Origin of the sequence: Micromonospora sp. CPCC 205546 (genome assembly GCF_036902715.1) — a bacterium.
Lineage (GTDB): Bacteria > Actinomycetota > Actinomycetes > Mycobacteriales > Micromonosporaceae > Micromonospora.
This window is the reverse complement of record NZ_JBAKHL010000005.1, coordinates 56,348-112,174: the sequence shown is the minus strand read 5'-3', so window position 1 is coordinate 112,174 and position 55,827 is coordinate 56,348. Positions and strand designations below refer to the sequence as shown.

The 55,827-nt window shown below is 74.2% G+C and carries 55 protein-coding genes and 2 riboswitches (1 of these 57 running past the window's edge); of the genes, 41 read left to right on the top strand and 14 right to left on the bottom strand.

The genetic code is table 11. The features are described 5' to 3' along the window. The 3 genes in view from V6U77_RS04320 to V6U77_RS04310 are tightly spaced (at most 33 nt apart) and all read left to right on the top strand, a layout consistent with a single transcriptional unit that may run on beyond the window. Positions 1–329: the final stretch of a S8 family serine peptidase gene (locus V6U77_RS04320; protein ID WP_334604867.1), read on the top strand. Its footprint begins 1,150 nt before the window's first position; 329 of the gene's 1,479 nt are visible here — the last part of the coding sequence; the start codon falls outside the window, past its left edge; the stop codon is at positions 327–329. A gap of 33 nt (positions 330–362) precedes the next feature. Further along, positions 363–944, top strand: a complete 582-nt coding sequence (locus V6U77_RS04315; protein ID WP_334604866.1) for a hypothetical protein — start codon at positions 363–365, stop codon at positions 942–944. A 16-nt stretch (positions 945–960) separates the two neighbouring features. Beyond that, complete coding sequence (locus V6U77_RS04310; RefSeq protein WP_334604865.1) at positions 961–2,295, top strand: WXG100 family type VII secretion target; 1,335 nt, start codon at positions 961–963, stop codon at positions 2,293–2,295. A 105-nt stretch (positions 2,296–2,400) separates the two neighbouring features. On the opposite strand, the gene mycP is transcribed toward V6U77_RS04310, so the two are convergent. Continuing rightward, positions 2,401–3,651, bottom strand: a complete 1,251-nt coding sequence (gene mycP / locus V6U77_RS04305) for a type VII secretion-associated serine protease mycosin (protein WP_334604864.1) — start codon at positions 3,649–3,651, stop codon at positions 2,401–2,403. A gap of 10 nt (positions 3,652–3,661) precedes the next feature. Then, positions 3,662–4,039 carry a helix-turn-helix transcriptional regulator gene (locus tag V6U77_RS04300; protein WP_334604863.1) on the bottom strand — a complete coding sequence of 126 codons (378 nt, stop codon included), beginning with the start codon at positions 4,037–4,039 and terminating at the stop codon, positions 3,662–3,664. A gap of 210 nt (positions 4,040–4,249) precedes the next feature. Here V6U77_RS04300 and V6U77_RS04295 point away from each other — a divergent pair, with 210 nt between their 5' ends. Beyond that, positions 4,250–5,002 (top strand): carbonic anhydrase, encoded by a 753-nt coding sequence (locus tag V6U77_RS04295; RefSeq protein ID WP_334604862.1) that lies wholly within the window; start codon positions 4,250–4,252, stop codon positions 5,000–5,002. Positions 5,003–5,070: 68 nt separating this feature from the next. On the opposite strand, the gene V6U77_RS04290 is transcribed toward V6U77_RS04295, so the two are convergent. The 3 genes from V6U77_RS04290 to V6U77_RS04280 all read right to left on the bottom strand — a co-directional run bounded on the left by V6U77_RS04290 (position 5,071) and on the right by V6U77_RS04280 (position 8,345). Then, positions 5,071–6,087 (bottom strand): coiled-coil domain-containing protein, encoded by a 1,017-nt coding sequence (locus V6U77_RS04290; protein ID WP_334604861.1) that lies wholly within the window; start codon positions 6,085–6,087, stop codon positions 5,071–5,073. 4 nt (positions 6,088–6,091) lie between these two features. Then, positions 6,092–6,222, bottom strand: a riboswitch (cyclic di-AMP (ydaO/yuaA leader). A gap of 166 nt (positions 6,223–6,388) precedes the next feature. Further along, a complete protein-coding gene (locus V6U77_RS04285; protein ID WP_334604860.1) occupies positions 6,389–7,735 on the bottom strand; it encodes a YibE/F family protein in 1,347 nt (448 codons plus the stop codon). 307 nt (positions 7,736–8,042) lie between these two features. Continuing rightward, positions 8,043–8,345 (bottom strand): metal-sensitive transcriptional regulator, encoded by a 303-nt coding sequence (locus V6U77_RS04280; RefSeq protein ID WP_334604859.1) that lies wholly within the window; start codon positions 8,343–8,345, stop codon positions 8,043–8,045. Positions 8,346–8,496: 151 nt separating this feature from the next. Between V6U77_RS04280 and V6U77_RS04275 the strand changes: the two genes are divergently transcribed. The 5 genes from V6U77_RS04275 (at position 8,497) to V6U77_RS04255 (ending at position 13,015) form a co-directional block, all read left to right on the top strand. Further along, positions 8,497–8,706 (top strand): heavy-metal-associated domain-containing protein, encoded by a 210-nt coding sequence (locus V6U77_RS04275; protein ID WP_334604858.1) that lies wholly within the window; start codon positions 8,497–8,499, stop codon positions 8,704–8,706. A 29-nt stretch (positions 8,707–8,735) separates the two neighbouring features. Continuing rightward, a complete protein-coding gene (locus V6U77_RS04270) occupies positions 8,736–9,734 on the top strand; it encodes a hypothetical protein (protein WP_334604857.1) in 999 nt (332 codons plus the stop codon). Positions 9,735–9,745: 11 nt separating this feature from the next. After that, positions 9,746–11,995, top strand: a complete 2,250-nt coding sequence (locus V6U77_RS04265) for a heavy metal translocating P-type ATPase (RefSeq protein ID WP_334604856.1) — start codon at positions 9,746–9,748, stop codon at positions 11,993–11,995. Between the two features lie 164 nt (positions 11,996–12,159). Then, on the top strand, positions 12,160–12,333 hold the full coding sequence (locus tag V6U77_RS04260) for a CsbD family protein (protein ID WP_101413916.1): 174 nt from the start codon (positions 12,160–12,162) through the stop codon (positions 12,331–12,333). Positions 12,334–12,517: 184 nt separating this feature from the next. Continuing rightward, the gene (locus V6U77_RS04255) at positions 12,518–13,015 is read left to right on the top strand and encodes a hypothetical protein (protein WP_334604855.1); all 498 of its coding nucleotides are present in this window, start codon (positions 12,518–12,520) and stop codon (positions 13,013–13,015) included. A 61-nt stretch (positions 13,016–13,076) separates the two neighbouring features. Here V6U77_RS04255 and V6U77_RS04250 read toward each other — a convergent pair whose 3' ends face one another. Next, complete coding sequence (locus V6U77_RS04250; protein WP_334604854.1) at positions 13,077–14,315, bottom strand: DUF2786 domain-containing protein; 1,239 nt, start codon at positions 14,313–14,315, stop codon at positions 13,077–13,079. Positions 14,316–14,523: 208 nt separating this feature from the next. Between V6U77_RS04250 and V6U77_RS04245 the strand changes: the two genes are divergently transcribed. Next, entirely contained in the window at positions 14,524–15,003 is a 480-nt protein-coding gene (locus V6U77_RS04245) for a DUF2243 domain-containing protein (protein ID WP_334604853.1), read from the top strand. Continuing rightward, positions 15,000–15,899, top strand: a complete 900-nt coding sequence (locus V6U77_RS04240; RefSeq protein WP_334604852.1) for a cytochrome c oxidase assembly protein — start codon at positions 15,000–15,002, stop codon at positions 15,897–15,899. The genes V6U77_RS04245 and V6U77_RS04240 overlap by 4 nt, the downstream gene beginning before the upstream one ends. Here V6U77_RS04240 and V6U77_RS04235 read toward each other — a convergent pair. The 4 genes from V6U77_RS04235 to yidD form a co-directional block, all read right to left on the bottom strand. Continuing rightward, positions 15,859–16,818 carry a sensor histidine kinase gene (locus V6U77_RS04235; protein ID WP_334604851.1) on the bottom strand — a complete coding sequence of 320 codons (960 nt, stop codon included), beginning with the start codon at positions 16,816–16,818 and terminating at the stop codon, positions 15,859–15,861. The genes V6U77_RS04240 and V6U77_RS04235 overlap by 41 nt on opposite strands. After that, a complete protein-coding gene (locus V6U77_RS04230; RefSeq protein WP_334604850.1) occupies positions 16,815–17,648 on the bottom strand; it encodes an MEDS domain-containing protein in 834 nt (277 codons plus the stop codon). Before V6U77_RS04230 ends, V6U77_RS04235 begins: the two co-directional genes overlap by 4 nt. 130 nt (positions 17,649–17,778) lie before the next feature. Further along, positions 17,779–18,234, bottom strand: coding sequence for an ATP-binding protein (locus V6U77_RS04225; protein WP_334604849.1), 456 nt, complete (start codon positions 18,232–18,234; stop codon positions 17,779–17,781). 48 nt (positions 18,235–18,282) lie between these two features. Continuing rightward, positions 18,283–18,660, bottom strand: coding sequence for a membrane protein insertion efficiency factor YidD (yidD, locus tag V6U77_RS04220; protein WP_334604847.1), 378 nt, complete (start codon positions 18,658–18,660; stop codon positions 18,283–18,285). A gap of 171 nt (positions 18,661–18,831) precedes the next feature. On the opposite strand from yidD, the gene V6U77_RS04215 reads away from it, so the two are divergent. The 10 genes from V6U77_RS04215 (at position 18,832) to V6U77_RS04170 (ending at position 29,942) form a co-directional block, all read left to right on the top strand. Further along, positions 18,832–19,239 carry a four-helix bundle copper-binding protein gene (locus tag V6U77_RS04215; protein ID WP_334604846.1) on the top strand — a complete coding sequence of 136 codons (408 nt, stop codon included), beginning with the start codon at positions 18,832–18,834 and terminating at the stop codon, positions 19,237–19,239. Between the two features lie 138 nt (positions 19,240–19,377). Continuing rightward, positions 19,378–21,519 (top strand): heavy metal translocating P-type ATPase, encoded by a 2,142-nt coding sequence (locus V6U77_RS04210; protein WP_334604845.1) that lies wholly within the window; start codon positions 19,378–19,380, stop codon positions 21,517–21,519. A gap of 230 nt (positions 21,520–21,749) precedes the next feature. Further along, a complete protein-coding gene (locus tag V6U77_RS04205) occupies positions 21,750–22,523 on the top strand; it encodes a Crp/Fnr family transcriptional regulator (RefSeq protein WP_334604843.1) in 774 nt (257 codons plus the stop codon). A 119-nt stretch (positions 22,524–22,642) separates the two neighbouring features. Continuing rightward, positions 22,643–23,446: a hypothetical protein gene (locus tag V6U77_RS04200; RefSeq protein ID WP_334604842.1), complete on the top strand. Its 804-nt coding sequence runs from the start codon at positions 22,643–22,645 to the stop codon at positions 23,444–23,446. Further along, entirely contained in the window at positions 23,439–25,550 is a 2,112-nt protein-coding gene (locus V6U77_RS04195; RefSeq protein WP_334604841.1) for a hypothetical protein, read from the top strand. Before V6U77_RS04200 ends, V6U77_RS04195 begins: the two co-directional genes overlap by 8 nt. Before the next feature lie 10 nt (positions 25,551–25,560). After that, positions 25,561–26,562 carry a hypothetical protein gene (locus V6U77_RS04190; RefSeq protein WP_334604840.1) on the top strand — a complete coding sequence of 334 codons (1,002 nt, stop codon included), beginning with the start codon at positions 25,561–25,563 and terminating at the stop codon, positions 26,560–26,562. Beyond that, entirely contained in the window at positions 26,549–28,033 is a 1,485-nt protein-coding gene (locus V6U77_RS04185; RefSeq protein WP_334604839.1) for a DUF4407 domain-containing protein, read from the top strand. The genes V6U77_RS04190 and V6U77_RS04185 overlap by 14 nt, the downstream gene beginning before the upstream one ends. A gap of 17 nt (positions 28,034–28,050) precedes the next feature. Then, positions 28,051–28,458: a hypothetical protein gene (locus V6U77_RS04180; protein ID WP_334604838.1), complete on the top strand. Its 408-nt coding sequence runs from the start codon at positions 28,051–28,053 to the stop codon at positions 28,456–28,458. A 112-nt stretch (positions 28,459–28,570) separates the two neighbouring features. Then, positions 28,571–29,179, top strand: a complete 609-nt coding sequence (locus tag V6U77_RS04175) for an ArsR/SmtB family transcription factor (RefSeq protein ID WP_334604837.1) — start codon at positions 28,571–28,573, stop codon at positions 29,177–29,179. Between the two features lie 4 nt (positions 29,180–29,183). Then, entirely contained in the window at positions 29,184–29,942 is a 759-nt protein-coding gene (locus V6U77_RS04170; protein ID WP_334604836.1) for an SRPBCC family protein, read from the top strand. A gap of 129 nt (positions 29,943–30,071) precedes the next feature. On the opposite strand, the gene V6U77_RS04165 is transcribed toward V6U77_RS04170, so the two are convergent. Then, complete coding sequence (locus tag V6U77_RS04165) at positions 30,072–31,004, bottom strand: alcohol dehydrogenase catalytic domain-containing protein (protein ID WP_334604834.1); 933 nt, start codon at positions 31,002–31,004, stop codon at positions 30,072–30,074. A 76-nt stretch (positions 31,005–31,080) separates the two neighbouring features. Between V6U77_RS04165 and V6U77_RS04160 the strand changes: the two genes are divergently transcribed. The 10 genes from V6U77_RS04160 (at position 31,081) to V6U77_RS04115 (ending at position 40,601) form a co-directional block, all read left to right on the top strand. Further along, positions 31,081–31,485 carry a winged helix-turn-helix transcriptional regulator gene (locus V6U77_RS04160; RefSeq protein ID WP_334604832.1) on the top strand — a complete coding sequence of 135 codons (405 nt, stop codon included), beginning with the start codon at positions 31,081–31,083 and terminating at the stop codon, positions 31,483–31,485. A gap of 250 nt (positions 31,486–31,735) precedes the next feature. Further along, positions 31,736–33,328, top strand: a complete 1,593-nt coding sequence (locus tag V6U77_RS04155) for an ABC transporter substrate-binding protein (protein WP_334604831.1) — start codon at positions 31,736–31,738, stop codon at positions 33,326–33,328. Then, positions 33,325–34,371 (top strand): ABC transporter permease, encoded by a 1,047-nt coding sequence (locus tag V6U77_RS04150; protein ID WP_334604830.1) that lies wholly within the window; start codon positions 33,325–33,327, stop codon positions 34,369–34,371. Before V6U77_RS04155 ends, V6U77_RS04150 begins: the two co-directional genes overlap by 4 nt. After that, positions 34,364–35,233, top strand: a complete 870-nt coding sequence (locus V6U77_RS04145; RefSeq protein ID WP_334604829.1) for an ABC transporter permease — start codon at positions 34,364–34,366, stop codon at positions 35,231–35,233. The genes V6U77_RS04150 and V6U77_RS04145 overlap by 8 nt, the downstream gene beginning before the upstream one ends. Beyond that, complete coding sequence (locus tag V6U77_RS04140) at positions 35,230–36,354, top strand: ABC transporter ATP-binding protein (protein ID WP_334604828.1); 1,125 nt, start codon at positions 35,230–35,232, stop codon at positions 36,352–36,354. Before V6U77_RS04145 ends, V6U77_RS04140 begins: the two co-directional genes overlap by 4 nt. Further along, positions 36,354–37,025 carry an ABC transporter ATP-binding protein gene (locus V6U77_RS04135; protein ID WP_334604827.1) on the top strand — a complete coding sequence of 224 codons (672 nt, stop codon included), beginning with the start codon at positions 36,354–36,356 and terminating at the stop codon, positions 37,023–37,025. Before V6U77_RS04140 ends, V6U77_RS04135 begins: the two co-directional genes overlap by 1 nt. Positions 37,026–37,100: 75 nt before the next feature. Then, positions 37,101–37,281: riboswitch (cobalamin riboswitch) on the top strand. 29 nt (positions 37,282–37,310) lie between these two features. Next, the gene (locus tag V6U77_RS04130; RefSeq protein WP_334604826.1) at positions 37,311–38,324 is read left to right on the top strand and encodes an ABC transporter substrate-binding protein; all 1,014 of its coding nucleotides are present in this window, start codon (positions 37,311–37,313) and stop codon (positions 38,322–38,324) included. A 5-nt stretch (positions 38,325–38,329) separates the two neighbouring features. After that, positions 38,330–39,472 carry a FecCD family ABC transporter permease gene (locus V6U77_RS04125; protein WP_334604825.1) on the top strand — a complete coding sequence of 381 codons (1,143 nt, stop codon included), beginning with the start codon at positions 38,330–38,332 and terminating at the stop codon, positions 39,470–39,472. Continuing rightward, positions 39,472–40,239, top strand: coding sequence for an ABC transporter ATP-binding protein (locus V6U77_RS04120; protein WP_334604824.1), 768 nt, complete (start codon positions 39,472–39,474; stop codon positions 40,237–40,239). Before V6U77_RS04125 ends, V6U77_RS04120 begins: the two co-directional genes overlap by 1 nt. Continuing rightward, positions 40,236–40,601, top strand: coding sequence for a hypothetical protein (locus V6U77_RS04115; protein ID WP_334604822.1), 366 nt, complete (start codon positions 40,236–40,238; stop codon positions 40,599–40,601). The genes V6U77_RS04120 and V6U77_RS04115 overlap by 4 nt, the downstream gene beginning before the upstream one ends. 186 nt (positions 40,602–40,787) lie before the next feature. Here the strand turns inward: V6U77_RS04115 and V6U77_RS04110 are convergent, their stop codons facing one another. Beyond that, positions 40,788–41,543, bottom strand: a complete 756-nt coding sequence (locus V6U77_RS04110; RefSeq protein ID WP_334604821.1) for a zf-HC2 domain-containing protein — start codon at positions 41,541–41,543, stop codon at positions 40,788–40,790. A 271-nt stretch (positions 41,544–41,814) separates the two neighbouring features. Between V6U77_RS04110 and V6U77_RS04105 the strand changes: the two genes are divergently transcribed. Next, on the top strand, positions 41,815–43,422 hold the full coding sequence (locus V6U77_RS04105) for an amidohydrolase (protein WP_334604820.1): 1,608 nt from the start codon (positions 41,815–41,817) through the stop codon (positions 43,420–43,422). Positions 43,423–43,455: 33 nt separating this feature from the next. Here V6U77_RS04105 and V6U77_RS04100 read toward each other — a convergent pair whose 3' ends face one another. Continuing rightward, positions 43,456–44,427 carry a hypothetical protein gene (locus V6U77_RS04100; RefSeq protein WP_334604819.1) on the bottom strand — a complete coding sequence of 324 codons (972 nt, stop codon included), beginning with the start codon at positions 44,425–44,427 and terminating at the stop codon, positions 43,456–43,458. A 293-nt stretch (positions 44,428–44,720) separates the two neighbouring features. On the opposite strand from V6U77_RS04100, the gene V6U77_RS04095 reads away from it, so the two are divergent. The 9 genes from V6U77_RS04095 (at position 44,721) to V6U77_RS04055 (ending at position 54,278) form a co-directional block, all read left to right on the top strand. Beyond that, positions 44,721–47,558: a Na+/H+ antiporter subunit A gene (locus V6U77_RS04095; RefSeq protein ID WP_334604818.1), complete on the top strand. Its 2,838-nt coding sequence runs from the start codon at positions 44,721–44,723 to the stop codon at positions 47,556–47,558. Beyond that, on the top strand, positions 47,555–48,049 hold the full coding sequence (locus V6U77_RS04090; protein WP_334604817.1) for a Na(+)/H(+) antiporter subunit C: 495 nt from the start codon (positions 47,555–47,557) through the stop codon (positions 48,047–48,049). Before V6U77_RS04095 ends, V6U77_RS04090 begins: the two co-directional genes overlap by 4 nt. Continuing rightward, on the top strand, positions 48,046–49,623 hold the full coding sequence (locus V6U77_RS04085; protein WP_334604816.1) for a Na+/H+ antiporter subunit D: 1,578 nt from the start codon (positions 48,046–48,048) through the stop codon (positions 49,621–49,623). The genes V6U77_RS04090 and V6U77_RS04085 overlap by 4 nt, the downstream gene beginning before the upstream one ends. Positions 49,624–49,634: 11 nt before the next feature. Further along, the gene (locus V6U77_RS04080; RefSeq protein ID WP_442934372.1) at positions 49,635–50,255 is read left to right on the top strand and encodes a Na+/H+ antiporter subunit E; all 621 of its coding nucleotides are present in this window, start codon (positions 49,635–49,637) and stop codon (positions 50,253–50,255) included. After that, positions 50,252–50,515: a monovalent cation/H+ antiporter complex subunit F gene (locus V6U77_RS04075; RefSeq protein ID WP_334604813.1), complete on the top strand. Its 264-nt coding sequence runs from the start codon at positions 50,252–50,254 to the stop codon at positions 50,513–50,515. Before V6U77_RS04080 ends, V6U77_RS04075 begins: the two co-directional genes overlap by 4 nt. Then, entirely contained in the window at positions 50,512–51,114 is a 603-nt protein-coding gene (gene mnhG / locus V6U77_RS04070) for a monovalent cation/H(+) antiporter subunit G (RefSeq protein WP_334604812.1), read from the top strand. The genes V6U77_RS04075 and mnhG overlap by 4 nt, the downstream gene beginning before the upstream one ends. Next, positions 51,099–52,049 (top strand): 1-phosphofructokinase family hexose kinase, encoded by a 951-nt coding sequence (locus V6U77_RS04065; RefSeq protein WP_334604811.1) that lies wholly within the window; start codon positions 51,099–51,101, stop codon positions 52,047–52,049. Before mnhG ends, V6U77_RS04065 begins: the two co-directional genes overlap by 16 nt. Then, entirely contained in the window at positions 52,039–52,899 is an 861-nt protein-coding gene (gene surE, locus V6U77_RS04060; protein WP_334604810.1) for a 5'/3'-nucleotidase SurE, read from the top strand. The genes V6U77_RS04065 and surE overlap by 11 nt, the downstream gene beginning before the upstream one ends. A 146-nt stretch (positions 52,900–53,045) precedes the next feature. Next, positions 53,046–54,278, top strand: a complete 1,233-nt coding sequence (locus tag V6U77_RS04055; protein ID WP_334604808.1) for a trypsin-like serine peptidase — start codon at positions 53,046–53,048, stop codon at positions 54,276–54,278. Positions 54,279–54,423: 145 nt separating this feature from the next. On the opposite strand, the gene V6U77_RS04050 is transcribed toward V6U77_RS04055, so the two are convergent. Beyond that, positions 54,424–55,791, bottom strand: a complete 1,368-nt coding sequence (locus V6U77_RS04050) for an aldehyde dehydrogenase family protein (protein ID WP_334604806.1) — start codon at positions 55,789–55,791, stop codon at positions 54,424–54,426. Positions 55,792–55,827: the final 36 nt, after the last annotated feature.

The following is a 55,827-nucleotide window of genomic DNA, read 5'->3' as shown; positions in this document are numbered from 1 at the left end:
TGATCCTCGTGATCGTGCTGGTGCGCCGGTCCCGACGGAAGGCGGCCGTCGTCCGACCCGGCCCGCCCGGCTATCCACCGCCCGGCTATCCACCGCCCGGCTATCCACCGCCCGGCCACCCACCGCCCGGTTATCCACCGCCCGGCGGAGCACCGGGCACGCCCGCACCGCACCAGGCGGGGCCCCCGCCCGGGTACGGCCCGACGCCGACCGGCGGGCCCCACCCGTACGGTGCGCCGCCGGGACCCCAGGCCGGGGCCTGGCCGCCGCCCGGCGCCACGCCCACGGCACCCCCACCTCCGCCGGCTCCCGGCGGGCACCAGCAGTAAGCCAGATTGTCAGTCGGCGACGGGGAGGAACCGATGACGGACGACCGGACGAGCCCACGGGTGGACAGGACGGAGCAGCCGGACGAGATCCGGGTGGACACCCCCTACATGCCCATCACCCCGCTGGCACCCACCGTGCACATCAGCGGCATCACGATGGACAACGTCAACCGGGCGCAGACCCCCTCCGGCCTGGTGCCGGGGGCGGGCGAGAGCGGCGACAACACGGAGTGGGACGCGTCCAGCCTGGACAGCGCCATCGAGTGGCTGGAGTCGCACGCCTCGTTTCTCAACAAGCAGTCGTACACGATGGTCGAGATCCAGGACAAGATGGGCGGCGCGGCGGCGTCGAGCGGCATGAACGGCGTGGGCGGCGGGGCGACGAGCCCGCTCGGCGCCTTCGACCGGGCGGGCGACCTGGCCCGCAAGCACGGCAGCCTCTTCACCGCCACGCAGCAGAGCGTCCGGAAGCTCGCCGAGGACCTCTACCAGGCCGCCAACGCGCTGCGCGAGGTCAAGGAGAACTACGAGACGGCGGAGAAGGCGAACGCCATGTCCGCCGCCGAGATGGAGCGCGCCTTCAGCCAAGCCGCCACCAACGGATCCAACGGCTGATCGGGAGGGTGACAGGATGCCGAGCTGGGAAGAGATGTGCCAGCAGATCGTCGTCGCGGGCAGGCCGGGCGACGTCACCAGCGCCGCGCTGGGCTGGGAGCAGCTGCTGAAGAACCTGAACTCCGTCAAGGAGAGCCTGGAGACGAACGTCGCCGATCTCGGTGAGGTGTGGAAGGGCCCGGCGTACGAGTCCTTCAAGACGCACATCAAGCAGATCGCCACGGACACCGGACGGGTCGTCGACGACGCCGAGAAGCAGAACGGCATCGTCCAGTCGCTCAAGACCGCCGCCGACAAGCTCAGTGCCGCGCAGGCCGACTTCCCCATCCCCGCGAGCTGCGTCAACGACGTGCTGGAGGCACGCAACGGCCGGATCGTGATCGACACGGGCCTCTTCGAGATGAAGGTCAAGCCCGACTTCCTGGGCCTGCTCGACCCGCTCACCTCGCTCGCCGACTGGATCAACGACAAGTCCGAGGAAGCGACCAAGGTCTACAACCAGGTCAGCGGCGACTACGTGACCGTCGACTCGGGCACGCCCGGCCAGACCACCCCGATCCTCGACAGGGCTCCGACCGTGGAGACGCCGGACCTCGGCGCCGGTCCCGGCGCCGGCAGCCCCGGCGGGGCACCCAGCATGGGCGGGATGCCCTCGACCGGCGGCATGCCGGGCGGCGGCATGCCGTCGCTCAGCGGCGCCGGCGTGCCCGAGACCGGGACCGTCGGTGTCGGCTCCACCGCGCACCCCGGCCTGAACGGCGGCGGCTACACGCCGGGTACCGGTTACACGCCGGGCACCGGCTACACGCCGAACACCGGCAGCCTCGGCGAGAACTACGGCAGCGGCCTGGCCGGTGCCGGTGCCCCGAGCGTGCCCACCGTCGGCGGTGGCGGTGGTGGCCTGCCCGGCACCTCCGGGCTCGGCGCCGGCGGCGGTCCGGGCTCCGGTGGCGGTGGCCTGGGCGGTGGCGCGATCCCGGGCGGCGGCTCGCTCGGCCGGCCGGTGAGTCCCAACATGGGACCGATGATGGGCGGGGGCGCGGCCGGCGCCAACCGCGGTGGCGGCCGAGGCGCCGGTGGCAAGCTCGGTGCCGGCGGCAAGCTCGGCGCGAACGGCATGGCGCCGATGATGGGCGGTGCGGCCGGTGGGGCCGGCCGTGGCGGCGGGCGCGCGGGCGCTGCCGGTGCGGGCGCCAAGGGCGTCGGTGCGGGCGCACGAGGCGTCGGTGGCGTGGCCGGCATGGGTGGCGCCGGTTACGGCGAGGAGGAGACCGCCCGCAACAACTGGCTGGAGGAGGACGAGGACGTCTGGGGTGCCGACGGCGGCGGTACGCCGGGCATCCTGCGCTGACGCGGTCGCGCCGGGCGCCGTCCACCGTGTGGTGGGCGGCGCCCGGCGCTGTTTCCTGGCGTACGGCCCCCCGTGGGGCTGCTGTCGCGGGGTGCGGCAGGGGCGTCAGCCGGCCGGCGGCGCGTCCACTGCGGACGGGCGGCGGCCCGGGCGCCAGCCGCGGCGCCGTCCCCGGATCAGGATCGGCTTGACCGACAGCAGCAGTCCGGCGACGAGCGCGCCGACGGCGGCGACCCAGAGGGCGACGGTGCCCTGCCAGGCGTGCGGATCGGCGGTGGAGGGGGGCGGGGGCATCGCGCCGGCCGGTGGGTCGGTACGGGTGCCGAGCAAGCTCGCCACCGCCCGGTACGGATTCACCACCCCGTGGCCGACCTCGGCGTTCTTGCCCTCGGGCGGGCTGTCGGCCGTCCGGATGAGCCGGTCGGCGACCTGCTCCGGGCCGAGTTCCGGGTGGGCGGCCCGCACCAGCGCGGCCACCCCGGAGACGTACGCGGCGGCGAAGCTGGTGCCGCCCTGCGGCTCGGCGAGATATCCCTGGCCTCCGGGGGCCGGGCCGAGGATGTTCAGCCCGGGCGCGGCGAGGTCGACGTAGTCCCCGCTCACCGAGCTGCCGACGTGTCCGCCCTCCTCGTCCACCCCGGCGACCGCGATCACCCCCGGGTAGGCGGCCGGGTAGGCGGGCCTGTCCTGCTGGTTCTCCTGGCGGTTGCCGGCGGCGGCCACCACGACCACCCCCTCGTCGAGGGCGTAGCGGACGGCGTCGGCGAGATCCTGCCGGTCCAGGGTCACCAGCGACAGGTTGATCACGTCGGCGCCGTTCTGCACCGACCACCGGATCGCCGCGGCGATCTGGCCGGGCAGGCCCTCGTCGGCGGTGGTCCTGGTGTCGGGCAGGACGCGTACCGGAAGGATCCTGGCCTGCGGCGCGATGCCGCTGAACGACGTGCCGGCGCCCTCCTTGCCGGCGATGATGCCGGCGACGATGGTGCCGTGGCCCGCCAGGTCGCAGCGGCCCTCCTGCTGCGGCAGGCCGTTGAAGTCCCGACCCGCCCTGACCTGGCCCTTCAGCACCGGATGGCTGGCGGAGACGCCGGAGTCGATGACCGCCACCGTGACGCCGGCACCCCGGGAGATCCGCCAGGCCGACGACGGTTCGAGCCGCTTCAGCGGCCACGGCGTCCCGGCGGGGGCGGCGACGCCGGGGGGGCCGCAGCGGGGGACCGCCGCCGAGGCGGGCGCCGGGGCGACGACGGCGGTGCCGAGCAGGACCGCGGCTGCCGCGCCGAGGGCCGCGCGGGCACCACGCCCGGGTCGGCGGGCCGGCTGGGGCCCGCCCGGTCGGAAACTGTCGCGCACGCCGGTGAGATTACCGCCGCGGGCCGGAGCCGCGCGGGGCCGCCTCCGCGGGGCGCTCGGTGGCTTCGGCCGGCTCCGGCTCGTCGGTGAAGAGCGCGAGCAGGTCGCCGACCTGCCGGTCCGCCTCGGCGGGGTGCCGGAACCGCCCGGCGTGGTTGAGGGTGTACTCGTTGCGTCGGCCGACCCGGGTGCGGTGCAGGTAGCCGCCGGCCTCAAGATCGGCGACGATCGCCTGGGCGGCCCGCTCGGTGACGCCCACCTCGTCGGCGAGGTCACGGAGCCGGGCGGTGGGGTTGCGGGCGATGGCGAGCAGCACGTGTCCGTGGTTGGTGAGGAACGTCCAGTTGCGGGTGCTCCCCGTCTCCCCAGTCGTCGCCATGCCCGTCATCGTATGGCCCCGGTCTCGTGTTTTGCGCCGCGCCCTCGTGGCCCGGGGCGCGCCGGGGCCGGACTTCCGCCGTACCGGGGCTGCCGAACACATGAAATGCATATCACGCATATCTTGACGTACCTTGCGGTGCGTGTGACGGTGGTGGCAGCCCGCGTCCAGCGTCGGCCCGGGTGACCAGGCCGTTCATGTGCGGGAGCGTGGTGTCAGATGAGTCGTCCCGGATCGCCAGGCACTCAACCGGGCCCGGAGCGGGCGCTTCGGGCGTCGATCACGGGCGTCGCCCCGGCCGACGTCGGGGCCGTGTCCGTCGTTCCCGCGAGTCCCGGGCAGGCGCTCGCCGAGCTGCAAGCCGGCAACCGGCGGTTCGTGACCGGCGCCCCGCGCCACCCCAACCAGGACGCCGGGCACCGCGCCGCGGTCGCCGACGGGCAGCACCCCTTCGCGGTCATCGTCGGCTGCTCCGACTCCCGGCTCGCCGCCGAGATCATCTTCGACCGGGGCCTCGGTGACCTCTTCGTCGTCCGCACCGCCGGGCACACCATCGGCCCCGAGGTGCTGGGCAGCGTCGAGTACGCCGTCACGGTCCTGGGCACGCCGCTGGTGGTGGTGCTCGGGCACGACTCCTGCGGGGCCGTGCAGGCCGCACGCGCGGCGGACGCCACCGGCACCGCGCCGGTCGGGCACCTGTGCGCCGTGGTGGACGCCGTGGTGCCCAGCCTGCGCCGGGCCTCCGCCGAGGGCGTCGAGGACATCGACGGGATCGTCGACATCCACATCGCGTACACCGTCGAGGCGATGCTGGACCGCTCCGCCGTGCTCGCCGCGGCGGTGGCGGCCGGTCGGTGCGGGGTGGTCGGCATGTCGTACCGGCTGACCGCCGGCGAGGTGCGGACGGTGGCCGCGGAGCCCGCCCGTGCGGTCGACGAGCCGGAGCCGGCGGCCAGCGCCGCGCTCGCCTGATCCCGTACGACGACAGAGGGCCGCTCCCGCGTTCGGCGGGGCGGCCCTCTGTGTGCGTGTGGTCCCGGCTAGAGCAGTGACACGTGGACGTGGTCGGTGTGGTTCGACGGGCCGCTGTAGGAACTCCAGCCGGTCGCCGGGAACCAGATCTGCCGGTTCCAGATGACGTAGTAGATGCCGAGCCGGTCGGCGTTGCGGACCAGGAAGGCGGTCAGGTTGTTGCCGTACATGTAGGTGTCGTCGTTGTGCCAGGGGGAGAAGCCGCTGCGTTGCAGCGACCAGTCGCAGGCCCGGCCCTTCGGGTGCTCGTACGGCCCGCCGGGGCGGTAGCAGCCGACGAACCGGTTGAACCCGGCCCGCTTGACCTCCTTGTACATGTGCAGGGTGCGCGCGGTGATCCGGCCGGAGGTGGTGGGATCGGCCTCCGTGGCCGACAGCGGCTTCCAGTCGCCGTCAGCCGTGCGACCCGGTGCCATCCGGGCCACCGGCGAGGTGGCGACCACCTTGCCGCTGGTCAGCCCCCTGCCGCCCACCAGCGCGAGCGCCTTCTCCGCCTCGCGCTTGCCGCGGGCCATCTCGTTCGTCAGCTTCTGCTGCTCGCGGACCTCGGCGTCGAGCGCCAGCTTGGCCTGCTCGGCGCGGTCCTTGACCGCGTTCACCTCGGCGAGCTTCTTGGAGTTGACCAGGTTGAGCTCGTCGAGGGCGGCGGCGCGGCGGACGAACGAGTCGGGGCTGGCGGTGTCCAGCAGCATCGACACCGCGCCGATCCGCCCGGTCCGGTAGGACTGGGCGGCGATCTGGCTGACCTGCGGGGCCAGGGCGTTCAGCTCGGCCTGCGCCCGGTCGACCTCCAGGGCCAGTTCGAGCTGGCGCTTCTTGGACTTCGCCAGCTTCGCCTTGGCCTGCACGTAGGAGCGGTTCCGGGCCTCGATCAGGTCGTCGAGCAGCTTGGGCTCGTCGTCACCGTGCCCGGAGGGCTGGGGTGGGGTGGGCGCGGCCGCCGCCGGGAGGGGCCCGGCGAAGACCGCCAGGGCGGCGAACACGGCCACCACGGGCGTCAACCAGCGGCGTAGGGGTGCCGTCACAGTTTTCCCTTCCGTCGACCGCCGACCGGGTTAGCTGACGGGTTCGGGGCGGAAGTGGCCCCTACCGCTGTCGCGGATTCACCCCACGTACCTGGGTTCCCGGCTCGCCTGGTGGCGATTGGGCGGCGGCACCGCAGGCGCCGCTGCGCGCCTTCGGCGGTGACCGGCAGCGAGGTTACCCGAGAGCACTCCCGGGGATCTACGTCCCTAAGCCGACTAAATGCGTTATTTCGTAATGGCGGACGGTGATCAGTGACGCGTTTATCAGGCCGGACGTCCTGTCCGGTCACGTTGAGGAGTGTCACCATGCGGTGTCCGTGTCTCCGTTCCGGCCGGACCACCCGGGAGCGGCGGACGGCGTGTCGGCGGCGCGGGGCCCGCTGAGCGCCTCCAGCGCCTCGGTGCGGTCGGCCGCGGGTCGGGGCGCCGGCGCGGTCGGTGGCGCCCCGCGGTCGGTGGCGTCCCCGCCGCGTCGGCCGGCCGTGGTCACGAGGGCCGCCAGCCCGGTGGTCAGCGGCACGGCGGCGATCAGGCCCAGGGTGGCGACCGCGCTGCGGACGATCTCCTGGGCCAGGAACTCGGTGGTGAGCAGTTGGGTCACCGCCCGCGAGTCGGCGGTCAGCAGGAGCAGCACCGGCAGTGAGGCGCCGGCGTACGCCAGCACGATGGTGTTCACCGTCGAGGCGATGTGGGCCCGACCGACCCGGGTCGCCGCCCGGTAGAGCTGGACGCGGGACAGCCCCGGGTTGGCGTGCGCCAGCTCGGTGACGGTGGCCGCCTGGGTCACCGTGACGTCGTCGAGCACGCCGAGGGAGCCGATGATGATCCCGGCCAGCAGCAGCCCGTGCAGGTCGACGTCGGCCTGGTACATCGACAGCGTGGTGGCGTCCTCGCTGCCGAACCCGGTCAGGTGGGTCGCGGCGGTGGCGATCGTGCCGAGGACGCCGGTCAGCACCAGGCTGCCCAGCGTGCCGAGCACGGCGACCGAGGTCTGCGCGGTCACGCCGTGGGTCAGGTAGAGCACCACGAACATGATCAGGGCGGCGCCGACGACCGCGACCAGCAGCGGCGGGCTCCCGGCGCTGATGCCGGGCAGCACGAAGGTCAGCAGGATGGCGAAGCTCGCCGCCAGGCCGGCCAGCGCGGCCAGCCCGCGCCACCGTCCGAAGGCGACGATGGCGGCCGCGAAGAGCGCGACCAGCCAGATCAGCGGCTTGCCGCGCTGGTGCTCCGAGATGTTGTAGCTGCTGGTTGTGGGATCGGCGGGGTCGGTGAGTTCGACCAGGATGATCTCGTCGTCCACGGCGACGGTCGGCGCGCCGGGGCCCGCGGGCACCGGCGTCTGGACCTGCCGGCCGGCGTCGGGACCGTCCTGCACCCGCACGGTCACCGTGCCGCAGGGGCCCTCCGCCCCCGGGCTCCCCTCCGGGGTCTCCGGGGCCGGTGGGCACGGCTGCGTCACCACCCGCGTGACGGTGCCGTGGTAGCGGGGTGCGTCGGCGCCGTCCACGGGATCGGGCCTGTCCCACGGCCACAGCACCAGGGCCGCGATCAGCGTGGCGACGAAGAGGGGCACCACCGTCGCGACGAGGACCCGCCGCACCCCCGGTGGGGCGGACGGAGCGGGACGGGTGTGATCGGCGCCCATCGAGTGTCTCCCAACGAATCCGGGGCGTGGTACGCACCGGGCGTGCCGGTCGGTTCAAGGTCCCCGTGTGGCGGGACGGGATCTGCTCGGCGTGGTGCCGAGGTCACGTACCGCGGTCGCAGGCACCTGCCCGGCTGTGGGCGCCCGCAGCCGCCCGGCGGGGGAGGCGGCGCGGGCGTGGAATCCGGAGCGTCACCGGCCGAATGGTAGCCACCCCGGCATCCGGGCGCAGGTCGTGCGGGGCGGTGTCGTGGTGTGGCGTCGCCGTGGGGCCCGCGTTCGTCGCGGGGCCGGGTGCCGGGGCGGGTCAGCCGCGCTTCATCAGGCGGCCGACGGCGGCCATCATCTCGGTGGCCACCTCGTCGGCGCGGCCCTCGGCCGCGCCCTCGCGCATGCAGTGTCGCGCGTGCCCGTCGAGCAGGCCGAGCGCGACCTTGTCGAGGGCGGCCTGGATGGCGGAGATCTGGGTGAGCACGTCGATGCAGTAGCGGTCGTCGTCGACCATCTTCTCGATGCCACGGACCTGCCCCTCGACGCGGCGCAGCCGCGCGAGCAGCTGGTCCTTGGTGGCGGTGTAACCCCTGGTCGGGGTGGGCGTCGGTGTGGTCATGGGGTCGAGGATACCGTACCCCTCGGGGGTATGCTACGGTCGTTCCCGGCCGGGATACCCCCACCGGGTACCGGTAAGAGGAAATGGCAGCGGCTTGCCTCCGCTTTACCCCTGGGGGGTATAGGCTGGAGGCGTTCGAGAGGAGAGTGCGATGACCACCACGACGTACCAGGTGCAGGGCATGACCTGCGGGCACTGCGCCACCGCGGTCAGCAACGAGGTCGGCGCGATCCCGGGCGTCAGCGACGTCCAGGTCGACGTCGCCGCCGGTCGGGTCACCGTCACCAGCGAGGGCCCGTTGGACACCGACACCGTGCGCTCCGCCGTCGACGAGGCCGGCTACGACCTCGTCGGCGCCTGAGAGCGGGCACGGGGAAGACGAGGTACACCATGAACACGGCGACGAAGCTGAGCGCTTTCGCCCTCGGCCTCGCGGTGGTGTTCGGCACGACGTACGGGGTCGGTCGGGTGGCCGACCCCGTGGCGCCGCCCGCCGAGGCCCCGCACGACGCCGCCGGGGGGCACGGGAGCGACGGCGGAGCCGGACACGGGGGCGACAACGGCGCGGCGGCGCACCTGCCCGGCGGCCTGCTGGTCTCCGACCGGGGGTACACGCTGCGTCCCCTCGACGCCCCGGCCGGGCAGTTCGCCTTCCAGGTCACCGGCCCGGACGGCCGGGCGGTGACCGCGTACGACGTGGCGCACGACAAGCGCATGCACCTGATCGTGGCCCGCCGGGACCTCTCGGGCTTCCGGCACGTGCACCCGGAGATGGCCCCGGACGGCACCTGGCGGGTCGACTCGCCGCTCGCCGGTCCCGGCGTCTGGCGGGCGTTCGCCGACTTCACCCCGACCGGCGGCGAGGCGCTCACCCTCGGCGTCGACGTGACCGTCCCCGGCGCGCTGACCGGGCGGCCCCTGCCCGCGCCGGCGACCAGCACCACGGTCGACGGCTACACCGTCACCCTCGCCGGCGCCCCGCAGCCCGGCCGCACCGCCGAGCTGACCCTGACCGTGAGCCGCGCCGGCGCGCCGGTCACCGACCTGGAGCCCTACCTGGGCGCGTACGGCCACCTGGTGGCGCTGCGCCAGGGCGACCTGGCCTACCTGCACGTGCACCCGCACGGCGAGCCGGGCGACGGACGGACGCGGCCCGGCCCCGAGGTGAGCTTCTCGGCGGAGATGCCGTCGGCCGGCGCCTACCGGCTCTACCTGGACTTCAAGCACGGCGGCGTCGTGCGTACCGCCGAGTTCACCGTCGTCGCCGGCAGCCCGGCCGCGCCGGGTGTCCCGGCCGCGACAGCCGCCCCGACGGCGGGCACCCCCGCCGCCCCGAGTTCCCCCACCGCCGACGCCGGCCACGGTGTCCCCGGTCACGGGCACGACTGACGGGAAGCGTGATGACCACCAAGCCCTTGCTGATGGCGCCGAACCGGATCGAACTGGCGATCGGCGGGATGACCTGCGCCTCCTGCGCCGCCCGGATCGAGAAGAAGCTGAACCGGATGGACGGGGTGAGCGCCACCGTCAACTACGCCACGGAGAAGGCCACCGTCCAGTACCCCGACGAGGTCACCCCGGACGACCTGATCGCCACGGTGGAGAAGACCGGCTACACCGCGGTCCTGCCGCCGCCGCCCACGCCCGCCGGCGGTGAACCGGCCGCCGAGCCGGTGGACGAGCTGCGCGGCCTGCGTACCCGCCTCTGGGTCTCGGCCGTGCTCACCGTGCCGGTGATCGCGCTGGCGATGGTGCCGGCCTGGCAGTTCGACTTCTGGCAGTGGCTGTCACTGACGTTGGCCGCCCCGGTCGTGGTCTACGGCGGCCTGCCCTTCCATCGGGCGGCCTGGATCAACCTGCGGCACGGCGCGGCGACCATGGACACCCTGGTCTCGCTCGGCACCCTGGCCGCGTTCGGCTGGTCCGTCTGGGCGCTCTTCCTCGGCACCGCCGGTACGCCCGGGATGACCCACCCCTTCAGCCTCGCCATCAACCGCACCGACGGCGCCGGCAACATCTACCTGGAGGCGGCGGCCGGGGTCACGGTGTTCATCCTCGCCGGCCGCTACTTCGAGGCGCGGGCGAAGCGGACCGCCGGGGCGGCCCTGCGCGCGCTGCTCGAACTGGGCGCCCGGGACGTCGCGGTGCTGCGCGACGGCACGGAGACCCGGATCCCGGTGGACCAGCTCGCCGTGGGGGACCGGTTCGTGGTCCGGCCCGGCGAGAAGATCGCCACGGACGGCGTGGTCGACGAGGGCACCTCGGCGGTCGACGCCAGCATGCTCACCGGCGAGTCCGTCCCGGTCGAGGTCGCTGCGGGCGACCCCGTGGTCGGCGCGACCGTCAACGCGGGCGGCCGGCTGGTGGTCACCGCCACCCGGATCGGCGGCGACACGCAACTGGCCCAGATGGCCCGGCTGGTCGAGCAGGCGCAGACCGGCAAGGCGGCGGTCCAGCGGCTGGCCGACCGGATCTCCGGCGTCTTCGTGCCGATCGTGATCGCCCTCGCGGTGGGCACCCTCGGCTGGTGGCTCGGCAGCGGATCGGGCGCCACCGCCGCGTTCACCGCCGCCGTGGCGGTGCTGATCATCGCCTGCCCGTGTGCCCTCGGGCTCGCCACGCCCACCGCCCTGCTGGTCGGCACCGGCCGGGGCGCGCAGCTCGGCGTTCTGATCAAGGGGCCGGAGGTGCTGGAGTCCACGAAGCAGGTGGACACCGTCGTGCTGGACAAGACCGGCACCGTCACCACCGGCCGGATGACCCTGGTGGACGTGCTCCCGGCGGCCGGCGAGGACCGCGCCGAGCTGCTGCGGCTCGCGGGGGCGCTGGAGTCCGCGTCCGAGCACCCGATCGCCCGGGCGGTCGCCGCCGGGGCGGCCGAGGCGGGCACGCTGCCGCCGGTGGACGGCTTCGCCAACTCCGAGGGGCTCGGGGTGAGCGGGACGGTCGAGGGCCGGGAGGTGCTGATCGGTCGTCCCCGGCTGCTGCGCGAGCACGGCCTCGACGTACCGGAGGAGGTCGCCCGCGCGGCTGCCACGGCGGAGGCCGAGGGACGCACGGCGGTGCTGGCCGGTTGGGACGGCCGGGCCCGGGGGGTCCTTGCGGTGGCCGACGTGGTCCGCCCGACGAGCCGGGCGGCGATCGCGCGGCTGCGCGCGCTCGGCCTGACACCGGTGCTGCTGACCGGCGACAACACCACCGTCGCCCGCGCCGTGGCCACCGAGCTGGGCATCGACGAGGTGATCGCCGAGGTGCTGCCCGCCGACAAGGTCGACGTCGTGCGGCGACTCCAGGACGAGGGACGGACGGTGGCGATGGTCGGTGACGGGGTCAACGACGCCGCCGCGCTGGCCCAGGCCGACCTCGGCCTGGCCATGGGCAGCGGCACGGACGTGGCGATCGAGGCGTCCGACCTGACCCTGGTGCGAGGCGACCTGATGGCCGCCGTGGACGCGATCCGGCTCGCCCGGCGCACCCTCGGCATCATCAAGGGCAATCTCTTCTGGGCCTTCGCCTACAACGTGGCGGCCCTGCCGTTGGCCGCCGCCGGCCTGCTGAACCCGATGATCGCCGGCGCCGCGATGGCGTTCTCCTCGGTCTTCGTGGTCGCCAACAGCCTGCGGCTGCGCGGCTTCCGCCCGGTGGCCTGACCGCTGCGCCCGTGCCGTCGGCCCACCCACCGGGCCGGCGGCACGGGCGCCCGTCGGGGCACCGACCCGGGGCCCGGGCTGACGGTGCGTGACCGGAATGGTTGGACGGCGGCGGGACGGGGTACATCAGGGGGCGTACCGGCACAGCCAATCGGGAGGTTGACATGGGTTTCGATGACAAGATCAACAACACGACCGAGGATGCGGCCGGCAAGCTGAAGGAAGGCGCCGGCCGGGCCACCGACAACGAGCGGCTCGAGGCCGAGGGGCGCAACGAGCAGGCCGGCGCGAAGCTGAAGCAGGCCGGCGAGAAGATCAAGGACGCCTTCAAGAGCTGACATCCGTACACGCCCTCCGCCGGATCGGTCCAAGCCGACCCGGCGGAGGGCGTTACCGGCGTCTCCGGGCGACGTGACCGGCGGACGGTGCCGATCCTTGCCAGGTCGACGTCCCACCACCGCGGCGTCGGCCGAATCCGTGCCGTCACCCGAGGACGGCCGAGACCCCGAACGGGAGGTCCCCGTGTCCCGATCCGTCGTCTACGCGCGGCGTGCCGCCGCGACCGTGGCACTCGGGGTGCTGGCGATGGGATGTCAGGAGACCGCACGGGAGGAGGCCGCCCGCACCGGCGCGTCCCCGGCGGGTACGACGGCTCCGGCGAGCCCCACCCCGAGCCCCTCCCCGGTGGCCACGACCGCCGCCAACACCGCCGAGGTCTGCCGCGAGGTCGACCGGGTCATCGTCGCCGGCAGCCGGCGGATCGCCGCCGACTCGGCGGCCTCCCTCACCCGTGACCTCACCGGGGAGCAGGTCGCCGACCAACTCCGGCGCAACCTGGCCGGACTGGCCGACGACGTACGCGCCCAGGCCCGCCGGGCCGCCGACCCGCAGATCCGCACCCTGATCGAACAGACCGCGGACCGGATCGACGCAGGCTCCCGGGAGTCCCGGCCGGCCGCCTGGATGGACGCCACCTTCACCGGCATCCCGCCGAAGCTGACCCGGGAGTGCCGCGCCTGAGCCCGCCCGGGCAACCCGGCCCGCCGGCGCGACCGGAGTCGGACCCCGGCGGTGCGGAACCTCAGCGGCGACCGCGTACCTGGCGCTTCGGGGCACCTCCGGCCCCGAGCGAGGCCCGGTCGGCGGCGGAGGTGCCCGACGACCAGCCCTCGGCGTCGCGGACGGTCAGCCGGCCCCGGGTGACGCCGGGGAAGAGCGCGCCGAGGTGCTCGCGTACCGCCTCCGCGCGGGTGGCGAGCACCGGCAGCAGCCGCTCGGACCCGGCCTTCGCCGTCGCCTCCCGGTCGGCCGCGTCGGTGGCGGCCCGCAGCCGCTCGCCGATCCGCAGCGCGAAGGCGTTCAGGAAGGACTCGTCGTAGTCCCGGGTCCGCCGTCCGGCGCCCCTGGCCCGCCGTTCGCCCCGGCCGCGCAGCATCGCGGCGGTGGCCTGCACCAGCAGCGAGGTGTAGAGCAGCTCGACGGCCTCCAGGTCGGCCGGCCAGCCCAGCACCGTCGTGAACCCGAGATCCTCGGACCAGACCGCCTCGCAGCGGTTCGCCGCCGCCACCTCCTGCACCAGCAGCGCCTTCGCGCCCGCGTACGGGGGCTCGGCGCCGAGTCGCACCCCGCCGGGCCGGTCGGCGCGCTCGGCGCCGCCGGCCAGCAGCGCCTGGTCGATGCTGTGCCGGGCGATCAGCTCCTGGGCCTTGCCGGTGAGCGCCTCCGCCTCGGCCGGGTAGGTGGTCGACTCCGCCTTGGCCAGCAGCGCGCGCACCCGGTCGAGCATCCGGGACCCCCCACCCGATCCGCCACGTGCGCCATCCGGCGACGGCGCGCCGGGCGGCGGGCGCAGCACGGCGATCGGCGGGAGCCCCTCGGCCAGGGCCAGCGCGTCGACCGCCGCCCGCAGAGCCGTGAAGCGGTCGCATCCGACGCGGGCCGACCAGGCGGCCAGGTGGCCCTCGTCGGCGTCCCACCACACCGCCGCCCCGAGGTCGCGGAGCTGGTCGTCCCACCAGGGCGGCACCGGATCGGCCAGGTCCCGGCGGTGCGCGGCGAGCGCGTCCGTGACCAGCCCCGCCGCCCGGGGGCCGAGCCGGCGGGTCGCGAGCCGGCCGAGGTCCGCAGGCTGCCAGCCGTGCCGTGCCAGCCGCCCGACGGCCCGGGCCAGTCGACGCAGGAGGGCGGCGTCCACGGCCGCCGCGCCGTCCGTCGCGCCCGTTCCGATCATCAGCCGGTCGAGCTGCCGCTCCGCGAGGCGTACGTCGGTGCCGCGTACCGCCGCGAGCGTGTCGCTGATGAGTTCCTCGGCGTCCGGCACGGCCGTGTCCTCTCAGGGTCTGCTTCTCCCGCGCCGGAGACGATCGTCGCCCGCCCGCCGAAGGTACCCCCGGGCCCGCCCGCCGTCCGCCGGTCGTGACCGGTGCCACCGGAACCTCTCGGCACGACCGTCCCGTGACGCGAACTCCCGCATGCTTCGACCGGTCCCGGGGTAGTTCGGGGGGACACGAGCGATGCGGGGTGGTGAGATGGCGCGATCGCGGTTTCCGGGCTCCGACGCCCCAGACCTCCGCCGGTCGGTCCTCGCCGCCGCGGTCATCGGCGTGGCCGTGATGGCGGCCGTCGACGAGATCGTCTTCCACCAGATCCTCGGCTGGCACCACTTCTACGACCGGTCCACGCCCTCCGTCGGGCTGCTCTCCGACGGACTGCTGCACTCGGCCGAGCTGCTCGCCCTGGTCGGCGGCTTCTTCTGGTACGCCGACCTGCGCCGTCGGGGCGCCCTGGTGCCCCGGGCCGCCTGGGGCGGGTTCCTGCTCGGTGCGGGGGCTTTCCAGCTCTTCGACGGCATCGTCGACCACAAGGTGCTGCGGCTGCACCAGATCCGCTACGGGGTGCACCTGCTGCCGTACGACGTGGTGTGGAACGTGGCGGCGGTGGCGCTGCTGCTGCTCGGCGCGTGGGTGATCTGGCGGGTGCGGTCCCGCCAGGGCCGCGACGCGCCGTGACGGTGCTCGCGCACTCCGGTGCCGCGGCCGGGCCGGACCCGCTGCCGCTCGCGGCGGTCGCGGTCCTCGCCGTCGCCTACCTGGCCGCCGTGTCCTCGGACCGGCGCGGCTGGCCTCGTCGCCGTACGCTCGCCTGGCTGACGGGCTGCGCGGTGCTCGCGGTCGCCCTCGGCCCGCTGGCGGCCGGGCCCGGCGACCCGCGGGTGCACATGGCGCAGCACCTGCTGCTCGGCATGTTCGCGCCGCTCGCGCTGGCCCTCGGCGCGCCGGTGACCCTGCTGCTGCGGGTCGTGCCGCCGCCGTCCGCCCGCCGGGTGAGCCGGTTCCTGCGGGCCAGGCCCGTGCACCTGCTCGCCCATCCGGTGACGGCGGCCCTGCTCACCACCGGCGGGCTGGCGCTGGTGCTGCTCACGCCGCTCTACGCGGCGGCCGAGCGGAATCCGGTGCTGCACCACGCCCTGCACGTGCACTACGTCGCCGCCGGTTACCTCCTCGCCTGGTCGGTGGCCGGCCCGGACCCGGCGCCGCGCCGGCCGCGCCCGGCGGTGCGGGTCGGCGCGCTGCTGGCCGCGGGGGCCGGGCACGCCGTGCTGGCCAAGTTCCTCTACGCGCACGCCACCACCCTGCCGCCCGGACTGCCCGAACGGGACGTCGAGGCGCTGCGCGCGGCGGCCCGGTTGATGTACTACGGGGGAGACGTCGCCGAGCTGCTGCTCGCCACCGCCCTCTTCGCCGCGTGGTACCGCCGCCGGCGGCCGCGCCGGTCGGCGCCCGCCACCGAACGCGGGACCGACCGCCGGCGGGGTGGACCACCCACGCGACGCCCCCGCCGCGAGGCCGACCGGGTCGGTCCGGTCAGCCGGTGTACGGGTTGCCGGCCGTCATCCGCAGGGTGAAGCCGTCGCCGTCACGCTGCCAGGTGACGTGGTTGCAGGACTGGTAGGTGATCCAGAGGCCGAGCCCGCCGGGGGCGCCGTCGGACGCGGGGAGCAGCCCGCAGAAGGGGTCGCCCGGCCCGTCGCCGCCGTCGCTGACCGTCGTGACGATGCGGTCGTCACCGGCCCAGACGCGTAGCCGCACCGGCGGCCTGCCGTGGCGCACCGCGTTGGTGACGATCTCGCTGACCGCGACGACCAGGTCCTCCACGTCGTCGACCGGCACCTGACCGTGGTCGGCCTTGTGCACGGCGGCGCGCGCCTCGGCCGCCGTCGGGTCGGTCAGTTCGACGGCCGGCGGCCGGGCCTGGAGCGGGTCGGGCACGACCGGGAGCGGTTGCCGCAGGTAGTCCGCCGGCGGCGTCCAGGTGGGACTGGGCACGTGCCGACCGTCGGGGGTGGCGAACCGGGGGTGCGTCCGGGCCACGTCCGCCAGCACCTGCGGCGGCGTGATCCGGGTGTCGTACGCGCACATGCTCCACAGCGGGAAGTCGTCGTACGCGTGGTTTATCGCCGACTCGTAGCGGGCCCACCAGTCCCAGGTCGCGCCGAACGAGGTCGGGGACACCTCACCGATGATCCGGATCTGCCCGGCGCCGGCGGCCACCTGCTCGGCGAGGAGCTGGCGGTAGAAGCGGATCGTGGCGGCGGGCCGGGAGTAGAGGTCGCCGCCGGGCAGGAACTCGACCCCGGCACCGGCCGGCAGCGCCGCGCGCACCAGCCCGCCCGTGCGCTCACCCAGGGCGACGAAGGTGGGCTCGCCCGCGTCGACGCCGCCCAGCAGGAACGGCACCGCCACCGCGAGCAACTCGTCGTCGCAGTCGTAGCGGACGGCCTCGTGGTAGTAGCCATGGTGCGTGGCGGCCGCGCCGGTCCTCATTGCGTGACCTCGACCCGGATCCCGGGCAGGTGCAGCAGGTCGGCCAGGCGGGCCACGGCCGGGCGGGGGGTGCGCAGCACGGCGGTCGCGCCGCGTCGCTGCGCGTACTCGGCCAGGTGGGCCAGGGTGCGGTGGTCCAGGAAACGCAGGTTGTCGGCCGACAGCACCAGCTCACCGTCGACGGGCCGCAGGTCGGCGCGGTCCAGGGCGGTGCGGAACAGTTCGTGGTTCGACATGTCCAGCTCGCCGGCGAGTGCGGCGTGCCCGTCGGTGGGCGCCACGGCGTAGAGGTGGAACAACAGGTCCTCGACGTTGGTCTGCGGATGCATGCAGGCCAGCTCGGCGATCGCGCGGTCGCCCAGCTTCGGCCGGTGGTAGGCGCACATGGCCTTGAACGGCCGGGTGCGCATGTAGCGGTCGATAAGGTGCTCGTAGCGGGTGAAGACGTCCAGTTGGGTCGGGGTGCGGACCAGTTCGGTGGCCTCCGCGACCACGCGCAGCCCGGTGTGCCCGGCGGCCAGCGCCTCGTCCGTGGCCGACGAGTAGGCGGCGACCTGCGCCGCCGGGTCGACGGCGTGGTCGAGCGAATAGGTGGAGAGCAGGGGGACCACCGCGGCGGCGCCCCGGCGCTCCGCGGTGGCGAAGTCCGGCCGGGTGCGCAGCCGCTCGGCCACCACGTCGGACGGGCGCGGGGTGACGTACCAGAAGCGTTCGCCGGCGGCGAGGCTCGCGGCAAGGTGGCGATCCGCCTGGTCGGCGAGGGACTCCGGATCGTCGTACGACCAGCAGATGTGACCGCCCGGCGCGTCCCGCCGTTGACTGCTGATCATGTCGAATACCTCACGACAACCAGTGTAGGCCGCCGTGGAACCCGCACCAGGCTCGCGACCTGCCGGGACGCGTCGGGCGGCGGAAGGCCCTCGCCAGTCCGTCACCCGACCCGGCCGGCGGGTCGTCCGGTCAGGCGCTCCGTGCGCCGCTGAGGCGGGTGGAGCGCGGGAAGGACGCCCAGATGTTCTTGGTGGCGCCCGTGGCGTACCAGCCGACGTCGAGGGAGAGGGCGCGGGCCAGCTCCAGGCCGCGCCCGCCGTCGCCGACCGGCCGGGCCTCGGCGAGCTGCGGCAGCGAACCCAGGTCGTGGTCGGCGACGTCGAGGATCAGGTAGTCGTCGGTGGCGAGCAGCCGGACGATGGTCGGCGGGATGCCGTGGCGCAGGGCGTTCGTGGCCAGTTCCGTCGCGATCAGTGCCACGAGCTCGGGCACCTCCTCCAGGGCCTCGCCCTCACCGAGCACGTCGCCGGTCAGCTCCTCGTGCAGGGAGGCCCGCAGGGCACGCAGGTCCGCCGCCTTCGACAGGGCCCACCGGCGCAGCTCAACGGCCTGCGGCGGGGGTGGGGAACTGCTCAGCTTGCCCATGGCCCCCTCCTACCCGGTCTCCGGCCGGCTCACGCGCGGGCGCACCGGTCAACGCACCGGATCGTGGGTGCCGCGGGGCACCCCGGGGCGGCAGCGGCGTACCCGTTCGGCGGCCATCCGCCCGCCCACCGCCAGCCCGTGCCGCTCCACCGCCGTCAACCCGTACGCGCCGCAGGTCGGGGTGAACCGGCAGCGTCCCGGCCAGTGCGGCGACAGCCACCGGCGGTAGCCCCGGATCGCCGCCACCCCCGCCCGGTCCAGCACCGGCGCGCGGGTCGCCGCCGCCGTCACCGAGCCGAACGTCAGCAGGGTGGAGAACAGCCCGAGGTCGCAGCAGTCGCAGCAGCCGTCGGGATTCTTCGACTTCGACATGAGCCGTTGCTGCCGGCGGTTCTCGCGAGCTGTCTCACGCAGACGTCTGAACATGCACCGCATCATCGACCAGCGCGCCGAGGGGCGTGCCGTCGCCCCGGAACCGGTCGCGTTCGGGACACCGACGCGCTGGTCGAGCCGGCCGCGCGGGACCCGCCGCGCGGGACCCGCATGTCGGGCGGTGGTCGCGGGTAGTGCACAAGGAGCTACCGAGAGGAGACTGTCGTGCCCAGCACCACGATGCCGATGCTCGAGACGTACCCCAAGCCGATCAACCTCGACCGGGCCAGGCTGGCCGCCGTGATCGACGCGTTGAACACCTGCGCCCAGGCCTGCACCGCCTGCGCCGACGCCTGTCTGAGCGAGGACATGGTCGCCGAGCTGACGAAGTGCGTACGGACGAACCTGGACTGCGCGGACATCTGCACGACGACCGCCCGGGTGCTGTCCCGACACACCGGCTACGACGCGAACATCAGCCGGAGCCTGCTGGAGGCGTGCGCCACCGCCTGCAGGTCCTGCGGCGACGAGTGTGCCGGCCACGCGGGCATGCACGAGCACTGCCGGGTCTGCGCCGAGGCCTGCCGCGCGTGCGAGCGGGCCTGCCGGGACCTGCTCGCCACCATGAGCTGACCGGGCCACCGGCGGTCGGCGTGCCCAGCCGCGCGACGCGCCGGCCTCCCACGCGGGAGGCCGGCGCGTCCTGTGCCCGTCCCGACGATCGGGCTCCATATACCCACGGGGGGTATATGGTGGTCGGGAGGAGGCGACATGTCCCACGACCCGCACCACGAGCACGGCGCCCGCAGGCCGCCCGAGTCGACGCCGGGTGGGTCGCCGGGCTCCGGCGGACCCGTCGACGGTGCGGGCGGGCACGACGGCCGGCCCACGCACGCCGGGCACGGCGGCCACGACAAGCACGCCGGGCACGACCCGGAGCAGTTCCGCCGCAAGTTCTGGCTGAGCCTGGCGCTGACCGTGCCGATCGTGCTGATCAGCGACATGGTGATGGACTGGTTCGGCTACCGGCTGGAGTTCCCGGGCGTGGGATGGGTCGGCCCGGTCCTGGGCACGGTCGTCTTCCTCTACGGCGGCTGGCCCTTCCTGGCCGGTGCGGTGCGGGAGGTGCGCGACCGGGCCCCCGGGATGATGCTGCTGATCGCGATGGCCATCACGGTGGCCTACGTCGCCTCGGCGGCGACCGCGCTCGGCGTCTTCGACCTGGACTTCTGGTGGGAGCTCGCGGCCCTGGTCACGATCATGCTGCTCGGGCACTGGCAGGAGATGAAGGCCATCGGGCAGGCGCAGGGCGCGCTGTCCGCCCTGGCGGCGCTGCTGCCCGACGACGCCGAACGGGTGACGGCGGGCGGCGACGTCGAGCGGGTGTCGGTGGCGGACCTGCGGGTCGACGATCTGGTGCTCGTCCGCCCCGGCGCCCGGGTGCCGGCCGACGGCCGGATCACCGAGGGCGGCGCCGAGCTGGACGAGTCCATGGTCACGGGCGAGTCGCGGCCGGTCTCCCGCGGCCCCGGGGACCGGGTGGTGGCCGGCACGGTGGCCACCGACGCGGCGATCCGGGTACGCGTCGAGGCGGTCGGCGAGGACACCGCGCTGGCCGGCATCCAGCGGCTGGTGGCCCAGGCGCAGCAGTCCAGCGGTCGCGCGCAGGTGCTGGCCGACCGCTTCGCCGCCTGGCTGTTCTACGTCGCGACCGTGGTGGCCCTGGCGACCCTGGTGACCTGGACCGTGCTCGGCGACCTCGGTGCGGCCGTGGTGCGTACGGTCACCGTGCTGGTGATCGCCTGCCCGCACGCGCTCGGCCTGGCCATCCCGCTGGTGATCGCGCTGTCGACGGCCGTGGCGGCCAGGGGCGGGATCCTGGTCAAGGACCGGCTGGCGCTGGAACGGATGCGCACGGTCGACGCGGTGCTGTTCGACAAGACCGGCACCCTGACGCGCGGCGAGCACGTGGTGTCGGCGGTGGCGGCCGCGGGCGGCGGCAGCGAGGACGAGGTGCTGGCCCTGGCGGCGGCCGTGGAGGCCGACAGCGAGCATCCGTTGGCCCGGGCCATCGTGGCGGCGGGGACCGGGCGCGGCGTGTCCCGGCGGGCGACCGGGTTCCGCTCGCTGACCGGGCGCGGCGTCCGCGCCGAGGTCGACGGCACGGCGTACGCCGTCGGCGGGCCCGCCCTGCTCCGCGAGCTGCGCGCGGAGGCGCCGCCCGACCTGGCCGACCGGCAGGCCGACTGGTCGCACCGGGGCGCGGCGGTGCTGCACCTGCTGCGCCTCGACGGCGACACGGCCACCGTCCTCGGTGCCCTCGCGCTCGAGGACCAGGTCCGCCCCGAGGCGCGGGAGGCGATCGCCGAGCTGCGGGAGCAGGGCGTCGGCAAGATCGTGATGATCACCGGAGACGCGCGCCCGGTCGCCGAGGCGGTCGCCGCCGACCTCGGGTTCCGGCCCGGCGTCGACGAGGTCTTCGCCGAGGTGCTGCCCGCCGACAAGGACGACGCCGTGGCCGACCTGCAACGGCGCGGGCTGCGGGTGGCGATGGTCGGCGACGGGGTGAACGACGCCCCAGCCCTGGCCAGGGCCGACGTGGGCATCGCCATCGGCGCCGGCACCGACGTGGCGATCGAGTCCGCCGGGGTGGTGCTCGCCTCGTCCGACCCGCGCGGCGTCACCGGCGTGATCCGGCTGTCGCGGGCCTCCTACCGGAAGATGATCCAGAACCTGGGCTGGGCGGCCGGCTACAACGTCGTCGCCCTTCCGCTGGCCGCGGGGGTGCTGGCCTGGGCCGGGGTGACGCTAAGTCCGGCGGTCGGCGCGATCCTGATGTCCGCCTCGACGATCGTGGTGGCGCTCAACGCCCAACTGCTGCGCCGCGTGCGCCTGCGTCCCGTCGAGGGGTGACGAGCGGACAGCAGCGGGAACCGTCATTTATCCGTCACCGGCCATTCGATCGGCTGCCGATGATCTCCGGCAACGTCGCTCGTTATGAGACGGCCGTGGGGAACCGCCGACGTAACGCCTGATCTGCCGGCCCGTCCGCCACCATTTCGCTCCGACCGACCGAGGCTGATCTGGCGTGAAGGTCCAGGTGGCGTACGTCGATCGTGCTCTTGACTGTTCCTGCTGCTCTCATGTCTTCTGGACTGCGCTTCGCATGGGTCGTGCGGGAACAATTCGGAGGCGCGTTGAACGGGCCGGGCAATGGGCAGGCACAATTTCGGGCCTGGCCGAGGGCGACGCTCCTCGGCCGGATGAATCCGACGACGAGCCGAGCACTGTTGGGAATCGGGACCGGCGTATTGTTCCCGCCCGACCGTGTGATCATCCGGCAGGGCGACCGTGACAGTCACGTTTATCTTCTGCTCTCCGGCATCGTCAAGGTCACCACAATGGAGGCGGACCAGGAATCGATGCTCGCGGTGCGGGTCTCCGGTGACATGGTCGGAGAGATGGCGGCGCTGGAGCGGCGACCCCGCTCCGCCAGCGTGGTCACGTCCGTGGAAACCCGCGCCCGGATCATCAGCCGTGCCGAATTGACGGCGTTCATCGGCTCGTACCCGGACGCGGCGCTGGAGCTCATGCGCATGATGAGCGAGCGGCTGCGCTGGTCCAACAGTCGACGGGTGGACATCACCACCCGCCCCGCCGGGGTGCGGCTCAGCCGGATCATCCTGGAGATCGGGCGGATCTACGGCCACCGGGCAGCGGACGGCTGGGACCTGGGCGTGGCCCTGACCCAGGCCGAGTTGGCGTCTCTTGCCGGTGTCGCGCTGCGCACCGCCGAGAAGGTGCTGCACGGCCTGAACAAGGACGGTCTCGTCGCCCGCGGATACCGACGAATGGTGATCACTGATCTGGCGGGCCTGCGGCGGGCGGCGGAGATGTGTGACGAGATCCCGCACTGAGACGGATTGATCTTGGGGGATCGGCGTCAGAGTGGGGCCACCGAACCGATGCGGCAGGAGAGCGGATCATGGTGGCCCGATCTACGAGTACCGACCGTCGTTTGTGCGTAGCCGTCGACATGCAGGGTTACGGCCGCCGGGCCGGCCGTCAACACACCGACATCCAGCAGAATCTGGTTTCACTGATCGCCGACGCGGCGTCGCGTGCGGGTCTCGACCACGACACCTGGGATACGCAGCGCAGCGGAGACGGCGAGCTTTCGGTGCTTCCGACCGGTCAGCGCGAAGATCTGCTGGTCGACGACTTCGTCCGCGAGCTGGACACCGGGCTGCGCCGGGTCAACGAAGGGCGTAAGGCTGACTGGTGCATCCGCCTGCGCCTGGCGATCCACCACGGGCCGGTGTGGCGTGCCGCGAACGGATTCGCCGGAAGTGCGCCGGTCACCGTGGGGCGCCTGCTGGACAGCGACCAGTTGCGGCAGGCCCTCCATGCGTCCGATGAGACGTTCCTCGCGGTGATGCTGTCCCGCCAGGTCTACGAGGACACCGTGGTCGCCGCGCACACCAGCCTCGAGCCGACCGATTTCGTGCCCGTGCGGGTCCGCGCCAAGGAATCCGAGCACGTGGGCTGGGTGCGGGTGCCGGGCCTCGCGCCGTCGGCGCTGAAGCGCGCGTTCGGTGAGAAGGCCGCCGCGGCCGAGGGTCGTGAGGATGCCGCTGCGGCAGATGGCCGCGACCGGCCGCGGCAGGCCGCGACAGCCGACAGCGAGGGCCGGGTACAGCAGGCCGGCCGCGACCTCACCGGCGCGCGCTACGGCGGGGGCGAGGGCCCGACGTACGTCAACCACAACACGTTCGACAAGGGCGTGACGGTCGATCGGAGCGTCATCGGTTTCAACTTCGGGGGCGAACGAAATGGCTGACGACGAGCCGGGCGCCCCAGTTCCGCCGGCGGAGGAGAAGCCGACCGACGAGAACCCCCCAGGTGCCCCGGCGTCGCCGGCGGCGGAGTCCGAGGAGGACCTCCGCGACGAGGTGCACGAGCACGCGAGGTACATCAACTACCAGTACTTCTACGGCGTCTCGGCGTCGAACTCGAACTTCGGCATGTCGTTCGACGGGTCCTCGGGCCGTCCTGCCGCGGCCACCGGGCCCATGCGGCCCGAGGAGGTGCGGCACGCCCTTCGCTGCTACCTCCGGCCGCCGGAGGCGTTCCGCAAGGCGCGGGACGTGCTGAACCGGTGCGGCATGGTGGTCCTCTGCGGTCCTGACGGCATCGGCAAGTACACCGGGGCGATCGCGCTGCTGCACGAGGTGGCGTCGGACCAGATCCCACCCACGAACATCTCGCCGGCGTTGTCCCTGACCGAACTGGCGCGGCTCAAGTTCGGCAACGACGGCGGTTACATCGTGCGGGACCAACTGCGCGACGGAGAGGCCAGCGCCGTCCAGCAGTTCGAGGTGCAACGACTCACCGCCGCGCTGCGGGGACAGGCGCATCTGGTGATCACCACCAACCTCGGGGTGCGGCCCCGGGGCCCGCTGGCCGATCTGATGGTCGACTGGGCGGCGCCCGATCCTGTCGAGTTGTTCGACAAGTGGCTCGCCGAGATGCCAGGCGAGGTCCGCGACACCCCCGCGTTCGCGCAGTTGCGTGAGCACGTCCGCACGCTGATCTGTCCCCGGGACGTCCTCAAGGTCGTGGAACTGCTGGCGGACGGCCCGGAGCAGGCGCTCGCCGGGTTGAGGAGTTCCGAGCAGGAACGCGTAACAGCCTGGTTCGATCGTGAACCGAGCGTTGACGAGGTGCTCGGGGTCGCCGCGCTCACCTTCGCCGCGGGCACGCCGGAGCCGACGTACGAATTCCTGCTCGACCGCCTCAAGGCGCTCTACCGCCAGAGGATCGGTCCCGTCCCGGCGGCCCGCGTGGAGACCGGAGCCGCAGCCGTGGGCACCGTGATGCCGCAGTCCCGACGCCGCGACCGGAACGACAGCCTGATCGCCGTCGACAACAGGAAGCAGCTGAATCTGGACGGTGAGGCCGCCGGGCGCAGCGTGTCCTTCGCGCAGCCCGGCATGCAGGAGTTGGTGCTGCGGCAACTGCACGACCGTTACGGCTACGAGTTGTGGGCTCCGCTTCGCGACTGGTTGGACGAGGTCGCCGCCCGCCCGCCGTCTTCGCTGCACATACGTCTCGGCATCGGTATGGCGCTCTACAGCACGCTGTCCTTCCAGGAGGTCGAACACGCGATCCTCGATCGGTGGGCGGACGGCACCGCCCCGGAACGCCTCGCGGCGGCCTCGACGCTGTCCTGGATCGGCTTGGACGGCCGCAACGCCTCCGCGGCGCTCGGCATCACCAAGCGGTGGGCACAGAACTCCGGCCAGCGACGGGCGACGACAGCCGCGAGCGCACTCGGCGGACCCCTGGGCGCACGGTACTCGTCCGACGCGCTGCGCTGGCTGTGGGCCCTCGCGATGCGGAGCGTCAGTATCCGCATGGTCGCCTGCGCGGCGCTGGGCATGCTGTTCGCCACCGCCGCGGAGGACCCGGACACCACCCGTCGGGTGCTGAAGTTCCTGCAGATCCAACTGCGGCGCTCGCTCGAGCCCGGCTCCCGCCAGCGAGACCGTCGGGCCACCTTCGAGACGGTGCTCAACGTCCTGTCCGCCCGGCAGGAGCCGACGGACGCGCTGGTGGCGGCCACCGTGATCCGGCAGGACCAGCGGAACGCCGCTCGGCTCGGCTCGCTGTGGGGCGAACTGTTTCGCAGCGCCCCGCACCGGAGCCGGACCCGGGCGACGCTGTTCGCCGCGCTACAGGCGCTGAACGGCGACCAGGACTCCCTGCCCGCCGTTCGTCGACTGGGGGAGGCGATGCGCGAGGTTCTCTCTCCACCGCAGTGGGCGGACCTGGACGGGGGCCTGCGGCAGGAGGCGGGCCGTGCCGAAAACGGGCTGCCCCTCACCACCGTGCTGACGGCGCTGCTCGGGCGCCGGTCATCGACAACCACCACCTGGCCGTAGGGAGAGCCCGATGACTGACAGTACCTATCCGGTGATCTGCGAACGCCCACTCGACCGACCCCGTTCGTCCTTCCTGAAGTTCGCCCGGCGGGACCTGTCCGAGCTGCCGCGGCAGGAGCCGGGGACGGTCCTCGTGTTCGATCTGGGCAGTCGGTATGCGGTCTTCGAGGACCGCCGGCACCTCACCGGCCGTGAGGAGGCGGTGGTGGAGGCCGTCGCCGTCAGCCTCGTCCACGTACGCCCCAGGCGGGTCACGGTCGACGTACGGATCCCGTCGAAGAGCCCGGCGGACGTGTTCCGCGTCCGGGTGGCCTTCCAGTGCCGCGTCACCGACCCCGAGACCGTCGTCCGGGACGGCCTGCTCGACGTGACCGGGCCGTTGCTCGACCACATCAAGCGGGACCGGGAGCTCGACAGCCTTGGCGTCAGCTATCCCGTCGACGCCATCAACGAGGTCCGCGACGAGGTCAACGCCGAGCTGAGCGCGTACTGCACCATCCACCCGCCTCGGATCCGGGGAATGGAGGTGGAGTTCGGGATGGTCGAGGTGGCGACGCCGTCCGCGCTCGTCGACCACGCCTCGAAGATCCGCGACACGAAGTGGCAGCAGAACCTGAAGGACCTCGAGGGCGGGTTCGTCACGAAGCAGGCCGAGGAACTGGCCGACCTGATCCGTACCGGCCCCGAGGTGCTGGAGGCCCTGGCCATCGCCCGCGGCGAGACCAGGGTGTCCCACGCCGCCGACCGGGCCTACGCCCGATCGGCGGAAGACCAGGGCAAGATCACGGAACTGCTGGCCATCCTGCAGAAGGACGGCCACCTGGAGCGTCTGAACGTCGATCCGAGCCTGCTCGTGCAGGCGTTCACCGACAGCCTCCGACTGCGTCGGTCGGAGCCCGCCTCCGGGATCGAGTCCGGCGGCGGGCCTGGGCAGCGGCCCCGCAGCATCACCGCCGAGGGCGGCGACGATCTGCTCCTGGACGAGGACGAACTGAATGATGAACAGTCGTAGTCCCCAGGAGGGACCGTCGCCGGAGGCGGCCGCCGTGCAGGAGCCCACGACCGGCAGCGACGCCGCCGTGCACGTGGAGAAGGCCCCGACGGACCGGGGCCCCGGCCGCTACCTGCGGGTGCTGACCGGCGTCGACGAGGACATGCTGGCGTGGGTGCCGACCGAACGCGCCCGATACACCGCGCTGGGCGGGGTCGTGCTCGGGACGGCGGTGCTCGCCGGGTTCTCGATGTGGAACGCACTCGGCGCGGTGTTCGGCCGCAACTACTGGTGGCTCGCCCTGCCGGTGCTCGCGTGGACGCTGTTCGTGCTCAACCTCGACCGCTGGCTGGTGGCCACGTCGACCGGGTCGCAGTGGCGGCGGCGGGCGTCGGTGCTGGTACCCAGGTTGGTCGTCGCGGTGTTCCTGGGTGTCGTGGTGGCCGAACCCCTGGTGCTCAAGATCTTCCACACGGCGGTGGAGGAGCACATCCAGGACGGCCGCAAACAGGAACTCGACGACCTCCGCGGAAGCATCGTCGCCTGCAATCCGCTGCCCACGGATTCCCGGGAGAGGACGATCACGACGCCGTCGGACTGCCGGCCTTTCGTCGTCGCGTCGGGAGCATCTCCGACCGGTGCCGCCAGCCAACTGTCCGCTGCCCGGAAGGACGCGTCGGCGCTGCGCAAGCAGATCGACGAGGACACTGCGGAACTGCGCCGCCTGCGGGACCTGACCCGGCGGGAATGTGCGGGTGCCAGCGGCAGCGGACTCAGCGGTGAGGTCGGCGAGGGCCCCCGTTGCCGACGCCTGGAACGCCAGGCCCAGTCGTTCGAGGCGGAACACCCGATCGGGGCGGACAACGAACGTCTCGTGGCCCTGCAGAGGACGATCTCGGAACTGGAGTCGCAGGTCCGTGCCGGCACCGAGACCGCCGAGCAGCAACGGGCCGCCGAGATCGACAGGCAGGTGGCCGAACTGGCGAGCCACCAGGGCGCGATCGGGTTCCTGGAGCGACTGGAGGCACTCGGTGATCTCACGGAGGACGTGCCGTCCCTGCTCGCGGCCACCTGGCTGATCCGCATCTTCTTCATCCTCATCGACTGCCTTCCGGTGCTGGTGAAGTTCATGACCGGAGCCACGGCGTACGACCGGTTGGTGGACCAGCGCATCGCGAGCACCGAGCGTCTTCACGAGAAGGCGACGCGCAGTGCCGAGTCGACCGTGGCCGAGGATCTCGATGTCCAGCGCCACCGTGCCCGGGCCGACGGTGACATGCGGCGCCAGCGCATCGACTTCGAGGTGCGCAGGCACACCGCGCAGATCGAGGCCGAGGGGAGCAGTGCGGTGCAGGAGCTGGCTCGACGTCTGCGACGGTCGGCGGCGTCCCCGCCAGGGGCCTCCGAGGACGCATCGACGCCCCGACCGCGAAACGCCCGGGTCAACGGCGCCCGGGCGTCGTCCAGGACATCAGCCGAAGGCGACATCTGACCACGAGGAGGGCATCGATGGATCCGAGCCAATGGGCGGAACTTGCACAGGCCGGGGCGGCCGCGCTGGTGGCCGCGATGGCGACCGAGGCGTGGACCGCCGTACGCGGCACGGCTGCCCGGCTGGTCGGCGGCAGCGACGAGCGTGACGCGGTCGCGTTGGAGTGGCTTGAGAAGCGGCGGCAGGACCTGGCGACGCTGCCCGGCCGCGATCGGGACGCGGCCACCGACGCACTGCGCGAACAGGTCGCCGGTGTGCTGTTGACCCGGTTGACCGACGATCCCGACCGCGCCTCGTTGGTGGAGCGGGTCGTGTCGGCGGCCAACGCTCCGACGCAGCCCGTGACCGTCACCCAGCACGCGTCCGCCACTCTCGGCGGTCGGGTCTACCAGGCAGGGCGGGACGCCACGTTCGTCGACCGGTAGGGGTGACCGGCCCGCGGTGGCGGGGTGCCCCGTCACCGCAGGCCGAGGCGGGTAAGCAACCGACAGTTCGAATTGTCTTGACAATAAATTTTGTCGGTGGGACGCTGTGGTCATGTTCGACATCGCAGTGATCGAGGACCCGGCGGCGGCCGAGGCGTCGCTGGACCCGATGCGGGCCCGGTTGCTGGCCGCGCTCGCCGAGCCGGCCTCGGCGACGATGCTCGCCGCCCGCGTCGGCCTGCCCCGGCAGAAGGTCAACTACCACCTTCGGGCGCTGGAGCAGCACGGCCTGGTCGAGCTGGTGGAGGAACGCCGCAAGGGCAACGTCACCGAGCGGGTCATGCGGGCGACCGCGGCGTCCTACGTGATCTCGCCCGCGGCCCTCGCCGCCGTACGGCCGGACCCGGCGCAGGCCCCCGACCGGCTGTCGGCGCGGTGGCTGCTGGCGCTGGCCGCCCGCCTCGTGCAGGACGTGGGCGCGCTCGTCACCGGAGCGGAGCGGGCGAAGCAGCGGGTGGCCACGTTCGCCGTCGACGGCACCGTCCGCTTCGCCTCGGCGCGCGACCGGGCGGCCTTCGCCGAGGAGCTGGCGGCCACCGTCGCCGCCCTGGTCGGCAGGTACCACGACGAGAGCACGCCCGGGGGGCGCGAGCACCGGGTGGTGGTCGCCCTGCACCCCAGCGCCGACCCCGACGACAGCACCACCGACGAGGAGCACTGACGACATGGGACACCACTTCGAACTGCGCAAGGACGTCGAGCTGGCCGCCACGCCCGAGCAGGTGTGGGAGGCCATCGCCACCGGCCCGGGCATCGACTCCTGGTTCATGGGCCGCAGCGAGGTCGAGCCGGGCGAGGGCGGCCGGACCCGCCTGACGATGGCCGGCCACGTCGAGGAGGCGACGATCACCGCGTGGGAGCCCGGCAAGCGGCTCGCCGACCGCACCGCGACGGCCCCGGACGGCACCTTCATCGCGATGGAATACCTCATCGAGGGCCGCGAGCGGGGCAGCACGACCCTGCGGCTCGTCCAGAGCGGCGTCCTCGGGGACGACTGGGAGACCGAGTACGAGGCGATGGCGGCCGGCTGGGACATGTACCTCGGGACGCTGGCGGCGTACCTCGCCCACTTCCCGGGCCGGACCGCGACCCCGGTCTCGGCGTTCCGCCAGGGGGTCGGCGGCGCGGACCGGGCGTGGGCGGCGGTGGCCGACGCCTTCGGCGTCGCCGGTCCGCTCGCCGAGGGCGACCGGGTCCGGTTCACGGTCGCCGGGCTGCCGCCGATCGAGGGCGTCGTCGACCTGGTGGGCCTGCCGACCTTCGTCGGCGTCCGCACCGCCGACGCGCTCTACCGGTTCCTCCACTCCGGTGCCGAGCGCGGCGACGCCCTGGTCCTCGGTCACCACGTCTTCGCCACCGGGCACGACCCGGCCGGGGCCGAGCGCGCCTGGCAGGGCTGGCTGACCGCCCTGCCCCTCGGCTGACCCGCCGACCGGCCCGGCGGGCCGGAGCGGGGCCCGGCCCGGAAGCCCGGCGGACGGTGCCGGTCCGGACGCCCGGCAGGCTGCGCCCGGCGGGAGCCGGGCCGGGAACCGCCGGGCGTCCGGGTGTGGTCAGGGCGTGAGGACGAGGCGCCCGCGCAGGCCGCCCGCGGCGAGGCGGTCGTGAGCGACGCCGACCTTCTCCAGCGGCAGGGTGTCCGCGACGCGCGGGCTGAGCCGTCCCGCGCCCACCAGCGCGGCCAGCTCGGTCAACCGCGCGCCGTCGGCGAACACCTCCTGCACGACGACGCGCGTGGCCCGCAGGGGCGGCGGCGCGAACGGCGCGACCAGGGCCACGAAGGTGCCTTCGGGCCGCAGCGCCTCGTGCGCCGCGACGCCGACCACCGCGGCGTCGACCACCGCGTCGACGCCACCGGGAACCTCGCGGCGTACGGCTTCGGCGAGCCGTGGCGTGCGCGGCACGAACCAGGTCGCGCCCAGGCCGCGGACGAGCGGTTCGTCGTCGGTGCCGGCGACGGCCACGGTGCGCACGCCCCGCATGGCGGCCAGTTCGAGCAGCAGCCCGCCGACGCCGCCCGCGGCTCCGGTGACGAGCAGTGTCTGCCCGGCGCGCAGGCCCGTGAGGGTGAGCGACCGGTCGGCCGTGAGCCCGATGAGCGGCAGGGCGGCGGCCCGTGCGGCGGGGACGCCGGCCGGCGCCGGGGCCACCGCGCGCTCGTCCAGGACGACGTACTCCGCCTGGGTGCCGCCGGCCGACAGCACGTCCCGCAGGCCGATCACCTGGTCCCCGGCGGTGAACCGGGTGACGCCGGCGCCCACCTGGTCGACCTGCCCGGCCACGTCCCAGCCGAGCCACAGCACCGGGGCGGGGGCGAGCAGGCCGGCCTCGTTGAGCGCCCCGTTGCGGGTGGACAGGTCGATCCGGTTGACCGCCGCCGCGGCCACGCGTACGCGCACCTGGCCGGGCCCGGCCTCCGGCACGGGTACGTCGACGACTTCCAGGACCTCGGGGCCGCCGAAGCGGCGTATGGCAACAGCTTTCATGCCGTTCACGCTAGGACTGCTACTCTCCGGCGGTAAGTAGGTACCCGAAGGTGCGTAACCCTCCCGGAGGTCCGTCATGGCGACCCTCAGTGCCGCGCAGTTGCGGGAGCACCAGCGTGACGAATACAACGCCTTCCTCGCGCAGTGCCCGGGTCACCAGCTGCTGGCGACGCTCAGCGACAAGTGGGTGACGCTGGTCCTCGCCGCCCTCGCGGACGGCCCCCTGCGCTACAGCGACCTGAGCCGCACCATCCCCGGTGCCAGCCAGAAGATGCTGACCCAGACGCTGCGCAAGCTGGAACGCGACGGCCTGCTCACCCGCACCGTCACGCCGTCGGTGCCGGTGCGGGTCGATTACGGGATCACCGCTCTGGGCCGTACCCTGCTTCCGATCCAGCAGGCCATCAAGAGTTGGGCCGAGACGCACATCGAGCAGGTCCATCGCGCCCGCGCCGCGTACGACCGGGGCGCCGCCGGCTGACCGCCGCTCCGGCGTGGACGGGGTGTGGCCTGGACGACATGCCCGACCGGCGCTTGTTGCATGTATTTGGCAATTGCGGAATGCTGGCGTTAGTGGTCGGCTGCCCCGGCGCGCGATGATCCAGAACCATCGCCGGGGCGTCCGCCCGCTCGTGACCGTGCACCGCTGCGGGCACGGTCGGTCAGACCAGGACGCCGGCCCGGCGTGACACCGGGCGGTCGTGCGACGAACAGATCCCCGGGAGCATGTCATGGGTACGCGTGTGTCCAGGCGCGTGGCGGCGGTCGCCGTCGTCGGCGTCCTCGCCCTGACCGGCTGCTCGTCGCCGACGGCCACGTCCACCGGTGCGGGCGGCGGCACCCTCGTCGTGGCGACGGCGGGTGAGCCGGACGCGCTGAACCCGGTGCTGAACTACGGCGTCGACGGCGGCTCCCTGATCTTCGACGGGCTGGTCGCCCGCGACGCCCGCAACGAGCTGGTGCCGGCGCTGGCCCGGGAGCTGCCGACCGTGTCGGCGGACGGCCGGACGGTCACCGCGAAGCTGCGCGAGGGCGTGCTGTTCCACGACGGCACCCCGTTCACCGCGCAGGACGTGGTCTTCACCTACCAGGCGGTGCTGGACCCGAAGGTCGACTCCACGCTCCGCTCCGACCTGGACATGCTCGACTCGGTCACGGCGCCCGACCCGTCGACCGTGGTGTTCGGCCTGAAGTACGCCTACGCACCCTTCCCGCAGCGGCTGGCCCTCGGGATCGTGCCGGCCAAGGCGCTGGCCGGGCAGGACATCAACAAGGCCGAGTTCAACCGCAAGCCGGTGGGCACCGGCCCGTACCGCGTGACGTCCTGGACCCCGGGCGACCGGCTCGTGCTCGCGGCCAACGAGAGCTACTGGGGCGGCAGGCCCGCCAACAGCGGCGTGGTGGTGGCGTTCGTCGCCGACGACAACGTCCGCGCGCAGCGGATGCGGGCGGGGGAGTTCGACGCGGCGGAGCTGGCCCCGAAGCTGGCCACGGGCTTCGACGGGCAGGCCGGCTACCGGGTGCAGCGGGTGCCCACCGCCGACTACCGGGGCGTGATGCTGCCGATGGGCAACCCGGTCACCGCCGACCTCGCGGTGCGCCGGGCGCTGAACGCGGCGGTGGACCGCGCGGCCATGGTCACCGGGCTGCTCGGCGGGGCGGGCGAGCCGGCGTTCGGGCCGGTCCCGCCGACGTCGGAGTTCGCCGAGCCGTCGATCGTCGGCAAGCCCGCCGCCGACCCGGCCGCCGCGACCGCCGCCCTCGACGCCGCCGGCTGGAAGCCGGGCCCGGACGGCATCCGCGCCAAGGACGGCCGGCAGGCGGCGTTCTCCCTGATGTACCCGGCCACGGACAGCCTCCGCAAGGAACTCGCCCTCGCGGTGACCGCCGACGCGAAGAAGGTCGGCATCAAGATCACTCCCGAGGGCCTGACCTGGGACGCGATCACCCCCCGGATGAAGAGCGACGCGCTCGTCATGGGCTACGGCACGCCGTACGACCCGGACTTCGTCTCCTACAAGCTCTTCGGTTCCGCCTTCGCCGGCCAGGGCTTCTTCAACCCCGGCTCCTACCGCTCCGACGTCGTCGACAAGGCGTTGCAGGACGGCCGCGCCAACGCGGACCCGGCCACCCGCAAGGCCGCGTACGCCACGTTCCAGAAGCAGCTCGCCACCGACATGCCGTGGGTGTTCCTCACCTACCTCGAGCACACCTACGTGGTCAAGGACCAGATCGCCGGGACGACCCCACGCGTGGAGCCGCATGAGCACGACGTCGCCAACAGTCTCTGGTGGAACATCCACACCTGGACGAGGAAGTCGTGACGACGCCCACCCCGACCGCCGCGCCGGCCCCGGCGAAGGCCCCCGACGACCGGCGTCGTGCGCGCCGGCTGGCGGGCGCCGGCGCGGTGGTCCGCCGGCGGCTGCTGGTGGCCGTGCCCATCCTCGCCGCCACCAGCGTCGGCATGTTCGCCCTCGGCGCGGCCTCGCCGATCGACCCCGCCCAGCAGTACGCGGGCGCGGCGGCGTTCACCACCAGCGAGGAGAACCTGGCGCAGATCCGCGCCAACTGGGGCGTCGACGACCCGCTGCCGGTGCAGTACCTGCGCTGGGTGGGCAACCTGCTCCAGGGCGACCTGGGCTGGTCCACCAGCCGCCACGAGCCGGTCACCTCCGTGCTCGCCGCCCGGGCCGGCTGGACCCTGCTGCTCGTGGGCGCCGCCCTCGCCCTCGTCCTCGTGGCGAGCCTGCTGCTGGGCACGCTGGCCGCGTACCGGCGCGGCGGCTGGTTCGACCGGGCGCTGCGCGCCACCGCGTACGCCGTGCAGTCGATGCCGGTGTTCTGGATCGGGCTGGCCGCCATCGCCCTGTTCGCACTCACCCTCGGGTGGCTGCCGGCCGGCGGGCTCACCGACATCACCGCCACCGGCACCGACCCCGCCGACGTGGCCCGGCACCTGATCCTCCCGGTGGGCGTGCTGGCGCTCGCCCAGATGCCGTGGTTCGTGCTGTTCATCCGTGACACCGTCGCCGAGAGCCTCCGCGACGACCACGTCCTCGCCGCCAGGGCCCGGGGCCTGCCCGGCCGCACGGTCCTGTTCGGCCACGCCCTGCGTACCGCGCTGCTGCCGTTCCTCACCCTCGTCGGCACCCACCTGCCCGAGCTGATCGGCGGCGCCGTCCTGGTGGAGACCGTGTTCTCCCTGCCCGGCCTCGGCGCGGTGACCGTCCAGGCCGCGCTGGGCAGCGACTTCCCGCTGCTGGCCGCCACGACCCTGGCCACCACCGTCGTGGTGCTGGCCGCGAACCTGGGCACCGACCTCGCCTACGCCGCCGCCGATCCCCGGGTACGCCTCGATGACTGACCTCGCCCTGCCCGTCCGGGTCCGGCGGCCGAAGCCGCGTACGGGCCGGGCCGGTGCCGCCGTCGCCTGGGCCGTGCTCGTCGGCGCGGGCCTGGCCTGCCTGCTCGCCCCCGTCCTCTGGCCGCTCGACGAGAGCGCGGTGGAGCTGGCCCGCACCCGGCTCGCGCCCTCCTGGGCGCACCCGGCCGGCACCGACGACCTGGGGCGCGACGTGGCCCACCGCAGCCTCTACGGCCTGCGGGTCTCGCTGCTCGTCGGCGCCGTCGCCGCGCTCGTCGCCACCGTGATCGGCGGGCTCGTCGGCGCGGTGGCCGGCACCCTCGGGGGCTGGGTCGACCGCGTGCTGATGCGGGTGGTCGACACCATCGCGGCGTTGCCGCACCTGCTGCTGGGCATCTTCATCGTCGCGATGCTGCGGCCGAGCCTGGGCGCGGTGATCCTGTCGATCGGGCTGACGCACTGGCTCTCCACCGCCCGCATCGTCCGCTCGGAGCTGCTCAGCCTGCGTACCCGGCCGTTCATCGACGCCGCGATCTCCGGCGGGGCCAGCCGCACCCGCGTGATCACCCGGCACCTGCTCCCGCACGTGCTGCCCCGGCTGGCGCTGGCCACCACGCTGATGGTGCCGCACGCCGTCTGGCACGAGACCGCGCTGTCCTTCCTCGGCCTGGGACTGCCCCCGCACCTGGCCTCGATCGGCAACATGATCAACGACGGGCAACGGTCCCTGCTCACCGGCGCCTGGTGGGCCAGCATCGTGCCCGGCCTGCTCCTCGTCGTCGTCACGCTGGCCCTGGCCGCACTCACCGGCCGCTGGCGCGACCGCCTCGACCCGCGCGTACGAGCGGAGCTGAACCTGTGACCACCACCCGCGAGCCTGCGCCCGTCCCGGCCGGCACCACCAGCGTCGCCCCGGCCGGCACCGCCGCCGCGCCGGACACCACCAGCGCGCCGTACACCGCCACCGCGCCGGACACCGCCACCGCGGCCGGCTCCGGTGGCCCGGCCGGCACCGGCGACGGCCGGCCCGGCCTGCTGGAGGTCGACGGGCTCACCGTCCGCTTCCAGCTCCGCGACGCCGTGGTGCAGGCCGTCACCGACCTGCACCTGACCGTCCACCCGGGGGAACTCCTCGCGGTCGTCGGGGAGTCCGGCTGCGGCAAGTCGGTGCTCGCGCACGCCCTGCTCGGCCTGCTCCCCGGCAACGCCACCGTCACGGGCCAGGCGCGGCTGCGCCCGCCCACCGGGGAGAAGCACGACCTGGTCGGCTCCTCCGAGCGCCACCTCGCCCGCGCCGTACGCGGTCGCGTGGTCGGGCTGGTGCCGCAGAGCCCCGCCACCGCGCTGAACCCCGTGCGTACGGGCCGCCGGCTGCTGGAGGAGACCCTGCGCGCCCACGGGCGCACCCGGCGCGAGGCGCCCGCAGCCGCCGAGCGGGTGGCCGCCGACGTCGGCCTCGACCCCGCCGACCTCGACCGCCATCCCCACGAACTCTCCGGCGGCATGGCGCAGCGCCTGGCCACCGCCCTCGCCCTCGCCCCCGATCCGCCGCTGCTGCTCGCCGACGAACCCACCACCGGCCTCGACCGGCCGCTGGTCGACCACACCCTCGACCTGCTGCGCCGTCGCTGTGACGCCGGCGGCGCGGTCCTGCTCATCACCCACGACCTGGCCGCCGCCCGCCGGATCGCCGACACGGTCGCCGTCATGTACGCCAGCCGGATCGTGGAACGGCGGCCGACGGGCGAGTTGTTCGCGGCGCCCGCCCACCCGTACACCGCCGGCCTGCTCGACGCCCTGCCCGAGCGGGCCTTCCGGCCTGTCCCCGGCCACCCGCCGATGCTCACCGACCTGCCTCCCGGCTGCGCCTTCGCCCCGCGCTGCGACCGCGCCACCGACGTCTGCCGCACCCCGCCCGCGCCCTTTGCGGGCGCCCCGGCCCGGGTCGCCTGCCACCACCCGCTGACCCTCGGAGCGCCGTGATGACCAGCACCGCGCTCGCGGCCCACGAGGTCGCGGTCTCCTTCGGCGGCCGGCGCGTCCTCGACGGCGTCGACCTGTGCGTCGCCCCCGGCGAGACGGTGGGCCTGCGCGGGCCCTCGGGCAGCGGCAAGTCCACCCTCGCCCGGGTGCTGGCCCTGCTGCACGCCCCCGAGGCCGGGCACGTCACCCTCGACGGCCACCGGGTGGCGGGCGCCCGGCACCGGCTGCCCGCCGCCGTCCGCACCCGCGTCGCGATCCTGTTCCAGAGCCCCCGCGCCGCCACCGACCCCCGGCTGGGCCTCGCCGACATCATCGCCGAACCGCTGCGCGCCACCGGCACGCCCGAGGCGCAGGCGCGGGCCCGGGCGGCGGAGCTGGCCGACCTCGTCGGCCTCACGCCCGACCTGCTGGCCCGCCGCCCCCACGCCGTCAGCGACGGGCAGCTGCAACGTGCCTGCCTCGCCCGCGCCCTCGTGCACCGGCCGGACTACCTGCTCTGCGACGAGGCCACCGCCATGCTCGACGCCTCCACCCAGGCGCACCTTGCGGCCGTCGTCACCGACTACCAGCGGCAGCACGCCGCCGGGGTCCTGCTCATCACCCACGACCCGGCGCTGATGGCCCGCTGGGCCACCCGGGTGGTCGACCTGCCGTCTGCGCCCCGGTCCTGACCGCGCCGGCGACCGCCCGGGGGCGCGACCGTCCCTCATGGTGTTCGTCACCGTGACTTCCGGGCGGGCCGGCCGCTAGGGTGACCCTGCCGTGGTGCTCGGGAAGCCGGTGCAAGACCGGTGCGGCCCTCGCCACTGTGATCGGGAAGTTCGCGGCCCTCGTCGTACGAGGTCACTGGGCGCCATGCGCCTGGGAAGGCCGGCCACGGACGCACCTCCCGTCAGCCAGGAGACCGGCCACGGCACAGCGATGACCCGTCCACGAGGTGTTGGAAGGCGGTCCCGATGCGCGTGCGCGCTGTGCGGTCCACCCTGTCCCGGCGCGTTGCCGCGCCCCTGTCCGTTCTCGTCGTCCTGCTCGGCGGCTGCGCCACGGACGATCCGGCCACGACGGCGTCGCCGTCGGCTGCCCCCGTCACGCTGACCAACTGCGGTACGCCGGTCAGCGTCGCCGCCCCGCCCGAGCGCGCGGTGACGCTGAACCAGCCCGCCACGGAGATCATGCTGGCCCTCGGCCTCGGCGACCGCATGGCCGGCACGGCGTACCTGGACGACGCGATCCTGCCCGAGCACGCGGCCGCGTACGCCGCCGTGCCGGTGCTGTCGGACAAGTACCCGGCGAAGGAGAAGCTGCTGGAGGCGGCGCCGGACTTCGTCTACGCCTCGTTCCACAGCGCCTTCGGCGACGAGGGGGTCGGCGACCGTGCCGCGCTGGCGGCACTCGGCGTCGACACGTACCTCTCGCCGGCGGGGTGCCCCAAGCAGCACCGGCCGGCGAAGCTGACCGTCGAGGACGTGTTCGCCGAGATCCGGGACGTGGCGGCCGTCTTCGGGGTGCCGGAGCGGGCCGAGAAGCTCATCGCCGACCAGCGGGCCCGCGTCGCCACGGCCGTCGCCCGCGTCGGCGCCGCGCGGGACGTGTCGGTGCTCTGGTGGGACGCCGGCAGCGACGCCCCCAGCGTGGGGGCCTGCTGCGGCAGCCCCGGAATGATCATGTCGGCGGTCGGGGTACGCAACGCGTTCGGCGACCTCTCCGGCGGCTGGGCCGACACCAGTTGGGAGTCGGTCGTGGACCGCGATCCCGGCGCGATCGTGCTGGTCGACGCGGGCTGGGACCCGGCCGCCGCGAAGCGGGCCTTCCTGGCCCGGCATCCCAGCCTGAAGGACCTGCCCGCCGTGGCCGGGCAACGCTTCGTCGTCATCCCGTTCTCGTCCACCTCCGCCGGGGTACGCGTCGTGCTCGGCGTCGAGGCGCTGGCCGCGGGCGTGGCGCAGCTCCCCGCCGGGGCGGACCGCTGACCGCCGTGGTCCGCCGCACCGCCGCCGACCCGACCCGGCCCGCCGCCGCCGACCGGACCGGTGGCCCCGCCGCCGCCCCGGCCCGGCCAGGCGGCCCCGGAGCCGTGCGTCACGCCGGGTTCCGCGCGGCGCACCCGGTCGGCCTGGCGGCGCTGCTGGTGGCCCTGCTGGCGGGTCTGGTCGTGTCGATCGGCGTGGCCGTCACCGTCGGGCCGGCCGACATCCCCGTGTGGGCGGTCTGGTCGGTCGTGGCCGACCGCCTGGGACTCCCGCACGCGGAGGTGCCGCTGCTGCGCGAGCACATCGTCTGGCGGCTGCGCCTGCCCCGGGTGCTGGGGGCCGCCGCCGTGGGGGGCGGGCTGGCGGCCGTCGGCGCGGTGATGCAGACCGTCACCCGCAACCCGCTCGCCGACCCGTACCTGCTGGGGGTCTCCTCCGGGGCGTCGCTCGGCGCGGTCGCGGTCCTCGTCCTGGGCTTCGGCGGTGGGGTCGCCGCGCTCACCGGGGGCGCCTTCGCCGGGGCGCTGGCCGCGTTCGCGGTCGTGGCCGTGGTGGCCGGCCGGCGGGCCGCGCTGGCGCCCACCAGGGTGGTGCTGGCCGGGGTGGCCGTCGCGCAGCTCTGCGGGGCGGCGACCTCGTTCGTCATCATCTGGGTCGCCGATCCGCACGCCACCCAGAGCATCACCTTCTGGCTCTCCGGCTCGTTGGCCCGCGTCGACTGGACCGCCCTGGCGTGGGCCGTGCCGGTCCTGGCCGCCGTGCTCGCCCTGGTGGCGGCGTACGCCCGCACGCTCAACGCGTTCGCCTTCGGCGAGGACGCCGCAGCGAGCCTCGGCGTCGCCGTCACCCGGGTCCGGTGGCTGCTGCTGGTCGCCACCGCGCTGCTCACGGCGACGCTGGTCGCCGTCAGTGGCGCGGTGGGCTTCGTGGGGCTGATCCTGCCGCACGCCGCCCGGTTCCTCACCGGGGCGGACCACCGGCGACTGCTGCCCGTCGCCGTCCTCGCCGGGGCGATCTTCCTGGTCTGGGTGGACACCGCCGCGCGGACCCTGTTCGCGCCCCGGGAACTGCCGGTGGGCGTGCTGACGGCGCTGCTCGGGGTGCCCGCCTTCGTGGTGCTGCTGCACCGCCGGAAGGTGCGTGACTGATGCTCACCGTCACCGGCGTGTCCTGGTCCGTCGCGGCCCGGCGGATCCTCGACGACGTCACCTGCGCGGTGCCGGCGGGCAGCCTCGTCGGGCTGCTCGGTCCCAACGGCTGCGGCAAGACCACCCTGCTGCGGATCGTCGCGCGGCTCGCCGCACCGGACGCCGGGCTGGTCACCGTCGACGGCGACGACGTCGCCAGCCTGCCCCGCGTCACGCTGGCCCGCCGGGCCGCCCTGCTCGCCCAGCACGCCGACACCGACCTGGACCTCAGCGTCGGCGAGGTGGTGCTGCTCGGCCGTACGCCCCACCGCGGCTCGCGCTGGTCCGACAGCGCCGCCGACCGGGTCGCCGCGGCGGACGCGCTGGCCCGGGTGGACCTGGACGGGTACGCCGAGCGCCGCTGGCACACCCTCTCCGGCGGCGAGCGGCAGCGGGTGCAGCTGGCCCGTGCCCTGGCCCAGCAGCCGCTGCTGCTGTTGCTCGACGAGCCCACGAACCACCTCGACATCGGCCACCAGCTGCACCTGCTGCACCTGGTCCGCCGCTCGGGGGTCACCACCCTGGCCGCGCTGCACGACCTCAACCTCGCCGCCATGTTCTGCGACGCGGTGGTCGTCCTGGCCGCCGGGCGGGTCGTCGCCGCCGGTACGCCCGCCGAGGTCCTCACCGCCGGCCTGCTCGCCGACGTCTACGGGGTGCGCGCCGACGTCGTGGCGCACCCGGGCACCGGGCGGCCCACCATCACCTACCACCCGCCCGCGCCGTGACCGACGCACCGGGCTGCCTCGTCACCGTGTGCCGCGACTGCTGCTGCGGCAGCACCCACAAGCACCCCTCCGTCGACCACGACGCGCAGCTGCGGCGGCTGCGCGCCGGGCTGCCGGCACCACACCGGGTACGGGTCAGCGCCTGCCTCGACCTCTGCGCGCAGTCGAACCTGGTCGTCGTGCACCCGACCCCGGCGGCCCGCCGCGCCGGCGCGCGGCCGGTCTGGTTCGGCCTGGTCCTGCACGACTCCGTCGTCGACGACATCGCCGGATGGGTCCGGGCCGGCGGGCCGGGCGTGGTGCCGCTGCGCGCCGAGCTGGAGCTGTCGGTGGTCGCCCCGGCGCTGCGCCCCGGGCGGTGAGCAGGCCTCAGCCGGCGCGGGCGTCGGCGGGGTCGGGACCGGTGGCATCGGCGCGGCCGGCGGCGACGTCGGTTGGTCGGGAAGCCGGGGAAGTCCCGACCGGACGGGTACCTGTGCCGCCCGCGTTCGCCGAGCCCGGCCCGCCGCCGCGCGGGGCTCCGCGGGTGCCCCGGACCCGGAGCCCGGTCAGGCGGCGCGGCGATCGGGGACGCGCGCGGAGCCGGGGTGCGGCGACGGGAGCAGCCGCAGCCCCGGCGACTCCGTGGGCTCGTCGGCGGGCAGGCTCCAGCGGGGCTCGTCCGGACGGCCGCGCCGCGCCGGGCCGTCGGGGCGCAGCCCCGGGCGGGACAGGGCGACGACGATGACGTAGCCCACCAGCAGGAAGCCGTGGCTGACCACGCGGGTGGCGTCCACCCGCCCGGTGAGCAGGTCGTTGACCGACAGCAGCGCCAGCGTGCCGACGAAGGCGGTCAGCATCGGCACCAGCCCCGTCGGCGGTGTGCGCCGGGCCGCGACGAACAGGAAGCCCGCACCCACGGCGACGTTCCACGCCGCCGACTCGTGCCACAGGTGCCCCGACATCAGCCCGCCGACCGCCGCGTGGGTGTGCGCGTCCGCCGTACCGCGGCCGATCTGCGCCAGGCCCAGGACGAGCTGCAGCGCCCCGACCAGCCCGAGGGCCGCCCGCAGGGTGAGCACGGCCCGCTCCCGACGGCGGCGCGGAGCCGGTGCGGGCAGCGCGCCGAGGATGGCGTCGGTGAGGTCGTCACCGGCCACGGCGACCGACAGCCGGGCCCGACGGGTCACCGTCCCGGCCTGGTCGTACCACCTCCGGCAGCCGCCGCAACCGGCCAGGTGATCCGCCACCGCCGTCCGCTCGGCGGCGGTCTCCTCCCCGTCCAACTGCGCCGACAGCACCTCGCGCCACTGCTCACACCCCATGTACCGGTAGTCGGCCCGCAGGCGTGCCTGGTTCCCGCGCAGTTCGGTCGATCATCGCCTTCCCGCAGGTCAGCCCGGGAGAGGTGCGGCTCGGCCGGTGGCGTGGCCGCCCGGCCGGCGGCCAGCGCCCGCGCGGCCGGCTCCCCGTCGTCAGCCATCCGGCACCTCCGTGTCGGGGCCCCGCGACGCCGCGACTCCGGGTGCCCCTGTGCCTGTCGCCGGGAGCTGTCTAGCATGGACGACCCCGCCCGACCGTCGAAGCAGGCAGCCCATGACCGGTACGGTTTACGAGAACGCCCGGATCCACACGCTCGACCCCGCCCGTCCGCAGGCCGAGGCGATGCTGGTGCGCGGCGAGCGCATCGTCGCCGTCGGGACACTCGACGAGTGCCGCGACCGCGCCGGCGGCGGGGCGCGCCGGGTCGACCTGGGCGGGATGACCGTGCTGCCGGGGCTGATCGACAGCCACCTCCACTCGGCGCTCTACGTGCGCGGCCTGGAGCAGGTGGACCTGCGTGGCACGACCAGCCTCGACGAGGCGCTGACGCGGATCGCCCGGCACGCCGCCACCCTGTCGCCCGACGCCTGGCTCCTCGGCGGGCGCTGGGACAGCCACAAGTGGGACCGGCCGGTGCAGCCGACGCGGGCCGACCTGGACCGCGTCTGCCCCGACCGGCCGGCCGTGCTGCCCAGCATCGACGGGCACACCACCTGGGTCAACACGGCCACCCTCCGGCGGCTCGGCATCGACGCCGACACCCCCGACCCCGTCGGCGGGCAGATCGTCCGTGACGAACGCGGCGAGCCGACCGGCATCCTGCGGGAGGCGGCGGGGGACGCGGCGTACGACGTCATGCGCTCCTCGCTCGCCGGTGACCTGGTCACGCAGTTGCGTACCCACCTGCCCCGGCTGCTCGCCGCCGGCCTCACCAGCATCCACGACCTCGACGGGCAGGACTGCCGGGCCGCCTACGAGACCCTGTACGCCCGGGGCGAACTGCCCCTGCGGGTGCACAAGTCGATCCCGTCGACAGCCCTGGACGAGGTCATCGACCTGGGCTGGGCCACCGGTGACGGGGACCGCTGGCTGAGCACCGGCCCGGTCAAGATCTTCACCGACGGGGCGCTCGGCTCGCACACCTGCCTGATGACCGAGCCGTACGAGGGCGAGCCACACAACCACGGCATCGCGGTCACCCCGGCGGAGGAGTTCGAGCGGCTGGTCGCGAAGGCGGCCGGGGCCGGCATCGCCGTCGCGGCCCACGCCATCGGCGACGCGGCGAACGAGATGGTGCTGCGGGCGTACGCCCGCTGGCAGGAGTCGGCGCGCACCAACCCGACCGTCGCCGGGGCGGTACGGCGGCTGCGGCACCGGATCGAACACACCCAGCACCTGCGGCCGCAGGACGTGCCGCTGCTCGCCCGGCTGGGCGTGACCGCCTCGATGCAGCCCACCCACTGCACCAGCGACATCCCCCTGACCAGCCGGATGCTCGCCGGCCGCGACCTGGCCTCGTACGCCTGGCGCAGCCTGCTGGACGCCGGCGCGACGGTGGCGTTCGGCTCGGACGCCCCGGTGGAGGATCCGGACCCGTTCTTCGGCATCCACGCCGCGGTGACCCGGCAGCAGCCCGACGGCACCCCGCCCGGCGGCGTGGACCCGCACGAGCGGGTGAGCCTCGACACGGCGCTGCGCTGCTTCACCGAGGCGGGCGCGTACGCCTCCTACGAGGAGCACCTGAAGGGGCGGCTGACCCCGGGCATGCTCGCGGACTTCATCGCGCTGCCCACCGATCCCCACCAGGTCGAGCCGGCGCAGTTGCGCGACCTCACGGTGGCGCTCACCGTGGTCGGCGGGGTGGTGCGCTGGCAGCGCTGACCGCCGGCCGGCGATCCCGGGCGGGGCCGGCGCTCAGGCGGGCCGTTCCGGCGGCAGGTCGAGCACGAGGGCCGGCCCGCTGCGGCGGCCACCGCCGCGACGCCCGGTCAGCGCGACCACGGCGTCCACGGCGCGCGGCGACCGCAGCGCCGCCTCGCTCGGCCGCGAGTGGGCGTCGTCGAGGGCCGGCGTGACCGCCACCCGTCGGGTGCCCGCCGGCACCTGCGTCCCGCTCGTCGCCACCCCGGCCAGGCCCATCGGGCCCCCGTCGGGCACGCCGGCGGGACGGATCTGCGGCCCGGCGTCCACGACGGCGTCCGGGCCGCCGCGGCGCAGCAGGGTGACGCGCCCGTCGGGGGAGACCTCCACCAGGGTGGCGGCGAGGTAGCCGCCCGGGGCGATGTCCCGGACGAGCTGGTCGAGGGTGTCGGCGATCTGCGGCAGCGCTCGTCCGCGTCGCGGGGCCTCGCGCCGGAAGGCCGACTCCAGCGCCCGGGCGTGCTCGGGGCGGGCCAGGGTGGCGCCGTGCGCCACGCCGACGAGGACGCGCAGGCCGCCGCGTCGCAGCGGCACCGCCGCGGCGACCTCGCCGGGAGAGCGGCAGACGCCCAGGGCGGCGTGCCCCGGGCCGGCGGGCACGGCGAACACGGCGACGTCGCGGGGTGCGGGCACGCGGGCGATCGCCCGCGCCTCGCGGCGACGCCTGGCCCAGGCCAGCAGGGGTACGGCGGCCAGGCTCACCACGGAGGCGCCGAGCGCCCACGGGTCGGCGCGGTGTCCGGGAACCACGGGTACGACCACGGACGCCGTCAGCAGGACGACGGCCCAGGCGGAGATGAGCGCGGCCACCCGGGGCCGGGTGGACACGCCGAGCAGCCCCGGAAGCAGCACCCAGCCGAGCGGCGTGCTCACCTCCGCCACGCCCATCACGAGGGCGTTGCCCGTCGCCCCGGCGAGGGCCGCCCGGGTCGACACCAGTGCCCCACTCCGCATCGTCCCGCCCATCCGTCGTCCTCGATCGCCGACGCGGCCCCGCGCGTTCCGGAGCGCGCCGAGCGGTCCTAGCACCAGGACGCCAAGGTTAACCGGCGGGTGGGCGAACCCCTCCTGATCATGATAGGCAGGAGGCGCGCCGGTGGCGAGGTGCCGATGGCGGGTGCCGAGGCGCGCGGAGTTCTTCCCGGGTCGCTGGCGACCGGCGTCGTGCGCCCTGGTCACCGGCCCGGTATCGGCAGTAGGCGAATTCGCCCCTTACCGGTTAGGGTTGGCTAACCGGCTGTCAAACCCTGGGAGGATATGTGCTGGTTCTGGTGGCGGTCCACGCATTGGCAGCCGTGATCGCCCCGGGACTGATACGTATCTGGGGGCGACGGGCCCTCTACCTCGTGGCGCTGGCCCCCGCGGCGACCCTCGTCTGGGCGCTCACACGCACGGGGACGGTCCGCTCCGGCACCCCGGTCGTCGAGACGGTCGCCTGGGTTCCCCAGCTCGGCCTGGAGATCGCCCTGCGGATGGGCACCCTGGCCTGGCTGATGGTGGTGCTGGTGGGCGGGGTCGGGGCACTCGTGCTCGCCTACAGCGCCCACTACTTCCGCTCCGACGATCCCGGCCTGGGCCGCTTCGCGGCGGTCTTCGTCGCCTTCGCCGGAGCGATGCTCGGCCTGGTGGTCTCCGACGACCTGCTGCTGCTGTACGTGTTCTGGGAGCTGACGACCGTCCTGTCCTACCTGCTGATCGGCAGCGACCCGACCCGGCGGGCCAGCCGGCGGGCGGCCATGCAGGCGCTGCTGGTCACCACCCTGGGCGGCCTGGCGATGCTCGCCGGGTTCGTCATGCTCGGGCAGCACGCCGGCACGTACCGCTGGTCCGAGATCGCCACCGACCTGCCCGGCGGCGGCTACCTGGCCGTGGCCCTGGTGCTGATCCTGCTCGGCGCGCTGAGCAAGTCGGCGATCTTCCCCTTCAGCTTCTGGCTGCCCGGCGCGATGGCCGCGCCCACCCCGGTCAGCGCCTACCTGCACGCCGCGGCGATGGTGAAGGCCGGTGTGTTCCTCGTCGCGCTGATGGGACCGGCCGTGGTCGGGGTCGCGCCGTGGCGGCCGATCCTGCTCGCCGGCGGGCTGCTCACCATGTTCCTCGGCGGCTGGGCGGCGCTGCGGCAGACCGACCTGAAACTGCTGCTGGCCTACGGCACGGTCAGCCAGCTCGGTCTGCTGATGGTGATCCTCGGCGCCGGCACCCGCGACACGGCGCTGGCCGGCGTGGCGATGGTGCTGGCCCACGCGCTGTTCAAGTCCACCCTCTTCCTCGTCGTCGGGGTCGTCGACCACGTCGCCGGCACCCGCGACCTGCGTGAACTCAGCGGCCTGGGCCGGCGCGCGCCGGCGCTCGCGGCGGTGGCCGGTCTCGCGGCGGCCTCCATGGCGGGCCTCCCGCCGCTGGCCGGGTTCGTCGCCAAGGAGGCGGCCGTCGAGGCGTTCCTGCACGGCGGCACCGCCGACCTGGTGGTGCTCGCCGGCGTGGTGCTCGGCTCGGCGCTGACCGTGGCGTACACGCTGCGCTTCGTCTGGGGCGCGTTCGCCACCAAAGGCGACGTGCCCGCCACCCGGCCCGGGCCGGTCCGGTGGCCCTTCCTCGCGCCGGCCGTCGTGCTCGCCGCCGCCGGCCTGGCGGTGGGGCTCCTCGCGCCCGCCGTCGACAAGGTCCTCGCCCCGTACGCCGACCTGTACCCGAGCGCCGAACCCGGCTACCACCTCGCCCTCTGGCACGGGCCGACGCTGGCACTGGGCCTGTCGGCGCTGGCGGTCGCGGGCGGTGTGGGGCTGTTCCTCCTGCGGCACCGGGGGCGGCTGGGCGCGGCGGCCCGCCTGCCCTTCGACGGGGCCACGGTCTACGACCGGCTCATCGGCGGGGTGGACCGGCTGGCGGTGGAGCTGACCGGCGCCACCCAGCGCGGATCCCTTCCGTTCTACCTCGGCGTGATCCTGCTGGTGTTGATCGCCTTGCCGGGTGGGGCGCTGCTGGCCGGGATGCCCTGGCCGCAGCGGTTCCAGTTGTGGGACACCCCGTTGCAGGCCGTCGCGGCCGCCGTGGTGATCGTGGCCGCCGTGGCCGCCGCCCGCGCCCGGCGCCGACTGACCGCGATGATCCTCGTCGGCGTCGCCGGCTACGGCACCGCGCTGCTGTTCATCCTGCACGGCGCCCCGGACCTGGCCCTGACCCAGTTCCTGGTGGAGACCGTCACGATCGTCATGTTCGTGCTGGTCCTGCGCCACCTGCCCGCCAAGTTCTCCGAGCGGCCCATCCGGTCCAGCCGGCGCGGCCGCGTCGCGCTCGGCGTCGCCGTGGGCGTGGTCACCGCCGGCATGGCGTACGTCGCGGCGGGAGCGCGGTCGGCCATCCCGATCTCCGTCGACTTCCCGGACGAGGCCGTCTCCTACGGCGGCGGCAAGAACATCGTCAACGTGACCCTGGTGGACATCCGGGCCTGGGACACCATGGGCGAGATCGCCGTCCTGGTGGTGGCCGCCACGGGCGTGGCCAGCCTCATCTTCCGCCACTCCCGGGACCTCGACCTGCGCAAGGGCATCCCCGGCGCGGGCCGTACCGAGTCGGCGCGGCCGCGCTGGCTGACCACCGGCGCCACCACCCGCCAGCAGTCGGTCATCCTCCAGGTCGTCACCCGGCTGCTGTTCCACGCCATCGTGCTCTTCTCGATCTACCTGCTCTTCTCCGGGCACAACGCCCCCGGCGGCGGCTTCGCCGCCGGACTGGTCGCCGGGCTCGCGCTGGCCGTGCGCTACCTGGCGGGCGGGCGTACGGAGTTGAACGGGGCCGCGCCGGTCGACGCCGGTGCGGTGCTCGGCGCCGGGCTGTTCGTCGCCGTCGGCACGGGCGTCGCCGCGATGCTGCTGGGCGGCGAGTTCCTGCAGAGCGCCCTGCTGGACCTGCACCTGCCGGTCTTCGGCCACGTCCACTTCGTCACGTCGGTCTTCTTCGACGTCGGCGTCTACCTGATCGTGGTCGGCCTGGTCCTGGACATCCTGCGCAGCCTGGGCGCGGAGATGGACCGTCAGCAGGAGACCGACCAGAACGAGACCGAACAGGCCGACGACCGGGCGAAGGAGCTGGTGTGAACCCGAACCTGACCTACGTCCTCGTGGTCGGCGTCCTCTTCGCCGCCGGGGTGACGCTACTGCTGGAGCGCAGCCTCACGCGGGTGCTGATGGGCGTCATCCTGCTCGGTAACGGCGCCAACCTCCTGCTGCTCACCGGCGGCAAGGCCGGGGGGCCACCGATCGTCGGCACCACCGCCGAGGGGGACATGAGCGATCCGCTGCCCCAGGCCATGGTGCTGACCGCGATCGTCATCACCCTCGGCATGACCGCGTTCCTGCTCGCCCTGGCGTACCGCAGCTGGCACCTCAACGGGCACGACGAGGTGCAGGACGACGTCGAGGACCGCCGCATCATGGAGCTCGCCGACCGGGACGAGGGACCGGGCACCGCCGACACCGACGGCGGCGACACCGACACCGACACCGGCGACGTCGACCCCGCGCTGGCGACCGTGCCCGCCGACGACGCCGCGACCAGCCCGGCCGCGGACGCGGGGAGGAGCCGATGACCTGGCTCGTACCCCTGCCGGTGGTGATGCCACTGCTCGGCGCGGCCCTGACGCTGCTGCTCGTCGGCCGGCCCCGCGCCCAGCGCTGGGTCAGCCTCACCGTCCTCACCGCCACCGTCGCCGTGGCGGCCACGCTGCTGGTCCGCGCGTCGGTCGACGGGCCGCTGGTCGTCGAGGTCGGCGGCTGGGTCGCGCCGCTGGGCATCGTCCTGGTCGCCGACCAGCTCGCCGCGCTGATGCTCGTCGTCTCCGCCGCCGTCACCCTCTGCGTGCTCGTCTACTCGATCGGGCAGGGCACGGCCGACGGCAACGAGGAGACCCCGCTGTCGGTCTACCACCCGACCTACCTCGTGCTGACCGCCGGCGTGTGCAACGCGTTCCTCTCCGGCGACCTGTTCAACCTCTACGTCGGCTTCGAGATCCTGCTGGTGGCCAGCTACGTGCTGCTGACCCTGGGCAGCACGGAGACCCGGATCCGGGCCGGCACCACGTACGTCGTGGTCAGCCTGCTGTCGTCGCTGATCTTCCTGGTCGCGATCGGCCTGGTCTACGCGGCGACCGGCACGCTCAACCTGGCCCAGCTCGTCGACCGGCTCGACGCGTTGCCGGACGACCTGCGACTGGTGCTGCAGGGGATGCTGCTGCTCGCCTTCGGCATCAAGGCGGCCGTGTTCCCGCTGTCGGCCTGGCTGCCGGACAGCTACCCGACCGCCCCGGCCCCGGTCACCGCGGTCTTCGCCGGCCTGCTCACCAAGGTCGGCGTGTACGCGATCATCCGCACCGAGACGCTGCTGTTCCCCGGCGGCCGCACCGCCGACCTGCTGCTGGTCGTGGCGGCGCTGACCATGGTGGTGGGCATCCTCGGCGCGGTCGCCCAGTCCGACGTCAAACGGCTGCTGTCGTTCACCCTCATCAGCCACATCGGTTACATGCTCTTCGGCGTCGGCCTGAGCACCTCCCTCGGCCTGTCCGCGGCGATCTTCTACGTGGTGCACCACATCACCATCCAGACGACCCTGTTCCTCGCCGCCGGCCTGGTCGAACGCCGGGGCGGGAGCACCGCCCTGGACCGGCTCGGCGGCCTGGCCAGACTCTCGCCGCTGCTGGCCGTGCTCTTCTTCGTGCCCGCGCTCAACCTCGCCGGCATCCCACCCTTCTCCGGCTTCCTCGGCAAGCTCGGTCTCGTCCAGGCGGGCGTGGACGACGGCGGCCCGCTGGCCTGGACGCTCGTCGCCGGTGGGCTGATCACCAGCCTGCTCACCCTCTACGCCATCGCCCGCGTGTGGAACCTGGCCTTCTGGCGTGCCCCGCATCCGGACATGCCCGACGCCGGCGACGCCGTGCGCGCCGCCCGCACCGAGGGCGCCGAACAGCCGCACCGGGCACCGGACGCCGAGGCGTCGGGCGTCGTGCTGCCCCGGTTGATGATCGGGTCGACCGCCGCCCTGGTGGTGCTCGGCCTGGCGCTGACGGCGGTGGCCGGGCCGTTGTTCGACATCAGCACCGACGCGGCGGACGACCTGCTGCGTCGGACCCCGTACGTCGAGGCCGTGTTCCCGGACGGTGCCCCGTGACCAGTGACCCGATGACCCCGCCGAAGCCGATCACGCCGACGAACCCGCCGCTGACCCGCGCGGCGCGCCGCCGTAACCGGCTCGTCGCCGTGACCGGGCTGACCGGCGTCTGGGTGCTGCTCTGGGGCACCCTCTCCTGGGCCAACCTGATCAGCGGGCTGGTGCTCTCCGTCGGCCTGCTGGCGGTGTTCCCGCTGCCACCGGTGACCTTCGCCGGGCGCATCCGCCCCGTGCCGCTCGCGCGGTTCTGGGTGCGTTTCCTGCGCGACCTCGTGGTCGCCTCCGCCCAGATCGCCTGGCTGGCGGTACGCGTCGGGCAACCCCCGCTCAGCGCGATCATCGCCGTGCCGCTGCGGGTCAACACCGACCTCAACCTCACGCTGACCGCCGAGGCGCTGTCCCTGGTGCCGGGCAGCCTCATCCTCGAGGCCGACCGGACGACCGGCACCCTCTACGTGCACGTCATCGGCGTACGCAGCCGCGAGGAGGTCGAGCGCTTCCGGCAGGGCGTGCTGGAACTCGAAGGGCGGATCGTCGCTGCCATCGGCTCGCCCGACGAGCTGCGCCGCGTGACGCGACCCCACCCCGCCGGCCCGTCGGAGCCGGCCCAACCGGAAGGGGCACCCAGATGACCGCCGTCGCCGTGACCGTCGCCGTGCTGCTCGCCGTGGCCCTCGGACTGACCCTCGTGCGCATCATCCGCGGACCGTCCATCCTCGACCGCGCCGTCGCCACCGACGTCCTGCTGGCCGTCGTGGTGGCCGCCATCGCCACCGAGGCCGCCTACAGCCGCGACGCCACCGCGCTGCCGGTGCTGGTCGTCCTCGCCATCCTCGGCTTCGTCGGCTCGGTCAGCGTCGCCCGCTTCGCCGCCCGGAGGAACGACAAGTGACGCTCGACGCCGTCCTCGACGTGGCCGCCTCGGTCTGCCTGATCGCCGGGGCGCTGCTCTGCGTGGCCGCCGGGGCGGCGCTGCTGCGCTTCCCCGACCTGCTCGCCAGGATGCACGCGGCGGCCAAGCCCCAGGTGCTCGGCCTGCTGCTCGTCATGCTCGGCTGCGCGCTGCGCCTGCGCACCGGGGTGGACATCACCACGCTCGTGCTCGTCGGCGCCTTCCAGCTCGCCACCGCGCCCGTCGCGGCGCACATGGTGGGCCGGACGGGCTACCCGCACGGCGAGATCCGCCGCGACCTGCTGATCACCGACGAACTCGCGCCCCCCCTGGACCGAACCAGCTCCGCCCGGTCCTGCCCGCCCCCCCCGCCCGCGCGGTCGAAGCGCCAGGCCGGCCCGCCCCACCTGTCGGCGACCGCCGGCGCTCCCCGCCGGCGCGCCGGCGGCCGCTGGCGGCGTGCGACCAGAACGACCGCGCCATCCTCGGCGGTCGGCAGGGACCCGGCGGCACGCACGGGTCCGATCTCATCCGATGTCCGCCGTCGCGGATTGGCGGGGCGGCCTCGGGGCAGTAGGTGGCGATGGATGAACAGGTGATGGTGTTCGCGCCGGCGCCGCTGTTGACCGTGACCATCGAGCAGCAGGCCGACGCGGTCGAGCTGCACCTGCACCCCGGTGGGCAGGGGGTGTGGCAGACCCGGATGATCGCGGCTCTCGGCACGCCGGTGACGCTGTGCGTGGCCCTCGGCGGCGAGGTCGGCGACGCGCTGCGCAAACTCCTGGTCGAGGAGGACGTGACGGTGCGCGTCGTGCGGCGGCAGTCGGGGACCGGCTGGTACGTGCACGACCGGCGTGACGGCTCGCGGGCGGAGATCGCGGAGGACCCGGGCGCCCCGATGGTCCGCCACGACATCGACGAGCTGTACACGGTGACCCTGACGGAGGGGCTGCGGGCGCCGGTCAGCGTACTCAGTGGCCCCGCCGATCCGGACGTGGTCGATCCGGACATCTACCGGCGCCTCGCCTCCGACCTGACCGCAAACGGCGGCACCGTCGTGGCGGACCTGTCCGGCGCCCACCTGGCGGCGGTGCTGGAGGGCGGGGTCGCCGTGCTCAAGGTCAGCCACGAGGAACTGATGGACGACGGTCACGCGGACGACGACAGCGTCGAGACGCTGCTCGACGCCGGCCGGCGGCTGCAGAAGCGGGGCGCGAGGTCGGTGCTGATCAGCCGCGCCGGAGAGCCGGCCCTGGCCCTGCTCGACGACGGTACGGCGCTGCAGGTGCACGCCCCGCCGCTGGAGCTGGCCGACCACCGGGGCGCCGGTGACTCGATGACCGCCGGCGTGGCCGCCGTACTCGCCCGGGGCGGCGACATGCGGGAGGCCGTACGCATCGGCGCCGCCGCCGGGGCGCTCAACGTGACCCGGCACGGGCTGGGCACCGGCCGCGCCGAAGCCGTGCGGGAACTCGCCGGACGGGTGCGGTTGACGCCGCTGCAGGACGCTCCGGGGGGCTCCGATGACGGGTGACGGCGGTGACCGCGCGGCGCGGCGGCTCGACCGGCCGGCGCGCGTCCTGGTGACCAACGACGACGGCGTGCTGGCCCCGGGCATCCGCTGGCTCGCCCGTGCCGCGTACGAACGCGGCCTCGACGTGGTGGTCGCGGCGCCGCAGTCCGAGGCGAGCGGGATGAGCGCCGCCCTCTCCGCGGTGACCGACGAGGGGCGGGTGGTGTTCACGGGGACGGAGCTGGTCGGGCTGCCGGAGGTGCCGGCGTACGCGGTGGCCGCCTCGCCCGGCTACATCGCCATGCTGGCCGGGCTCGGAGTGTTCGGGCCGCCCCCGGAGCTGGTGCTGTCGGGCATCAACCGGGGCGCGAACGCGGGGCACGCGATCCTGCACTCCGGCACGGTGGGGGCGGCGCTGACCGCCGGCAACGGTGGCGCGCGGGCGTTGGCCGTGTCGCTGGACGTGCTGTCGCCGGCGGCGGCGAGCGTGGGCAGCGGCGGCGCGGCGATCGCCGTGCTGGACACCCTCGACGACGAGGCCCGTCACTGGTCGACCGCCGCCGACCTGGCGGGGCGCCTGCTGCCCTGGCTGCTCGACGCGGAACCCGCGACGGTGCTCAACCTCAACGTGCCCGACCTGCCGGCCGACGAGGTCGCCGGGCTGCGCCAGGCCACCCTCGCGCCGTTCGGTCAGGTGCAGGTCACCGTCACCGAGAGTGGCCACGGCTACGTCCGTACGGCCATCGAGGAGAACGGCGCGCGCCGCGTTCCCGGCACGGACCTGGCCTGGCTGGCCGACGGCTACGCCGCCGTCACCGTCGTGCGGGCCCTGGGCGACCTGCCCGACGTGGTGGTGCCGACGTCGACGTGAGGGGGCCGGGCGGGTAGGGCGGTGGGGCACCGCCGGAGCCGGTGACCAGACAGCATCCAAGGCATCGATAAATTTGCATGTCTTGGATGCCTTCGTGTATGAAGGCTGAAAGCACGTCGGGTGCTGGTTCCTCGGGAGGAGCGACGATGAAACTTGCCCTGCGCCGTCTGCGAACGGCGGCGGTCGCGCTCAGCGCCTGCACGCTCGGGCTGAGTCTGCTGTCGGCACCGGCCGCCCAGGCGTACGCGGTCCAACCTGTCGCACCACAGTCGGAGCGGGCACCCGAGTCGGAGCAGTTCCAGGCGGAGGGCGTCACCACGGTCGGTGAGCTGCGCACCGTCGCCGGCTCGCTCTCCTCCGCGGGTGACGCCCGGACGCAGGTCATCCGGCACCCCGGCGCGTCGTACGTCAAGGTGCACTTCAGCTCCCTGCGACTGGCCCACGGCGACTACGTCACGGTGTCGAGCCCCGACGGTCGCGAGAGCTACCGGTACGACCGTTACCTGAACCGGGCGACCGGCTCGGACTACACCACCGACGGCCAGCCGGGCTTCTGGGCGATGTCGGTGGACGGCGACACCGCGGTGGTGACGCTGCACAGCAGCCGCACCTCCCGCGGCAACGCGGTGACCATCGACCGGTTCTGGCGCGGCTACGACCGCGCGGAGATCGCGCAGCACAACTTCTCCACGCAGTCCGTCTGCAGCACCGACGCCCGCCGCGACGCGGTCTGCTACCAGAACAGCCACCCCACGGAGTACGCCCGTGGCAGGGCGGTCGCCCGGCTGCTGATCAGCGGCGGCGGGATGTGCACCACCTGGCGGGTCGGCAACACCAACCGCATGCTGACCAACAAGCACTGCTTCTCGACGCAGTCCGCCGTCAGCGGCAGCGAGATGCAGTTCAACTACCAGTGCGCCACCTGCGGCGGCTCGAACCCGGGCGCCGGCACCAAGGTCAGCGGCGCCACCCTCTACAAGGTGAGCAGCGGGGGCTCCAGCGAGCTGGACTACGCGCTGTACTCGGTGAACAACTTCACCAGCATCCAGAGCTTCGGCACGCTGTACCTCGCGACGACCGCCACCACCACCGGCACCCGGATGTACATCCCGGGGCACGGCGACGGCAGCCCGAAGCGACTGTCGATCTACGAGGACACCCAGAACGGCGCGACGTGCACCGTGAAGAACGCCAACTACAACGCCTCCAACATCAGCTACAGCTGTGACACCTCCGGCGGCAACTCCGGCTCGCCGGTGCTGAACTCCAGCCACCGGGTGATCGCCCTGCACCACCTCGGCGGCTGCCCGTCGAACCAGGGCGCGAAGGCGCACGTGATCTACAGCCAGATCGCCAGCCTGATCGACAACAACGGCTGACGACGACGGAGAACGACAGGCCACCGGGAGCGCGCGGCGCCCCCGGTGGCCCGTCGGGTCGTACGGGTGCCGGACCCCGGTCGCGCCGGTCCGGGGCGCGGCCGATCGCCGTCGTGACGACAGGAGCCGACCGGTGCCGGACGGGTCAGTCCAGGCGGACGGTGACGGTCTTGGGTCGTTGGTATTCGGCCAGGGCGATGGTGCTCAGGTCGGTGCCGTGTCCGGAGCCGCCGCGTCCACCGTGTGGGAGTTCGGCCGTCTGCTCCAGGTGGCAGTTGACCCAGACCTCGCCGGCGTTGATGGCGCCCGCGACGCGTAGCAGCCGGCCGGCGTCGCGACCCCAGACGCTCGCGGCCAGCGCGTGGGGGGTGGAGTTGGCCAGCCGGACGGCGTGGTCGAGGTCGTCGGCCGGCTGCACCGTCAGGCAGGGTCCGAACACCTCCTGGGCCACGGCCGTGTCGTCCTGGGCGTGCGTGGCGATGATCCGGCCGGGGCGCCAGAAGCCGTCGGTCTCGTGCGCCGCGATCTGCGTCGGGGCCACGACGACGGCTTCACCCTTCGACTCGTCGACGATGCGGTCGTAGCGGGCGGCCTGGTCGGCGTTGTTGAGAGGGCCGAAGTCGACCCCCGCGCGCCGCTTGCTCATGGCCGTCGCCAACCCCTGCACGACCGCGTCGTAGTGTTCGGAGAGGGCGATCACCCGGGCGGGCGCGGCGCAGCTCTGCCCGGCGTTGTACACGCACGCGTCCACGATCGCGTCGTACGAGTAGTCGGGTGCCCCCGGCAGCACCAGCACGGGACAGTTGCCGCCGAGTTCGAGGCTGGTGCGGCGCAAACCGGCGGAGGTGGCCACCTCCAGCCCGGCCGCGGCGCTGCCGGTGAAGGCGATCATGTCGACCTCGCTGGCGACCAACGCCCGACCGGTCGCGCGATCGCCGGGGACCACCGTGAGCACACCGGGGCCAAGGATCGCCTCGGCCGACTCCTGCAGCAGCACGGCACTGTCCGGCGTCGTCTCCGCGGGCTTCAGCAAGACCGCGTTGCCGGCGGCCAACGCCGGCGCGATCCGCCACGCCGCCATCAACAGCGGATAGTTCCACGGCACGATGCAGGCGACCACGCCCATCGGCTCCCAACGCACCCAGCTCTCGCGCTCCGGGAGCAGACGCCCGGACGCCGGCGCGATCCCCGCCCGAGCCGCCCCGGCGTAGAACCGGATCACGTCCGCCGCCGTACGCACCTCACCGGTCGCCTCCGCCACCGGCTTGCCGGTGCCGGCGATCTCGGCCGCGACGAACCGTTCGACGTCCGACTCGATGAGAGCCGCGAGCGCGAACAGGCGCGCCGCACGATCCGCCGGCGTACGCGCACCCCAGTCGCGCTGCGCCGCCCGAGCCGTCTGCACCTGCTGCGCGATGTCCGCCGCGGGGGCCGCGGTGAGGGTGCCGCGCACGCGCCCCGTGCGGGGATCGACCAGGCTGACGTCGACTGCGGCCGACGAGGTGACTGTCATGGGGCCCCGCTCTCTGTGCCAGATCCAAACGGACAA

Coding starts and splice junctions, on each gene's coding strand:
- V6U77_RS04315 (WP_334604866.1), top strand. CDS start 363: ATGACGGACGACCGGACGAGCCCACGGGTGGACAGGACGGAGCAGCCG.
- V6U77_RS04310 (WP_334604865.1), top strand. CDS start 961: ATGCCGAGCTGGGAAGAGATGTGCCAGCAGATCGTCGTCGCGGGCAGG.
- V6U77_RS04300 (WP_334604863.1), bottom strand. CDS start 4,039: ATGACGGGCATGGCGACGACTGGGGAGACGGGGAGCACCCGCAACTGG.
- V6U77_RS04295 (WP_334604862.1), top strand. CDS start 4,250: ATGAGTCGTCCCGGATCGCCAGGCACTCAACCGGGCCCGGAGCGGGCG.
- V6U77_RS04285 (WP_334604860.1), bottom strand. CDS start 7,735: ATGGGCGCCGATCACACCCGTCCCGCTCCGTCCGCCCCACCGGGGGTG.
- V6U77_RS04280 (WP_334604859.1), bottom strand. CDS start 8,345: ATGACCACACCGACGCCCACCCCGACCAGGGGTTACACCGCCACCAAG.
- V6U77_RS04275 (WP_334604858.1), top strand. CDS start 8,497: ATGACCACCACGACGTACCAGGTGCAGGGCATGACCTGCGGGCACTGC.
- V6U77_RS04270 (WP_334604857.1), top strand. CDS start 8,736: ATGAACACGGCGACGAAGCTGAGCGCTTTCGCCCTCGGCCTCGCGGTG.
- V6U77_RS04265 (WP_334604856.1), top strand. CDS start 9,746: ATGACCACCAAGCCCTTGCTGATGGCGCCGAACCGGATCGAACTGGCG.
- V6U77_RS04260 (WP_101413916.1), top strand. CDS start 12,160: ATGGGTTTCGATGACAAGATCAACAACACGACCGAGGATGCGGCCGGC.
- V6U77_RS04245 (WP_334604853.1), top strand. CDS start 14,524: ATGGCGCGATCGCGGTTTCCGGGCTCCGACGCCCCAGACCTCCGCCGG.
- V6U77_RS04235 (WP_334604851.1), bottom strand. CDS start 16,818: ATGAGGACCGGCGCGGCCGCCACGCACCATGGCTACTACCACGAGGCC.
- V6U77_RS04230 (WP_334604850.1), bottom strand. CDS start 17,648: ATGATCAGCAGTCAACGGCGGGACGCGCCGGGCGGTCACATCTGCTGG.
- V6U77_RS04225 (WP_334604849.1), bottom strand. CDS start 18,234: ATGGGCAAGCTGAGCAGTTCCCCACCCCCGCCGCAGGCCGTTGAGCTG.
- yidD (WP_334604847.1), bottom strand. CDS start 18,660: ATGTTCAGACGTCTGCGTGAGACAGCTCGCGAGAACCGCCGGCAGCAA.
- V6U77_RS04210 (WP_334604845.1), top strand. CDS start 19,378: ATGTCCCACGACCCGCACCACGAGCACGGCGCCCGCAGGCCGCCCGAG.
- V6U77_RS04205 (WP_334604843.1), top strand. CDS start 21,750: ATGTCTTCTGGACTGCGCTTCGCATGGGTCGTGCGGGAACAATTCGGA.
- V6U77_RS04200 (WP_334604842.1), top strand. CDS start 22,643: ATGCAGGGTTACGGCCGCCGGGCCGGCCGTCAACACACCGACATCCAG.
- V6U77_RS04195 (WP_334604841.1), top strand. CDS start 23,439: ATGGCTGACGACGAGCCGGGCGCCCCAGTTCCGCCGGCGGAGGAGAAG.
- V6U77_RS04190 (WP_334604840.1), top strand. CDS start 25,561: ATGACTGACAGTACCTATCCGGTGATCTGCGAACGCCCACTCGACCGA.
- V6U77_RS04185 (WP_334604839.1), top strand. CDS start 26,549: ATGAACAGTCGTAGTCCCCAGGAGGGACCGTCGCCGGAGGCGGCCGCC.
- V6U77_RS04180 (WP_334604838.1), top strand. CDS start 28,051: ATGGATCCGAGCCAATGGGCGGAACTTGCACAGGCCGGGGCGGCCGCG.
- V6U77_RS04175 (WP_334604837.1), top strand. CDS start 28,571: ATGTTCGACATCGCAGTGATCGAGGACCCGGCGGCGGCCGAGGCGTCG.
- V6U77_RS04170 (WP_334604836.1), top strand. CDS start 29,184: ATGGGACACCACTTCGAACTGCGCAAGGACGTCGAGCTGGCCGCCACG.
- V6U77_RS04165 (WP_334604834.1), bottom strand. CDS start 31,004: ATGAAAGCTGTTGCCATACGCCGCTTCGGCGGCCCCGAGGTCCTGGAA.
- V6U77_RS04160 (WP_334604832.1), top strand. CDS start 31,081: ATGGCGACCCTCAGTGCCGCGCAGTTGCGGGAGCACCAGCGTGACGAA.
- V6U77_RS04155 (WP_334604831.1), top strand. CDS start 31,736: ATGGGTACGCGTGTGTCCAGGCGCGTGGCGGCGGTCGCCGTCGTCGGC.
- V6U77_RS04145 (WP_334604829.1), top strand. CDS start 34,364: ATGACTGACCTCGCCCTGCCCGTCCGGGTCCGGCGGCCGAAGCCGCGT.
- V6U77_RS04135 (WP_334604827.1), top strand. CDS start 36,354: ATGACCAGCACCGCGCTCGCGGCCCACGAGGTCGCGGTCTCCTTCGGC.
- V6U77_RS04130 (WP_334604826.1), top strand. CDS start 37,311: ATGCGCGTGCGCGCTGTGCGGTCCACCCTGTCCCGGCGCGTTGCCGCG.
- V6U77_RS04120 (WP_334604824.1), top strand. CDS start 39,472: ATGCTCACCGTCACCGGCGTGTCCTGGTCCGTCGCGGCCCGGCGGATC.
- V6U77_RS04110 (WP_334604821.1), bottom strand. CDS start 41,543: ATGGGGTGTGAGCAGTGGCGCGAGGTGCTGTCGGCGCAGTTGGACGGG.
- V6U77_RS04105 (WP_334604820.1), top strand. CDS start 41,815: ATGACCGGTACGGTTTACGAGAACGCCCGGATCCACACGCTCGACCCC.
- V6U77_RS04100 (WP_334604819.1), bottom strand. CDS start 44,427: ATGGGCGGGACGATGCGGAGTGGGGCACTGGTGTCGACCCGGGCGGCC.
- V6U77_RS04085 (WP_334604816.1), top strand. CDS start 48,046: ATGACCTGGCTCGTACCCCTGCCGGTGGTGATGCCACTGCTCGGCGCG.
- V6U77_RS04080 (WP_442934372.1), top strand. CDS start 49,635: ATGACCCCGCCGAAGCCGATCACGCCGACGAACCCGCCGCTGACCCGC.
- V6U77_RS04075 (WP_334604813.1), top strand. CDS start 50,252: ATGACCGCCGTCGCCGTGACCGTCGCCGTGCTGCTCGCCGTGGCCCTC.
- V6U77_RS04065 (WP_334604811.1), top strand. CDS start 51,099: ATGGATGAACAGGTGATGGTGTTCGCGCCGGCGCCGCTGTTGACCGTG.
- surE (WP_334604810.1), top strand. CDS start 52,039: ATGACGGGTGACGGCGGTGACCGCGCGGCGCGGCGGCTCGACCGGCCG.
- V6U77_RS04055 (WP_334604808.1), top strand. CDS start 53,046: ATGAAACTTGCCCTGCGCCGTCTGCGAACGGCGGCGGTCGCGCTCAGC.
- V6U77_RS04050 (WP_334604806.1), bottom strand. CDS start 55,791: ATGACAGTCACCTCGTCGGCCGCAGTCGACGTCAGCCTGGTCGATCCC.